Here is a 57,671-nt window from a genome sequence, read left to right as displayed (position 1 = left end):
CTCAATTCTCTTGAGTGATTCTTCTGTAGGGTTGTCTAGGTATATTATTAGGTCTGGATTAGGGAAATTCTTGTTTAGTTCATATACAAAATTAAAGTCGCTTTCTGATGCGCAGTGATAGGCTATAGATGAAAAGAAGTATCGGGTGCAGATAACTGTTGTGCCCTTTTCTAATAGCCTGTGCACGCCATCAATTTCGTTGTATAGGTGGTCATGTCTGTCAGCGGCGAACAAATATGCCATCTGCTCATCGAAGAGGTCGCCGCCTGGCCTGTGCGGGTTTTCTCCGTGTGGCGCCTTTATTCTCCCTTTAAATATTTGTCTAATTAAGTTTCCTATTGGTCCGTCTGAAGGCTCACATGTGGTTGTACATTTGACGCCATGTTGTTGGAGTGCCTGCTGTAATAGCGCGGTCTGGGTTGAGGTTCCTGAGCCGTCAATACCCTCAAAAACCAAAAATTTTCCTCTCATGATCTGCCCTTATCCTGTACCAGTTCGTCTACTGCTATGAGGGGCCGCTTCGTGTGCATGCCCTCGCAAAGACTGCCATTTCTCGTCTGGCTACGATTGTATAACGGGAATTCATGCTTTCAGGCATGGAAAATGGCGGCTCTAAGTCCCTCTCATCACTTGCGTTGTGGTCAGATTAGGTCACGGCAGGGTGGTAACGGGGTACTCCCCTGTAATCAATTCCTAAGCCTGCGCCCAGCCTCGCCGTCTCTGGCCTGAGTGGCAGGGGCTGGGGTTGGCCTATCTCGCTTATGTCCTGGCTTCGTCGCTCGCGGCCGGACTGTGCAGGGCGGCAAAGCCACGTTCATCGAGCCAGGCATGCCAACGCTCCAGGGCCTGCCGCTTCTGTGCCTCGGCCGTGGTGTGGATGTAGGTCACGTCCAGCGCCTTCAGGGCGTGATTCAGCAGCAGCTCGCCGATCAGGTAATCGACGCCTAGGTCTGCCCAGGCAGTGCGCGCGGTTTTCCTGAGATCGTGGCTTGTCCACTCATCGCCCGCCAATACGGTAAAGGCGAGCTGTACCGGCGTTTCGCTCAACGGTTGGCCGTGGGCGCCGGGGAACAGATAAGCACCGTCATAACCTCGGGCCACTTGGCTAGCACGATAGCGGGCCAGGAAAGCACACACCTGGGGGGTGAGTGGCAGGGTGTGGGCTTTCTTGGTTTTAGTGTCGACGGCTGGGATATGCCAGGTCTTGCCGATCAGGTCGAAGTGCCGCCACTTGGCTTGGCGGGTTTCGCCGATGCGCGTGCCGTGGGCCAGCATCAGCACCGCCAGGGCGACCGCCGTGGTTTCGTGACGGTAACGGGCGGCCCAATATTCTAGCAGGCGCCCACAATCGACCGGACGCAAGCGCGCATCTTTCGGTTTGATCTTGGTCTTGATGAAGTCGGTAAAGGTCATGTCGGCCATTGGGTTCATGCCGATCAGCCCGAGGCTGGCAGCCTGCTTGAATGCGACCTTGAGCACGCCGAACACCAAGCGCACATGCGCCACGCTGTATTGCGATTGCAGCGGCCACATCAGCTTGCTGTCTAGCGTGGCATGGTTCAGTTCGACCAAACGCAGCGCGCCGAGGCAGGGCAGTAACTGGCATTTCACCGCCGAGCGTGCCGTGGCCTTGCGGTTCTTGCTCAGGTTGGCGTCGTGCGCAACGCGATTCGCATACCACTCCAGCACCTCGCCGACCGTCGCCCAACCGGACGTGGACAGCGCGCCCGATTGTGGCTCGATGGCCAGGCGCTGCATAACGTTGGGCAGCACCGACAACACCGCCTTAACGGTGAGGTCGGGATAGTTGCCGAGCTTGTGCCAGTGCTCTTTGCCCTGGGCGCGCGTCACGACGTAGAAACTGCCCCGCTCGCGGTTCTGACGGTAGCGAAAGCGCAGCGGGCGCTGGGTGTCGCGTAGTTGATAGATCGTGCTGTCGGCAGCGTGCCGTTTGATGGCGGCTTCTGACAGGTTGATGGCGATGGACTTAGGCATGGTGAGTCTCCTTGGTTGAGGTGATGTGGGGTTTGCTGGTCGTACTGCGCGCGCAGCTCGGCGCCGGCCGGGCAGTGCGTGGGGGATTTGGGAAGGTGGGCACGACAGATGCCGCACGCCATGACGTGGCTCCGGTAGGCATCGCGGGCCACCAGCCAGGGCAAAGGCGATGCTGCGGTGGTGCTGGCATCGCCGGCCGGTGTCGGCGAACGCAGCGGGCGCGGTGGCGTTGTCCCGCCGTGCGAGCGAATCAACCGGGCGGCGTCACTGATACGCCCGCGCGCGGCGAGGTCGTCGGCATCCACCCGCCCGCTTTCCAGCAACCAGCCAGGCGAACAACCGAGCACGGCGGCCAGCAGTTCCAGCCACTGCGCGGCGGGCAGATTCGAGGGGCTGCCGTGGTCTGCGTTGTTGGTGACGGGGTGAGACCGCCGAACGAATGCGCCCAGGGCCGCCAAGTCGAGCGGCGCCGTTTTCGCTGGCTCATTGCTGCGTGCCACCTGCTGTTGGCCTGGGTCACACCGGGAACACCGGGAACAACCAGCAAAGACGGTACTTGTAGCTGTTCCCGGTATTGGTTTTGATCGGGAACACCGGGAACAAAAAACCTTATCCCTGTTCCCGGTTGTTCCCGGTGTGTTCCCGGTCTGTGACCCAGCAGAGGTGCCCACCAAGGCCGGCGCTTGCTGGGCTTGGCGGTTTGTTCCCGGCGTGACCCTGGGTTTTCCAGTTGGCGATTTCTGGTCAGCCATGGCTATTCCTCCAGAGCGGCCAGCAAGGCGGCGGGATTGACCACGTAGACCCGCACGATGCCTTCACCCTTGACCCGCACGCGCTTGGTCAGGCGGCCGTCGCGGTCGTTGTCGCGTTCGGCGATGGCGCCGGCATTGTCGAGACAGGCCAGCACGCGTCGCGTATCGAAGTCCGGGGCAGCATCCGCCAGCGCTTGTGTGGTGAACAGGTAAAGGCGGCCGTCACCATGGGCCCGATACCAGCCGGCGCGGTCATGCACGGTGGCGCCGTCCGTGCCGTCGACGTTGGCAAAGCGGGCCGCGTGGCGGTCGATGAAAGTGGACACCGCCCGCATGATCTTCGCGTTTTCGGATTGGCCACGGCCACGGAACTCGGCCCAGGCGCCGAATAGCTCCCGCATTGCCGCAATGGCGGTGCCTTGCGTCCATGGCAGCAGCTCGCCTTGTATGGCCAGTTCACCCGCCAGGGCGGCGATGGCGAACCGCGCCGCCGCGCGCGCATCCTGCCCGGTGCCGATGGGGAAACCTTGGCGCATGTCGGCGAACAAAGCTTCCAACTCGGCGGCGGCCTCGGCCGTCTGCTCGCGCGCCACCAGCAGCTCGACAAACGCCGGCCCAAGCTGGCCGTAATGTTGTGCCGTCGCGCGCTTGAGGGTGTCGGCGAATGCCCGGCCGGCGCCCTTGCGACCATCCTCGCTGGCGTCGTCATGGGGCAGGCCCAGGCCGTGCAAGTCGTCATAGGCGCCATAGCGGCGATAGGAGGGCACATCCAATAGGCGCAGCTCTTGGCCGGCCTTGCTGCGCATACCAGCGCTTTCCATGTGCTTGCTCATGGTCAGCTCGCCGCTGGACAGCACCATGACCCGCCATTTCTGCACCTGGCGCGGCAGCCCCGACACCTTGCCGCGTTGGCGACCGGTGCCATTGCCCAGGGCATAGATGATCCCGCCTACGTCCTGTGGCTTGGCCTCGCCGATTTCGTCGAGCACAAGCAGGGTGTCATTGCGCAGCGTGGCCACGCCTTCCAGCCCCGTGCTGGTGGCGTTCCATGTGCGCAGAAAATCGCGCGGCTTGCCCCACACGCTGGCGGCCACGGCCAGCGCAATGCTTTTGCCGCTGGAGCTGTCGCCCAGCAGGTGGAAGCCACCGCCGTCGGCATCGAGCAAGGTCAGCAGCGGCCCGGCCAGGGCCGCGCAGACGGCAAGAATCAGCACCGGATTACCCAGGCAGCGGGCGGCTACCTCGGCTTGCCAGCCGGCCAGGTCGCCGGCCGTGTCGTATTCATGGCCGCCGGCCTCGGTCGACTGAAACACCACGTCACCGCCGCCGATGACTCGGCGAGGCATAACGAACAGCGCCGGCCCATACCAGCCGGTGCGCGTCGCCGCCATGGCTTGGCGTTCCGGGCTGCTGCTCATCAGGTAGTCCATCAGCGCTTGCCGCTGTTTGTGCGGGATGGTCGCGCCCATGTTGAGCAGCACCGCGCGCAGCTCTGCACCGTCGCTGGCCAGCATCTCCATCGGCGCGGCCCATTGCTTCCAGGCGCTGGCCCCTTTGGGCAGCAGGTGCAGCAGTCGGCCGAAGTTCTCCCCGCGTTCGTCGCAGGTGATGGCCAGCACCTCCAGCGGCGAACAAACCAGCGTGTCGGTTTCTGCATCGTCGCGGATGCCGTGGAAATACAGGCCGGGGGCCAGGACGTGGCCCTGTCGTGTCTGCACCCAACTGGCATAGGTGGCCCAGCTCGGCCGGGCCGGTGTGACCGTGGGGTGTTTGATCTTCGCCTTGCGCTTCTTGGGCGCGGGCTTGCTGGTGGGTTTGTTCGGCCGCTTGCCGCTGGGCGTCGCTTCCCCCTGGCCGGCCGCCCCAAATGCTTCGCCCGGCTCCAGTTGGCTTGGCCTATCGGTCATGGGCAGCGTCCCAGCAGTGCAGGTCGTTAAAGTCGGACAGCTCCAGCGGCGCGCCCGCCGGCCACTCGGGGAACACCACCATGGCACCGACCGCCAGGGCGGCAGCATCGGCGGCCGTGCGACCGGGGTTGCCGTCGCTCTGGCGGTCGTCATCGCCGGCGATTACCAGCTCAATCAGGCTGCCGTACTTGGCGCGCAGGGCTTGGGCCACAGGGCGCAGGTTGCCGGCATTCATGGCGCAGGCCACGGCGTCGGCACCTTCGTAGTGGTCGAACAGCGTGGCGCCAGTCGCCCAGCCCTCGCAGACGAACAAGCGCCGCCCCGGCTCGACTTGGCCCAGCAGGTGGAAGGCGCCCAGCACCTGGCCGCCAAACAGGAAGCGCTTACCGCCATCGGCGCCGATGCGTTGTAGGTTCACCAGCTCGCCGGCAGTGTTGAGCAAAGGCACAAGCAGCTCGCCGCGATGCTCGCGCAGGTCGTGGGCGTGCAACCGCTTTGCCGCCAGATAGTCGTGCGCCGGGTTGGCGGCGGCGCTGGCCTGCCACAGTCGGCGGGCTAAGTCGGCGGCGGCCTGTTGCTTGTAGCGTTTCTGCTCAGCTTCGCGGGCGGTGCGCTGCTCTGCCTCCAGCCTTGCCGCCGCCAACCGCCGACGTTGGCCGTCGTCGTGACTATCGCCAGCGTCCTGCCGCCCCTCCAGCGCGTCGAGGCGCAGCCCCAGCCGGCGGGCCAGGTCGCACGCGGCGTCCGCCTGATTCACGTCCCACAGGTAGGCGGCCAGCGACACCAAGTCGCCGCCGCCGTCGCCACAGGCGAAGTCATGCCAAAGTCCGTCTAGCAGCGAAACCGAAAAGCTCCCGGCCTGGCGGTCGGCTCGCGTGGGGTTGCGGGCAACCCATTCGCTGCCCTTGCGGGTGCCTTCCGGCAGTAGCTCCGGCACCAATGCGGCAGCGTGCTGCAACGCGACAGCGGCCACCGCGCGAATGTCTTCGACGATCCGGGTTTTCTTCAGGCAAGCCGATCCCGGCAACGCCTCGCGGCGCTGTTGAAAATAGCTCATGGGTTAGTCCTGGCTTACGGGTGACGGGTGGGGAGTTGCCGGGCTGGAATGCGCGGCCGCGCGGATGCCGGCCAAGGTGCCGTGCGCGTTACGGGTGACGGTTGCCAGCTCTGCCGATAGCCCCGCCAGCGCGGCCAGCATCGAGCAAATGGCGACGGCCAAACCGTCATCGACATGGCCGGCACCTGTTGCGCCGTCCAACAGTTCTCCGATGGCGGCAATGCCGGTGCTCAAGCGCTCGCCTTGGCACTCGGCGATACAGGCCAACCGCTCCAAGCGGTCGACATGCCCAGATAGGCTGTCGGCGGCGGATGCTGCCGGGGTGGCGAGCAGTTCCCGCCAGTAGTTCAGGGTGCTCATTGTGTCGCGCCCTCGGAGCTATCGGCCTGGGCCTTATCCCGCGCGGCAATCTTGGCTTGCAGCCAGGCTTCCACCTCGGCCACGACGTAATAAGCCGCCGCCTGGCGGGCGTCGCCATCTTTGATAGGTTTGGGAAAGGTCGAGTCTTTCGCCTTGAGCTTGGCTAGGCCGGAACGGGTCACGTCAAGCCATTGGCAGAGGGCGGGCTGACGGATCAGCCCTTTACTCGGTAGGGTGCTGCTCGGGTGCATTCGCTTGCCTCCATACGGTTAAGGCTTGCCAAGTTATGCACCCGACCCGGGCGGGTCATTGCAATTGCAAAAAAATCGAATGAGAAACGCTCTGCCGTTTATTGCCCTGCTTTGTCACGGTCAAGACCGATTTTATTGGCCTTGGCAAAGAGCCCGTTCAGCGTGCGTTCGCCAGCCCCATACCAGTTGCGATGCCGGTCCCCTATCTCTCTAGCAACCTCTCCCTGTGTGTACTTTCGGCGTCCATCACTTGTCAGCAAGTCGAGCAGGCCCGCAATAGCCAAAAGCATTCCCTCTTTGTTGTCACTATCTCCAGTGCTGGCCTCATCGAGAAATGGACTCAGGATGCTTACCACTTCCCCATCGTTGTATTCGTCCCGCTCAATTTCCCAGGTTTCACCACTACTGTGGGCAACTGTGGGCCAACTTGTATTGGCCGGGTCATTGATGACTTTGGCCGCCCGCGCCAGTTCACGCGGGGCGTAGACCCTCACATAGTGCTCCGCAGAAATCTCATCGAGCCCCCTGTCTGACCTTCCTGCAAATACCCTCCAGTATTCGCCACGACTATCGGTCATGATTCCGTCGTCTGGTAGAGGGAAAGGCAGCGTCTTCAGATTTCGCTCGGAGTGAGTAACCGATAGCGGGCTTCCGGCAAGACTGCTCAACTCGCTTAACCTGATCAGTTCAAAGTGTGTTAACGGGTATAGCTCCTGATTTCTAGGCTGGTACTGCATGTAAGCAGGAACCACACCTTTGAGGGCATACCTTTCCATTTCTTTGGCGGATACGGCTTCACCAATTCTTGAGGACAGCATCTCGGCTGCCTCATCTTCACTCAGATAACGATGGTTTTTTAGGGGCTTGAGTGCCATGCGTTTTCCTGCTGATGGTCGTTGAAATCCCGGCCTACACAAATTGCTTCAGGCCCGCTTTATTGCCACTACATTGCCGCCTGCTAGCTTGTCGAGGTGGTCGGCATACCACTGCATCATTTCCCGGCGCTGGGGCAGATACACCGCTTTGTTGTACACGCCGGCTACCCCTTCTTTGACGTGGGATAGCTGGGCCTCGATGTGGTTTTCATCGAAACCGTGTTCGTTGAGGGTGGTGGACGCGATGTGCCGGAAGCCGTGGCCGGTTTGCCGGCCCTCATAGCCGAGGCGGCGCAGTGCCATTAGGAACACGGTATTGCTCCGGGGCTTGGTGGTGTCGCTGCGGCCTGGGAAGAGCAGGGGATAGGTGCCGGTGAGAACGTGCAGGTCGCGCAGTAGTTCGACGGCTTGTTGCGGCAGCGGCACCAGATGCTCGCGGCGTCGTTTCATGCGCTCGGCCGGGATGGACCACAGGGCTTTATCAAGATCGAACTCCGACCAACTGGCCTCGCGCAGCTCCGATGGACGGCAGGCCAGCATGGAGAGCAGTTGCAGGCCGATGCGAATGTCAGTGGCGCTGGGGTAAGCCCTTATCGCGCGCAAGAGTGCCGGCAACTCTTCCTGGGATACATGAGCGAAGTTTTCCACCGGGCGGGTTTGCAGGAACTTGTGCAGCCCTTCAAGCGGGTTGTGCGTTGCTCGGCCGGTCACACGGGCTAGGTCGTAGATTTCCTTGCACATGCCTCTCACGCGGCTGGTCTGTTCGACGATGCCTTTCTGTTCCATGCCGCGCAGAAACTCCATCCATTCGATGGGCAGGATTTCAGCGAAGGGGCGTTTGCCGAGCACCGGGAAAACGTGCAGTTCTAGCGCGCCGATAGTGCGAACCGCTGTTCCTTCAGTCCACCCTTTGCGCTTGTTGGCGTACCACTCGCGGGCGAGCTTTTCGAAGGTGTTGGATGCGGCTTCTGCTTCTGCGGCTTTACGCGCGTGTTTCATCGCTAGCGGATTGCGGCCCTGGGATACATCGCCGCGCATTTCCGCCGCCTTCTGGCGAGCTAGCGAGCCGCCAACCTCGGGATAGCCACCCAGGCCGATCCATGACCACTTGCCATCCGGTTTCTTGTAGCGCAGCTGCCACGACTTGCGACCATCCGGCTTGACGCGCAGATATAGGCTGTTGCCGTCGTGCTCGCGGTATTCCTTGTCCTCTGGCTCCAGGGTGGCAAGCACCGTGTCTGCCAGCGGGCGACGCTTGATTTCGCTGCGCCTCATTCGTGTACCCCGTAGTTTCAATTTATATGGCGGGTACAGCGGAGGATACACGGCGGCGCGTGCTGTGTGTATCTATTAGGGAGCGTGTAGAAACAAGAAAGCCCGCACGGGGCGGGCTTTTCAGGGCGTTTCCGGTCATGTGGGAACATGTGGAAACTTGCATTTGGTGGAGCCGGGGGGATTTGAACCCCCGTCCGCCAGTTCTCCGCTATCGGTTCTACATGCGTAGCCATCTCTATTAAGTTAACTCCGCGCGACCCGAGTGGCAGGGTGCTTGGAGCGAGCTGCATAAGTTTTAGCCGTTACACCTGCAGCGAGCTTGGCGGCGATCCTGTTCTATATGACTGACCAAATCTTCGGGTTTACAGGCATCCCCTAGGGTCAGCTAGCGGCACTTAGGCGGCTAGAGCGTAGTTGTCGTCGTTGGCAACTATAAGTTTGCAACAGTGGATTTACGAGTTCTGTTACCAACTCGGCATGCCCCTCAAGTTTCGCTACCGGCGTCGAATCCTAATCGGCCCCAAAACTTTCAAGCTGTAGCTAGGACGCGAGTTTACGGCAAAGGTTCCGTAGCGTCGACCTGCCTTTGTGAATACGGGCGTATGGCGCGGCATAACGCTATGATTGCCCCATCGAGTGCCCCGTCGTAGCCATGAGATTCCCTATGCCCCGCGCATCGCAATACCCCCTGCGTCAGTGGATCTGGCGTGCCTTTGTGCAGAGCGCGCTGATTCCGCTGATCCTGGTGGAGTCGGTGCTGATTGCCGTGTACCTGCTGAGCAATGCGGCGATCCGTGATGCGCAGATCGAGCATCTGCAGCAGAGCGCCCTGGATGATCTGGGGGCGGCAGCGCTGCGTGAGGGGCAGGTGATCGATGCGCGCCTGCGCGCGGTGGAGGCGCAGGTGCAGATCTTCCGCGATGCGGCGGTCAATGCTCTGGAGAACCAGGCGTTTCAGCCCGATGCTCTGGAGCGCCGCCGTCATGCCGTGACCGATACGGGGGTGTTCTACAGCCTGAGCGACGATGACCGCGCGGCTTCCTTCTATGCCAACAGCACGCCCCTGGCCCAGCAGGACCACGCCAAGGCGCTGCGTCTGTCGCAACTGGACCCTCTGATGCGTTCCATCCAGGGCGCCAACCCGCTGGTGGCGGCGCTGTATTTCAACAGTTGGGACAGCTACAACCGCATCTATCCCTTCTTTATGACCCCCGAGCAGTATCCCCATGACATGGTGATACCGGATTACAACTTCTATTACCTGGCCGACGCCCAGCACAACCCCGAGCGTAAGGTGGCCTGGACCGATGTCTACCTCGATCCGGCCGGCCTGGGCTGGATGATGTCGGCAGTGGCGCCGGTGTATCGCGGCGATTTCCTCGAAGGGGTGGTGGGGCTGGATATCACCGTGGGCCAGATGCTGGCGGAGATCGGTGAGCTGGACGTGCCCTGGCAGGGTTACGCCATGCTGGTCAGCCGCGAGCACAACATCATGGCCCTGCCCAGCGCTGGCGAGCAGGACTTTGGCCTGCGCGAGCTGACCGAATATTCCTATGCCGAGGCGGTGCGTCGCGAAGTGCTCAAGCCTGAGGATTTCAGCCTGGCCAAGCGACCCGAGATGCAGCCACTGCTGGCGGCCATGGCCAATGGCGAGGGCAATGTGCAGGAAGTGCTGCTGGGCGAGCGCAAGCAGCTGATGGCCTGGAGCGAGATTCCCCAGACCGGCTGGCAGCTGATTCTGGTTGTGGATGAGGAAGCCATCTTCCGCGAGACCAATCGCCTGGCCGAGCGCTACCTGCATATCGGCTACCTGTTGATTGCCGGTCTACTGGTGTTTTATCTGTTGTTTTTCGCCCTGATGTGGCTGCGTTCGCGGCGCCTCAGCCAGCAGCTGGTGCAGCCTATCGACGGGGTGATCGGCATGATGCAGCAGTTGGGTCAGGGTAATTATCAGCCGCCGGCACCCAGTAGCAGCATCCATGAGCTGAGCAGCATGGCCCAGGCCGTGCTGCACACCGGTGAGCAGTTGCAGGCCAGCGAGGCAAAGCGTTTCGAGACCCAGCGCATTCTACAGCTGGTGCTGGAAAGCACCACCGAAAGCCTGTGGGAAGTGGATGCGCCGAGCATGACCATCAAGCTCAGCGAGCACTTTCTCAAGCGTTTCGGCCTGAGCCATGAACGTATGCCGTTTAGCGAATACAACCAGCGCGTGCACCCCAATGACCTGGAGCGTATCCGCCATCTGCGTCAGCTGTTCGCCGGCAGTGGCGAGGATCAGTTTGAGGCCGAGTACCGCTATGCCGATGCCCGTGGTGAATACGCCTGGCTGCTCAGCCGTGGCAAGGTGCTGGAGCGAGACGTCGAGGGGCGCGCCCTGCGCATTGCCGGCACCCATGTGGATATCACCCGGCTCAAGCAGGTGCAGGAGGAGCTGCGCCGCGCCAGTCTCGACGCCCAGGCTGCCAGTCAGGCCAAAAGCCGCTTCCTGTCGAGCATGAGCCACGAGCTGCGCACGCCCCTGAATGCCATTTGCGGCTTCGGCCAGTTGATCGAACTGGAGGCCCAGGACAAGCCCGACGCCAGGCCGGAAGCCGACTACGCACGGGAGATCGTCAATGCCAGCCGGCACCTGACGTCCCTGGTGGACGATATTCTTGACCTGTCCAGCATCGAGAGCCGGCGTCAGCAGCTCAACCTGCAGCCGGTGGCGGTGGGTGAGTTGCTGCACAGCTGCGCCGAGCTGGTCCAGCCCGAGGTGCAGCAGCGCCAGTTGCAGCTGCAGCTGGTGAGGGAGGCGGATGCCGGGCTCTATGTGCAGGCCGATCTGCGTCGGGTGCGTCAGGTGCTGCTCAACCTGCTGTCCAATGCGATCAAGTACAACAGCCCCAAGGGGCTGATTCGCCTGGGTTATGAGATCCGCTCCAATGCCGTGCGCCTCTGGGTCGAGGATAACGGGGCGGGCCTGAGTGCCGAGCAGCAGGCCAATCTGTTCCAGCCGTTCCAGCGCCTGGGGCGGGAGAATTCGAATATCCCCGGCACCGGTATCGGCCTGGTGCTGTGCCGCGAGCTGGCCAGCCTGATGGGGGGGGAGATGGGCTTTCACAGCCAGGCCGGCAGTGGCAGTCGTTTCTGGATCGACCTGCCTGGCGCCGCGGCGCCCCATGCTGGCAATGGGCATGGCAGCGCCGGACAGGAAGTAAACCAGCCGCGACAGCTGGCCGAAGTGCTCTGCGTCGAGGACCACCCGGCCTGCCTCAAGGTGGTACAGGAGGCGCTGCGCGAGTTTGCCGAGGTGCGCGGCGCCGCCTCCATCCAGCGTGCCCTGAGCGAGCTGGAGCACTGCACGCCAACCCTGCTCCTGCTGGATCTGGATCTGCCCGATGGCGATGGCCTGCAGATACTCGACCATATGCGCCAGAACCCGCGCCTGCAGGCTGTGCCGGTGCTGGTGATCAGCGCCACGGTGGATGAAGCCGGTTTTGCCGAGGCCCGCCGCTGCGGCGCCCAGGCCTGCCTGGCCAAGCCCATCGACCTTGCCCAGGTGCGGCGCTTGGCCCTAAGCCTGTTGGCCCAAGGGGTGTAACAGGTATCGGGGTCGCGTGGTCTGAACTGACCGTAGGAGCCAGCTTGCTGGCGATGCCTTTGAGTTACAAGGATCGCCAGCAAGCTGGCTCCTACAAGGCGGTGGTGCCTATTCGCTGGCGTCTAGCAGTTGCAGGGCCTCGCCCAATACCTTGACCGACTGGCTGTGGTTGCCGGCCTTGTGCAGGGCCTCGCCTTCGGCGCGTAGCTGCTGCACCTGGGCCAGAACAGTGGCATCGGCGGGCGGATTGGTTTTCAGCAGTTCGTCGATCTTGGCCATATCGGCCGGGCAGTGCATGGCCCAGAGCGAAGTGCTGAGCAGGGCGGTGGCGAGGAACAGGCTAAAACGACCCATGGCAAAACTCCTGATGGCGGGTTGAGGCTTTCAGTATAGAAAGCCGCCAGCGCGCCATCGGGCCGTTGGTCTGGGGCCATTCGTTGACAATCCATGGTTGGGCTCAGCCACCGTTCATTCCCTCTCCCTTTGGGAGAGGGTTAGGGAGAGGAGCGCTGAGTGGGGCAGGCTCACGCCCTGGCCTGGCTTACCCGATCCAGCAGATAGACCAGGCCGTGGTAGTCGATACCGCCGTGCTGGCTCAGGCCGATTTCGCAGGTACGGCTGGTGCTGATGCCTTCGTCGCAGTGCTGCACGGCATCCTTGAGGCTGCGCAGGGCGTGGCTGTTCAGCTGCGGGGTGGTAAAGCCCTTGTCCCCGGCGAAGCCGCAGCAGTGGATGCCTTCGGGGATGACCACTTCTGAGGTGCAGCGACGGACGATATCGATCAGCCCTTGAGCTTCGCCCAGGTGCTGGGTGCTGCAGGTGACATGCACCGCCACCGGCTTGTCCTGTGGGGTGATGTGCAGGCGGTCGAGCAGCTGCTCGCGGATAAATTTCACCGGGTCGTGCAGTTTCAGGCGGGCGTCCAGGCCGTCCTGCATCAGCCGCAGGGTGCAGGGGCTGGTGTCGCAGTAGATGGGGTCGAGGCCGCCACGGCTGGCCTGGAGCAGGGCGTCGATCAGCTCCTGCTTCTTGCGCTCGGCCTGCTCGGCATAGCCCTTGGAGGCAAAAGGCTGGCCGCAGCACAGGTTGTCCAGATCATCGGGGAACACCACCTGAAAGCCGCCTTTTTCCAGCAGGGCGCGGGTCTTGTCGAGCAGCGGCATTTGCTCGCTATCGCCGGTCGCCGGGCCCATGGCGCGGGATACACAAGCGGCCAGATAGACCACCCGTGGCCGCGCATCGTCATTGGCTTTGGGTAGGTGCAAGCGCTGCAGAGGTTGCGGCATGGCCGGGGTCCACTGCGGCACGCGGCCCTGGCTGGCTTTGCTCAGCGCCGCCGAGGTGCGGCCAAGCAGCGGCGCGCCCAGCAGCCGGCGCGCGCCGTTGGCTACCTGCAGCATCAGCCGTGCGCCCTGCAGGGTGCGCTGGAAGTTGTTGGCCAGCCAGTCGGCGCTGCGCTGGCTGTTGGCGTCGCGGGCGCGCAGCTGGCGCACCAGATCGCCAGTATTGATGCCCACCGGGCAGCGCTGGGCGCACAGGCCGGTGGCGGCGCAGGTGTCGATGCCCTGGTACTGGTAGGCCGCTTCCAATTCACTGGTGTCGATCCCGGCGCGTTTTTTCGCCTGGATATCGCGCCAGATCACAATGCGCTGGCGCGGGCTCAGGGTCAGCCCCTTGGACGGACAGACCGGCTCGCAGAAGCCGCACTCGATGCACTTGTCGACGATGGCGTCGGCGGCCGGCAGCGGCTTGAGGTTTTTCAGGTGGATATCGCGATCCTCGGAGAGAATCACGTCGGGGTTAAGGATGCCCTGGGGGTCGAGCAGGCGCTTGATCTGCCACATCAGCTGGTAGGCGTCCGCGCCCCATTCCAGCTCGACAAAGGGCGCCATATTGCGTCCGGTGCCGTGCTCGGCCTTGAGCGAGCCGCCGAACTCCACGGCCACCAGTTGCGCCACATCCTGCATAAAGGCTTCGTAGCGGGCCTTTTCCGCTTCGCTGTCAAAGCCCTGGGTGAAGACGAAGTGCAGATTGCCTTCCAGGGCGTGGCCGAAAATGATCGCCTCGGCATATCCATGCTTGTCGAACAGGGCGAGCAGGCGGTTGACCCCTTCGGCCAGTTGCTCGATGGGGAAGGTGACGTCCTCGATGATCACCGTGGTGCCGGTGCGGCGCACCGCGCCGACGGCGGGGAAGGTGTCCTTGCGGATCTTCCACAGCAGGTTGTAGACGACCGGGTCTGCGCTGAAATCCACCTGCTTTTCCAGGGGGAAGTGGGCGATAGACGCCATGATCAGCTGCAACTGTTCCTGCAACAGGCTCTGGCTGGCGGCGCGGGATTCCACCAGCAGGGCGCAGGCGTTGGCGGACAGGTCCTTGACCCATTCCGGCATGCCGGGCTTGTCCTGCACCGAGCGCAGGCTGCGCCGATCCAGCAGCTCCACGGCGGACACCGGTTGCTGTTTGAGCACGGTCACCGCCCGGCAGCAGCTCTCCACATCGGGGAACACCAGTAGGGCGCTAGCCTTGTGCGGGTGCTCGGGCACGGTGTGGTAGGTCACCGCGCTGATAAAGCCCAGGGTGCCTTCGCTGCCCACCAGCAGGTGGCTGAGAATATCCAGGGGCTGGTCATAGTCGACCAGGGCATTGAGGGACAGGCCGGTGGTGTTCTTTAGCCGGTATTTGTGGCGGATCTTGGCGGCCAGGGCGCTATTGGCCCGGGTCTGTCGGCCCAGCTCGGCCAACTGCTGCAGCATCACGGCATGGCTGGCCTGGAAGGCCTGCACGCTGTGCGGGTCTTCGGTGTCCAGCACCGTGCCGTCGGCCAGCACCAGGCGCATGCCGGCCAGGGTGTGGTAGGTGTTATGCGCGGTGCCGCAGCACATGCCGCTGGAGTTATTGGCGACGATGCCGCCGATCTTGGCGGCGGCGATCGAGGCTGGGTCCGGGCCGATCTTGCGCCCCAGCGGAGCCAGCACGGCGTTCGCCGCCGCGCCGATCACCCCGGGCTGCAGACGGATCTGCGCGCCCTGGTCGCGGATCTCCCGGCCGTTCCAGTTATCCCCCAGCACGATCAGCACCGAGTCGCTGATGGCCTGGCCGGACAGGCTGGTGCCGGCGGCGCGAAAGGTCACCGCCACACGGTGCTGGCCGGCCAGCTTAAGCAGCGCCACCACCTCGGCTTCCGCCTCGACCCGCAGCACCAGCTTGGGGATCAGCCGGTAGAAGCTGGCGTCGGTGCCAAAGGCCAGTGTGGACAGCGGGTCGTCGAAGCGCCGCTCCCGGAGGATCAGGCGCTGGACTTCGGCAAGAAAGGCGGCGGGCAGGCTCATACAGGCTCCGGGATACAGCGATTGATCTTTGAACTGTAGGAGCCAGCTTGCTGGCGATTAGCATGCTGCGAGGGCATCGCCGGCAAGCTGGCTCCTACAAAAGCGGGGCAGCGGATGGCTTAGCGCCCCAGTTCGCGCACCAGCGAATCGGCGCTGATATCGCGAATGCTCTTGGCCCCGGTCAGCACCATGGCCACGCGCATTTCCTTGTCGATCAGCTCCAGCAGGTTGCTCACCCCGGTACCACCGGCGGCGGCCAGGGCGTAGACGAAGGCGCGGCCGAGCATCACGCAGTCGGCGCCGAGGGCGAGCATGCGCACCACGTCCAGGCCGGTGCGGATGCCCGAGTCGGCCAGCAGGGTCAGCTCACCCTTCACCGCATCGGCAATGGCCGGCATGGCCCGGGCGCTGGACAGCACGCCGTCGAGCTGGCGCCCGCCGTGGTTGGAGACGACGATGCCGTCGGCGCCGAAGCGCACTGCATCCTTGGCGTCTTCCGGATCGAGGATGCCCTTGATGATCATCGGGCCGTCCCAGAAGTCGCGAATCCACTCCAGGTCCTTCCAGGAAATCGAGGGATCGAAATTGTTGCCCAGCCAGCCGATATAGTCGGCCAGGCCCGTGGGATTGCCACGGTAGGCGGAGATATTGCCCAGGTCGTGGGGCTTGCCCAGCAGGCCCACATCCCAGGCCCAGCTCGGGTGGGTCATGGCCTGCAGGATGCGCCGCAGCGGCGCGTTGGGGCCGCTCATGCCGGAGTGGGCGTCGCGGTAGCGCGCGCCGGGCACCGGCATGTCCACGGTAAACACCAGGGTGGTGACGCCGGCGGCCTTGGCCCGCTCCAGAGCGTTCTTCATAAAACCGCGGTCCTTCAGCACATAGAGCTGGAACCACATGGGCCGGTCGATGGCCGGCGCCACTTCCTCGATCGGGCAGACCGACACGGTGGACAGGGTGAAGGGAATGCCCTTGGCCGCCGCCGCCTTGGCCGCCTGCACCTCACCGCGGCGGGCGTACATGCCGGTCAGGCCGACCGGCGCCAGGGCCACCGGCATGGCCAGGGTCTCGCCCAGTACCTGGGTTTCCAGGCTCAGCTCGGACATGTCGCGCAGCACCCGCTGGCGCAGGGCGATTTCGGCCAGATCGGAAACGTTGCGCCCCAGGGTGTACTCGGCGTAGGCGCCGCCATCGATATAGTGGAACAGGAAGGGCGGCAGCTTGCGCCGGGCAGCTTCGCGGTAGTCGGTAGAGGCGGAAATAATCATGGAGTCACCGGAGAAAAAAGGTTGCTGCAATGGGGGCGCGTTGTTTAGCGCGCCCCCGGCATGCCGTGGAAAAACGTTGGCGAGGCAGCCAGCGCAAGGCAAAAACAGGCGAAAAAGCGGAGTTTACGAGTGTAAATGAGCATTTTGAGCCTGTTTTTAACGCCGCGATGGCAACGCAGGTAGTTTTCATCAGCCGGCCATCAGCGGGTCACTGACGCCCATTACATAGACGGCGAACAGGGCGATCAGGCCGGTGAACAGCACGTAGTACAGGGTAGGCCAGATGGTCTTGCGCAGGATGCTGCCTTCGCGGCCCAGCAGGCCCACGGTGGCGGAGGCGGCCACCACATTGTGGATTGCCACCATATTGCCGGCGGCGGCGCCAATGGCCTGCACTGCGACGATCAGCGCGCTGGAGATGCCCAGGCTGCTGGCCACGCCGAACTGGAACTGGCTGAACATCATGTTGCTCACCGTGTTGGAGCCGGCGATAAAGGCACCCAAGGCACCGATGCTTGGCGCCAGCAGCGGGTAGATGGCACCGACGCTATCGGCCACCCAGCGCGCCATGAGGATCGGCATGCTGGCCAGCTCGGCGCCATTGACCCCGGAGTTGATCAGGATGCGCACCATGGGCACGGTAAACAGCAGGACGAAACCGGCGCTGAGCAGCACGCCCGAGGATTCCTTCACCGCGCTACCCAGGTCGCGCAGCTTCATGCCATGCAGGAAGAAGGTGGCGATAACCACGGCCACCAGAATGCCGCCCGGCAGGTACAGGGGCATAAAGTTGGCGCTGACGCCGGTTTCGCCCAGCAGGTCGGGGAAGTTGATCACCACCGCCTTGAAGGCGCTGCCCACTTCCGGCACCACCCGGCTGATCACCAGCAGGGCGCCCACCAGTACATAGGGCAACCAGGCGCGCAGGGTGCTCATGGGCTTGGCGGTGAGGTCTTCCAGCTTCATTTCCACAGTGCCCAGCCACTCGCTCGGCCACTTGTCTGCCGGGGCGAAATCCCAGGTGGTCTTCGGCACCAGGAAACCGAAACGGGCGGCGCTGGTGACGATAGCCAGGCCGATCAGGCCGCCGGCCAGGGAGGGGAATTCGGGGCCGAGGAATACGCCGGTGGCAGCATAGGGAATGACAAAGGCCAGCCCGGCGAAAATCGCGAAGGGCAGCACTTGCAGGCCGGCCTTCCAGCTTTTCTCGGCGCCGAAGAAGCGCGTCAGCATCATCGCCATCACCAGCGGCATGACCACACCAACGCAGGCATGGATGATCGCCACTTCACTGGTGATCAGCTGCAGGAGCTGCGCCCAGGACGAACCCTGTTCCACCAGCTGCGCACCGATGGTGGCGGTATCCAGGCCGCTGTTGACGCCGACGATGATCGGGGTGCCCACCGCGCCGAAGGACACCGGCGTGCTCTGCACCAGCATGCCCATCAGCACCGCAGCCATGGCCGGGAAACCGATGGCCACCAGTAGCGGCGCGGCGATGGCCGCCGGGGTGCCGAAACCGGAGGCACCCTCGATAAAGCAGCCGAACAGCCAGGCGATGATGATGGCCTGGATGCGTCGATCCGGGCTGATGGTGGTAAAGCCGGCGCGGATCGCGGTGATGCCGCCGGAATGCTTGAGGGTGTTGAGCAGCAAGATGGCGCCGAAGATGATCCACAGCAGGCCCAGGGTGATCAGCAGCCCCTGCACGGTGGAGGCCAGCACCCGGTTGAAGCTCATGTCCCAGGCGAACAGACCGACGCCGGCGGTGAGCAGATAGACCAGCGGCATGGCGCGTTTGGCCGGCCAGCGCAGGCCGACCAGGAGGATGGCGGCCAGCAGAATGGGTGAGAAGGCGAGTAGGGCGAGCAGTCCAGAAGACATGGCGGCTTCTCCTTAGCGATGCGCGCAGCGCATGGGAATGGATGGACGCAGCGGGGTGCGGATAAGGCAGGGTTGAACCGGCATGTCGGGAACCTCGTGAGCTTCTTGGAATTGTTTTAGGGCTTAATTGGTAATACCAATTTACAAAACAGCTTGCTCAGGGTAGAAGTGCAGTTACCGGCCTGTCAATTGCCGGGCTTACGACTTTGGTCGAGTGATCTCGTGTTGTAAGGGTTGCAGGCGCGCTATAGGCTTGCTCGGCAGGGCCTGAAAAGGCCCGGGATAGGTGGTCAAACCAGTGGAGTGTGGAGTATGGAAGTGGGCCAGGTGCGCCAGCGCCGTTTGTCGGACGATATCGTCAGCCAACTGGAGACCATGATTCTCGAAGGTACGCTGAAGGCTGGTGAGCGGCTGCCGGCCGAGCGGGTGCTGGCCGAGCGGTTTGGCGTGTCGCGCCCTTCCTTGCGCGAGGCGATCCAGAAGCTGGCGGCTCGCGGGCTGCTGGTCAGTCGCCAGGGCGGTGGCAATTATGTGGCCGAAACCCTGGGCTCGACCTTTAGCGACCCGCTGCTGCATCTGCTGGAAAGCAATCCCGAAGCCCAGCGCGATCTGCTGGAATTTCGCCATACCCTGGAAGGTTCCTGCGCCTACTACGCCGCCCAGCGCGCCACCGAGCCGGATCGCCAGCGCCTCAGTGAGGCCTTCGCCCGCCTGCAGGACTGCTACAGCCGTGGCGGCAAGGTGACCCGGGCCGAGGAGGGCGTGGCCGATGCCAACTTCCACCTGGCCATTGCCGAGGCCAGCCACAACGCGGTGCTGCTGCACACCATCCGCGGGCTGTTCGACCTGCTCAAGCGCAATGTGGTAACCAATATCGGTGGCATGTACGCCCAGCGCGACGAAACCCGCGACCGCCTGATCGAGCAGCACCGGGCGCTCTATGAAGCGATCATGGACGGCCGCGCCGAGGAAGCCCGGGCCCTGTCCAACCGGCATATCGACTATGTGCAGGAGGTGCTGGCGGAGGTGCAGCAGCAGGCGCGGCGGGAAGAGCGGGCGCAGCGCAGGGGAGCGGTCAAACCGTAATCGCTAGAGTGTCAGAGGGCGGCAGAACGCGTTTGAGGGCTCGCGAGCTAGAGTCCTACAAGGCAAAAACAGGTGAGGGAGCGGAGTGTACTGTTGTACATGAGCATTCCGAACCTGTTTTTAACGCAGTAGGGCCGACGCGCAGCAGGCCGTAAGTAAATACTTACTCGTCCTTGCCCTTGCTACGCATGGCTCTCTGCACTTCACGGTTGGCGTCACGTTCCTTCTCGACATGGCGCTTGTCGAAGTCCTTCTTGCCCTTGGCCAGGGCGATCTCGCACTTGACCAGGTGGGCCTTCCAGTACAGTGACAGGGCCACGCAGGTGTAACCCTTCTGCTGCACGGCGCCGAACAGTTTTTCCAGCTCGCGACGGTTGAGCAGCAGCTTGCGGGTGCGCGTGGGGTCGGCAATGACGTGGGTGCTGGCGGCCTTCAATGGGGTGATATGGCAGCCCATCAGCCAGGCTTCGTCGTCCTTGAGCAGCACGTAGCTGTCCACCAGCTGCGCCTTGCCGGCGCGCAGGCTTTTCACTTCCCAGCCGGACAGGGCCAGGCCCGCCTCGAACTTGGATTCGACGAAATAGTCGTGCAGCGCCTTCTTGTTCAGCGCGATATTGCCTTGAGGGTGTTTCTTTTGTTTAGCCATAGGGCGCGCATTATAGGGAGTCGCGCAGGCGGATGCCATGCGCGCGGCCTGCTAAAAACGCGACAAGTGGCGGGATTGCGGTTGAGCCGCTGCGGCGAATCTTCGACAATGCGCGATCTTTTTTCTTTGAAGGCGAGCGAGCCAGCATGGCGAACGACAAGGTCTCGATTCACGGCGCCTGGGCCAGCCGTTGGGTGTTTATCCTGGCGGCCACCGGCTCGGCGGTGGGCCTGGGCAATATCTGGAAGTTCCCCTATATGACCGGGGTCTACGGCGGTGGCGCTTTTGTCGCCATGTACCTGCTGTGCATCGCCCTGGTCGGGGTGCCGATCATGCTGGCGGAAACCCTGATCGGCCGTCGCGGCCGGCAGAGCCCGGTAAATGCCATGAAGAGCCTGGCCATCGAGGCCGGGGCGTCCAGGCACTGGTCTCTGGCTGCGCTGATGGGCATGGTCGCCGCGTTGTTGATCCTGTCTTTCTATAGCGTGGTGGCCGGCTGGTCGCTGGACTATATCCTCGGCATGGGCCGCGGCGACTTTACCGGGGTGACGGCGGACGGCGCCGGCGCCGCCTTTGGTGGGCTGACCTCGGACCCCTGGCGCCTGACCCTGTGGCATAGCCTGTTTATGCTGGTCACTGCCTTTGTCATCGCCAAGGGCGTGGTGGCCGGTCTTGAGCGCAGCCTGCGTATCATGATGCCGCTGCTGTTCGTCCTGCTGCTGGTGTTGCTGGGCTACAGCCTGACCACCGGGCACTTTATGCAGGGTTTCGATTTCCTCTTTCATTTCGACCCAAGCAAGGTGCAGGACGGCATCCTCGCCGCCATGGGCCATGCCTTCTTTACCCTGAGCGTGGGCGTCGGTTCGATCATGGTCTACGGCGCCTATATGCCGAAGAACGCCTCCATCGGCGCCACCGTGCTCACCGTTGGCCTGCTCGATACCCTCGTGGCGCTGACCGCCGGTCTGGCGCTGTTCCCCATCGTCTTCGCCGCCGGCCTGGAGCCGGGCGGTGGCCCGGGGCTGATGTTCGTCACCCTGCCGATCGCCTTCGGCAATATCGCCTTCGGCCAGATCATGGGCTTGATCTTCTTTGTGCTAGTGGCGGTGGCGGCCTGGAGTTCATCGATCTCCATGCTGGAGCCGGCGGTGGCCTATTTCGTCGAGAAGAGCGGGCGCAGCCGGGTGCTGGTGACCGCCGTGCTGGCGCTGCTGTGCTGGCTGGTGGGTATGGGCACGGTGCTGTCCTTCAACCTGTGGGCCGAGGCCAAGTTCTTTGTCTTCGCCGAGGATGGTTTCCATCTGCTGCAGTGGGGCGCCGAAGGCGGCAAGACCTTCTTCGACAGCGTGGACTACCTGACCAGCCGCATCATGCTGCCCCTGGGCGGCCTGGCCTTCGCCCTGTTCGCCGGCTGGGTGATGGGCCGTGACAGCGTGCGTGAGGAGCTGTCGATCAAGAATCCGCTGCTATTCAATCTGGTTTACTGGCTGGTGCGTGTGGTAGCGCCGGTGGGCGTGCTGATCGTGTTTATTGCCGAGCTGAGCAAGTGAGGGCGGTGGTTGGAGTGATAAGCCGATGAGTACCCATATTCAGCGTTCGGCCCTGTTGCCCTATCCGGCCCAGGCGCTGTTCGACCTGGTCAATGATGTGGCCAGCTACCCGGACTTTCTGCCCTGGTGCGCGGCCAGCGAGGTGCTGGAGGTCAGTGAAACCCATATGCGCGCCAGCCTCTCGGTGGCCAAGGGCGGCCTGCGTCAGCGCTTCGTCACCCGCAATACCCTGGTGCCCGGCGAGATGATTCGTCTGAGTCTGGAAGAGGGGCCCTTTAGCCAGCTGTCCGGGCACTGGGAGTTCAAGGCGCTGGGTGACAAGGCCTGCAAGATCAGCCTGGATCTGACCTTCGACTATGCCGGGCCGCTGGTGCGCGCCACCCTTGGTCCTTTGTTCAATCAGGCCACCAACACCCTTGTGGACGCCTTCTGTCAGCGGGCGAGGCAACTCTATGGATAAGCAGCCGATCGTGGTCGAGGTAGTCTACGCCCTGGCCGACAAGCAGAAGCTTCTGCGCCTATCCGTGCCCCACGGCACTACTGTGCGTCAGGCGGCGCAGTTGTCCGGTATGCAGCAGCATTTTCCCGATCTGGATCTGGACAGCAGCCCCCTGGGCATCTTCGGCAAGGCCGTGGCCAAGCCCGATGAGCGAGTGCTTGAGGACGGCGAGCGGGTGGAAATCTACCGGCCGCTGATCGCCGATCCCAAGGAAGTGCGCAAACAGCGCGCGGCCAAGGCCAAGGCCCGGGCAGAGGATGATGGCGGTGCTTAGTGTGCGGTCGTTGTAGCGCGCAACGAAAAAGCCCGACTCGCGTCGGGCTTTTTCGTGATCGGCTGTGCTTACTGCGGATCGGTTTCCAGGGGCTCGGGAACCGGTACCGGCACCACTTCCACCTGATCCACTTCGCGCTGGATCTGTTCCAGCAGTGAACCGGGTGCTGGGCGCTCTTCAACGGGCTGGGGTGCGCTGATCACGCTGCTTTCGCCTTCGCCTAGGATCGCCTGATCGCGGCTGACGCCCGGCATAAAGTCACCGGAAAGGCCGGCCAGTTGGTCGTTGCCATCGAACATCAGACTGATGCGTTCCTGCAGGCGGGTGCCGCCGCCGGGCTGGATGCTGTACAGATAATCCCAACGATTGGCGTGGAAAGTGTCGGTGAGGAGCGGATTGCCCATGATAAACCGCACTTGCCGGCGGGTCATTCCCGGGCGCAACTGGTCTATCATGTCCTGCGTTACGACATTGCCCTGTTGGATGTCGATTTTATAAACCCCGGGGAACGAACAACCGGCGAGTGCGATAAGCCCCGTAAAGGTGAGGCTGGTCAGCAAGAGCTTGGTTTTTTGCATCGGTGGGTGACTTCCACTATCTTGGCTGGGCAATTAGAACCCGGATCATACCCGCAATAAGGGAAGCTGCGAAGCCGCTTCCGTGAGAAAGCAGACCATGGTTGAAAATAACGAACTACGCAAAGCTGGCCTGAAAGTAACCCTGCCCAGGGTCAAGATCCTGCAGATGCTCGACCACGCCGAGCAGCGCCATATGAGCGCCGAGGATGTCTACAAGTCCCTGATGGAGGCTGGCGACGACGTGGGGCTGGCCACCGTTTATCGGGTGCTGACCCAGTTCGAGGCTGCAGGCCTGGTGGTGCGGCATAACTTCGACGGCGGTCATGCGGTCTTCGAACTGGCTGATAGCGGGCACCACGACCATATGGTCTGCGTCGACTCCGGTGAGGTGATCGAGTTCTTCGATCCCGAGATCGAGAAGCGCCAGAAAGAAATCGTCAAGGAGCACGGTTTCGAGCTGGTTGATCACAATCTGGTGCTGTATGTGCGCAAGAAAAGCTGATTGATGCACCGATAAAGAAGGCGACCCGCGGGTCGCCTTTTTATTGTCTGTGTATCCGTGATGCGCAGCAGTTCGGGTGGCAGATCGACGGTGCGCACAGCGCACCCTGCGGATCAGGCCTGGGCACTGCTGACCATCTTGCGGGCATGGGCCAGGGATTCCTCGGTGAGGTCGACGCCGCCGAGCATGCGGGCGATTTCCTCGACCCGCTGCGCGGTTTCCAGCTTGCTGACGGCGGTGCGGGTGCTGTCCTGCTCGCGGATCTTGTGCACGAACAGGTGCTGATGACCCTGGGCGGCAACTTGCGGCAAGTGGGTCACGGTCAGCACCTGACCACGTTCACCCAGGCGGCGCAGCAGCTGGCCGACCACTTCGGCGGTGGGACCGCCGATACCGACATCCACCTCATCAAATACCAGGGTCGGCACCCGCGAGGTCTGCGCGGTGATCACCTGGATGGCCAGGCTGATCCGCGACAGCTCGCCGCCCGAGGCGACCTTGGCCAGGGGCTTGAGCGGCTGGCCAGGGTTGGCGCTGACCAGAAATTCCAGCTGCTCCAGGCCATTGGGCTGCGGCTCCGGGTTGGGGTTGGCGCGCAGTTCGATGCTGAAACGCCCGCCCGGCATGCCCAGTAGCTGCATTTCCTGCTGCACGGCGGCGGCCAGGCGCTCGGCCGCCTGGCCGCGCAGGGTGCTGAGTTCGCTGGCCTTGTCCTGGTAATGGCGGCCGTAGGCGTCCAGCTCTTCGCTCAAGCGCTCGGCGGCCTGGTCGTCGGCGTTCAGGCTCTCCAGCTCGTCGAACAGCTGCTGTTGCATGGCGCCCAGCTCGCTCGGCTGGATGCGGTGCTTGCGCGCCAGGGTATAGATGGCATCCAGGCGTTCTTCCATCTGCTGTAGGCGCTCGGGGTCGGCGTCGAAGTGGTCGATAAAGCGGTTCAGCTCGCCCATCGCTTCTTCCACCTGAATCTGCGCACTGGCCAGCAGATTGATCGCTTCGCTCAGGGCGCCGGGCTGGCCCTGGAAGGCGCTGAGGCGGTTCAGGCTGTTGGTCAGGGCCGACAGCACGTTGCCGGCATCGCTCTCGCTGCACTGATCCAGCACCAGGCGGCAGGCGCTGAGCAGGCTTTCGGCGTTGGTCAGGTTCTTGTGTTCCTGTTCCAGTTGCTGCAGCTCATCTTCACCCAGGGCCAGGTTGTCCAGTTCTTCCAGCTGGTAGCTGAGCAGCTGGTGGCGTGCGCGCTGCTCGTCGCCGATGCTGGACACCCGCTCCAGTTCGCTGCGGGTCTGCTTCCAGCGCTGCGCCGCGAGCTGTACCTGGCGTGCCAGTTCCTGGCTGCCGGCATATTCGTCGAGCAGGCGGCGATGGGTGTCGGGTTTGAGCAGGGACTGGTGTTCGTGCTGGCTGTGGATATCGATCAGTAGCTCGCCCAGGGCCTTGAGGTCGCCCTGGGGGCAGGGCGAGCCATTGATATAGCCGCGTGAGCGGCCCTCGGCGGTGATCACCCGGCGCAGGATGCAGGGGCCATCGTTATCCAGGTCGCGCTCGGCCAGCCAGGCGCGGGCTTCCGGAATGTCGGTGATATCGAAGCTGGCAAGAATATCCGCCTTGTCCGCCCCTGGGCGCACCACGCCGCTGTCGGCGCGATCACCCAGGCACAGGCCCAGGGCATCGAGCATGATCGACTTGCCGGCGCCGGTTTCGCCGCTGATCACGCTCATGCCGGCGTCCAGCTCAAGGTCGAGATGTTCAACGATGGCGTAGTTGTGTACGGACAGATGCACCAGCATGGGGAGGCCTCCCGACCTTTGATGTGGATATTTATACAGTAGTCTGCCGGCGCGCTTCAAGCCTCGGACAAATAGCCCTTGAATTCAGTGCAGGTATCCCCAAATAGAGGGCAAGCGCGCAGGCCATGGCTTGCGCTGGCATTTTTTCGAGGAGACCCGCATGGCTGACGAACAGACCCTGGATACGCAGATTCCCGAGGCCCCAGCAGCAGAGGCGGCCAGTGATGACCTGGCTGCCCGCGTGCAAACGCTGGAAGAGCAGCTGGCCGCTGCGCAGGATCAGTCACTGCGCATGGCCGCCGACCTGCAGAACGTGCGCCGCCGCGCCGAGCAAGATGTGGAGAAGGCGCACAAGTTCGCCCTGGAGAAGTTCGCCAACGACCTGTTGCCGGTGGTCGATAGCCTGGAGCGCGGTCTGGAACTGTCCAGCCCGGATGACGAGGCGATCAAGGCCGTGCGCGAAGGCATGGAACTGACCCTCAAGCTGTTCCAGGACACCCTCAAGCGTCATCAGCTGGAAGTGCTCGACCCCCATGGCGCGCCGTTCAACCCCGAGCATCACCAGGCCATGGCCATGCAGGAAAGCACCAACGTCGAGCCGAACTCTGTGCTCAAGGTGTTCCAGAAGGGTTACCTGATCAATGGCCGCCTGCTGCGTCCGGCCATGGTGGTGGTAAGCAAGGCGCCGGCAGAGGTGCCGCCTTCGATTGATGAGCAGGCTTGAAATTTTTCAGCCAGCCCCCATTAAGCAGTCAAGCGTTTTAGTGCTACCGCGACAGGCCTAGGGCGGTCGTGGAATTTTCAAGTTTTGGGAGAGTAAACATGGGCAAAATTATCGGTATCGACCTGGGGACTACCAACTCCTGCGTCTCTATTCTGGAAAACGGTAACGTCAAGGTGATCGAGAACGCCGAAGGCGCGCGTACCACCCCTTCGATCATCGCCTACGCCAATGATGGCGAGATCCTTGTCGGTCAGTCGGCCAAGCGTCAGGCCGTGACCAACCCGCACAACACCCTGTACGCAGTGAAGCGCCTGATCGGCCGTCGCTTCGAAGAAGACGTGGTACAGAAAGACATTCAGATGGTGCCGTACAAGATCGCCAAGGCCGATAACGGTGACGCCTGGGTGGAAGTCAACGGCCAGAAGATGGCGCCGCCGCAGATCAGCGCCGAAGTGCTGAAGAAGATGAAGAAGACCGCCGAGGACTACCTGGGCGAGCCGGTGACCGAAGCGGTGATCACTGTTCCGGCCTACTTCAACGACAGCCAGCGTCAGGCCACCAAGGATGCCGGCCGTATCGCCGGTCTGGACGTCAAGCGCATCATCAATGAGCCGACCGCCGCCGCGCTGGCTTACGGTATGGACAAGGCCAAGGGCGACCACACCGTGATCGTCTATGACCTGGGTGGCGGTACTTTCGACGTGTCGGTGATCGAGATCGCCGAAGTCGATGGCGAGCACCAGTTCGAAGTGCTGGCCACCAACGGTGACACCTTCCTCGGTGGTGAGGACTTCGACATCCGTCTGATCGATTACCTCGTCGACGAGTTCAAGAAAGAAACTGGCATGAACCTCAAGGGCGACCCCCTGGCCATGCAGCGCCTGAAGGAAGCCGCAGAGAAGGCCAAGATCGAGCTGTCCTCCAGCCAGTCGACCGACGTCAACCTGCCGTATATCACTGCCGATGCCAGCGGTCCGAAGCACCTCAACGTGAAGATTTCCCGCGCCAAGCTGGAAGCCCTGGTTGAGGATCTGGTTGCCCGTACCATCGAGCCGTGCCGCATCGCCCTGAAGGACGCCGGTATCGACGTGAGCAAGATCAACGACGTGATCCTGGTCGGTGGTCAGACCCGCATGCCGCTGGTGCAGAAGACCGTGGCCGAGTTCTTCGGCAAGGAAGCGCGCAAGGACGTCAACCCGGACGAAGCCGTGGCCATGGGCGCCGCCATTCAGGGCGCGGTACTGGCCGGCGACGTCAAGGACGTGCTGCTGCTCGACGTCTCCCCGCTGACCCTGGGTATCGAAACCATGGGTGGCGTGATGACCGCGCTGATCGAGAAGAACACCACCATCCCGACCAAGAAGTCCCAGGTGTTCTCCACCGCCGACGACAACCAGAGCGCCGTGACCATTCACGTGCTGCAGGGTGAGCGCAAGCAGGCCAGCGGCAACAAGTCCCTGGGCAAGTTTGACCTGGCCGAGATTCCGCCAGCGCCGCGCGGCGTGCCGCAGATCGAAGTGACCTTCGACATCGACGCCAACGGCATCCTGCATGTGTCCGCCAAGGACAAGGCCACCGGCAAGTCGCAGTCCATCGTGATCAAGGCCAACTCCGGCCTGTCCGAGGAAGAGATCCAGCAGATGGTGCGTGACGCCGAGGCCAACGCCGAGGAAGACCGCAAGTTCGAGGAGCTGGCCGGCGCGCGTAACCAGGGCGATCAGCTGGTGCATGCCACCCGCAAGATGATCACCGAGGCCGGCGACAAGGTCACCGCGGACGAGAAGACCGCCATCGAGGCTGCCCTGAGCGCCCTGGAAGTGGCGATCAAGGGCGACGACAAGGCCGAGATCGAGGCCAAGATGAACGCCCTGTCCGAAGTCACTGCCCCGCTGGCGCAGAAGATGTACGCCGAGCAGCCGCAGCCGGGCGCTGAAGCCCAGGGTGCGGAGCAAGCCAAGGACGCAGCGGACGACGTGGTCGACGCCGAGTTCGAAGAAGTGAAGGACAACAAGTAAGCCAGGCTTGCGCTTCCCTCCCATCGCCTGTCGATGGACGTTGTACGCCACGCGGGAGCCGGTCTCCCGCGTCGGCGTATCTGCAAGAGACGAATTTGAGAGTGCAGCAGAACCATGGCTAAACGTGACTATTACGAAGTGCTCGGGGTCGAGCGCGGCGCCAGCGAAGCGGAGCTGAAAAAGGCCTACCGCCGCCTGGCGATGAAGTACCACCCGGACCGCAACCCGGACGACAAGGCCGCGGAAGAGAAATTCAAGGAGGCCAACGAGGCCTACGAAGTGCTCTCCGATGCCGGCAAGCGCTCGGCTTACGACCAGTACGGGCATGCCGGGGTCGACCCGCAGATGGGCGGCGGCGGTGGTGCCGGCTTCGGTGGGGCGAACTTCTCCGATATCTTCGGTGATGTATTCAGCGACTTCTTCGGCGGTGGCCGTGGCGGCTCCCGTGGCGGCGCGCAGCGTGGCAGTGACCTGCGCTACACGCTGGAACTGGATCTGGAAGAGGCGGTGCGCGGCACCACCGTGACCATCCGCGTGCCGACCCTGGTCAACTGCAAACCCTGCGATGGCACGGGTGCGAAGAAGGGTACCAGTCCGGTCACCTGTACCACCTGTGGCGGTATCGGTCAGGTGCGCATGCAGCAGGGTTTCTTCTCGGTGCAGCAGACCTGTCCGCGCTGTCACGGCACCGGCAAGATGATCACCGACCCCTGTGGCAGCTGCCACGGTCAGGGCCGGGTGGAAGAGAGCAAGACCTTGTCGGTCAAGGTGCCGGCGGGCGTGGATACTGGCGATCGCATCCGTCTGTCTGGCGAGGGCGAGGCCGGCACCCAGGGTGGCCCGGCGGGCGACCTGTATGTGGTGGTCAATGTGCGCGAGCACGCGATCTTCCAGCGGGACGGCAAGCACCTGTACTGCGAGGTGCCGATCAGCTTTGCCGACGCGGCATTGGGCGGCGAGCTGGAAGTGCCGACCCTGGATGGTCGGGTCAAGCTGAAGATCCCCGAGGGTACCCAGACCGGCAAGATGTTCCGTCTGCGCGGCAAGGGCGTGGCCCCGGTGCGCGGCGGTGGTGCGGGCGACCTGATGTGTCGGGTGGCGGTGGAAACCCCGGTCAACCTGAGCAAGCGCCAGCGCGAACTGCTGGATGAGTTCCGCAAGTCCCTGGAAGGCGACGACTCCCACTCGCCCAAGGCCAATGGCTGGTTCGAGGGCGTCAAGCGCTTCTTCGGCGACGTTTAAATTGAGCGTCAAGCCGCAAGCTTCAAGCCGCAAGAGGATGTTGCGCTTGGCTTGCAGCTTGAGGCGTGCAGCTTGGAGCTGATGCTATGCAACGTATCGCAGTAATGGGCGCCGCCGGGCGCATGGGCAAGACCCTGATCGAGGCCGTAAGTCAGGCCGAGGGCGCGCAACTGAGCGCCGCCATCGACCGGGCCGACAGCAGCCTGATCGGCGCCGATGCCGGTGAGCTGGTCGGTCTGGGCAAGATTGGCGTGACCCTGGTGGGCGATCTGGCTGCAGTGGTCGATGATTTCGACGTGCTGATCGATTTCACTCATCCCTCGGTGACCCTGAAGAACCTGGAGGTCTGCCGCGCCGCCGGCAAGTCCATGGTGATCGGCACCACCGGTTTCAGTCCCGAGGAGAAGCAGCTGCTCAGTGATGCCGGCAAGCAGATCCCCATCGTCTTTGCCGCCAACTTCAGTGTCGGCGTCAATCTCTGCCTCAAGCTGCTGGATACCGCCGCCCGGGTGCTGGGCGATGAGGTGGATATCGAGATCATCGAGGCCCATCACCGGCATAAGGTCGATGCGCCGTCCGGCACCGCCCTGCGCATGGGTGAGGTAGTGGCCGATGCCCTGGGCCGTGATCTGCAGAAAGTGGCGGTGTACGGCCGCGAGGGTCAGACCGGCGCCCGCGCCCGGGAAACCATCGGCTTTGCCACCGTGCGCGCCGGTGATGTGGTCGGTGATCACACCGTGCTGTTCGCCGCCGACGGCGAGCGGGTGGAAATCACCCATAAGGCCTCCAGTCGCATGACCTTTGCCAAGGGCGCGGTGCGTTCGGCGCTGTGGCTGCAAAAGCGCCAGCCAGGGCTGTATGACATGCAGGATGTGCTGGAGCTGCGCTGAGGCAGGATGTCGCATGGCGGTGGATTTATGTCTCACGGCCATCTTGCGGTGGACCGAAAAGGCATTTTTCTGTAAGCTTCCCGCTTTAGTGTGTCCACTAAAGTTGCGCAGAATGAATCAGATAAAAAAGCGGGATGACCTTCACACGTCATCCCGCTTTTTTACAATCTGCGTGTGCTCCAACGCGTTGATCGACGGAGGTCTTCTTGAGTAAGCCAGCCCTAAAACCTGCCATCCTGGCCCTTGCTGATGGCAGCATCTTCCGCGGCGAATCCATCGGTGCCGATGGCCAGACCATCGGAGAGGTGGTGTTCAACACCGCCATGACCGGCTACCAGGAAATCCTCACCGATCCTTCCTATGCCCAGCAGATCGTGACCCTGACCTACCCGCATATCGGCAACACCGGCACCACGCCGGAAGATGCCGAGTCCAATCGCGTGTGGGCGGCCGGCCTGATTATCCGTGACCTGCCGCTGATCGCCAGCAACTGGCGCAGCACCCAGCCGCTGGATGAGTACCTGAAGGAAAACGGCACCGTCGCCATCGCCGGTATCGATACCCGTCGCCTGACCCGCATCCTGCGCGAGAAGGGTTCGCAGAACGGCTGCATTCTGGTCGGTGACGACGCCACCGAAGAAAAGGCCCTGGAACTGGCGCGCAGCTTCCCCGGCCTCAAGGGCATGGACCTGGCCAAGGTGGTCAGCTGCAGCGAGCGCTATGAGTGGCGCTCAAGCGTGTGGCAGCTGAAAAGCGACAGCCACCCGGAAATTGCCGCGGCCAACCTGCCTCATCACGTGGTGGCCTACGACTTCGGTGTAAAGCTGAATATCCTGCGCATGCTGGTCGAGCGCGGCTGCCGCGTCACCGTGGTGCCGGCGCAGACCCCGGCCAGTGATGTGCTGGCCCTCAACCCGGACGGCGTGTTCCTCTCCAACGGCCCGGGCGACCCCGAGCCTTGCGACTACGCCATTGCCGCCATCAAGCAGGCGTTGGAAACCGAGATCCCGGTATTCGGCATCTGTCTGGGCCATCAGCTGCTGGCCCTGGCCTCCGGCGCCAAGACCCTGAAAATGGGCCATGGCCATCACGGGGCCAACCACCCGGTGCAGGACCTGAAAACCGGCGTGGTGATGATCACCAGCCAGAACCACGGTTTTGCCGTGGACGAGGCCAGCCTGCCGGGCAACCTGCGCGCCACCCACAAGTCGCTGTTCGACGGCACCCTGCAGGGTATCGAGCGTACCGACAAGGAAGCCTTCAGCTTCCAGGGGCACCCCGAAGCGAGCCCAGGCCCCCACGATGTGGCGCCGCTGTTCGATCGCTTTATCGCCGCCATGGCTGCCCGTCGCTGATCCGCTGAGTCCAGGAATTCGAGAGTTACCCCATGCCAAAACGTACAGATATCAAAAGCATCCTGATCCTCGGCGCCGGCCCCATCGTTATTGGTCAGGCCTGCGAGTTCGACTATTCCGGCGCCCAGGCGTGTAAAGCGCTGAAAGAGGAGGGCTACCGGGTCATCCTGGTCAACTCCAACCCGGCCACCATCATGACCGACCCGGCCATGGCCGACGCCACCTATATCGAGCCGATCAAGTGGGCCACCGTGGCCAAGATCATCGAGAAGGAGCGCCCCGACGCCCTGCTGCCGACCATGGGTGGCCAGACCGCGCTGAACTGCGCCCTGGACCTGGAAAAGCACGGCGTGCTGGAAAAGTTCGGCGTGGAAATGATCGGTGCCAACGCCGACACCATCGACAAGGCCGAAGACCGCTCGCGCTTCGACAAGGCGATGAAGGACATCGGCCTGGCCTGCCCGGTATCGGGTATCGCCCATAACATGGAAGAAGCCTACGGCGTGCTGGAGAAGGTCGGCTTCCCCTGCATCATCCGCCCGTCCTTCACCATGGGCGGCACCGGCGGCGGCATCGCCTACAACCGTGAAGAGTTCGAGGAAATCTGCGCCCGTGGTCTGGACCTGTCGCCGACCAGCGAGCTGCTGATCGACGAATCCCTGATCGGCTGGAAGGAATACGAGATGGAGGTGGTCCGCGACAAGAAGGACAACTGCATCATCGTCTGCTCCATCGAGAACTTCGACCCCATGGGCGTGCACACCGGCGACTCGATCACCGTGGCGCCGGCGCAGACCCTGACCGACAAGGAATACCAGATCCTGCGTAACGCATCGCTGGCGGTGCTGCGCGAAATCGGCGTGGAAACCGGCGGCTCCAACGTGCAGTTCGGCATCTGCCCGAACACCGGGCGTATGGTGGTGATCGAGATGAACCCGCGGGTGTCGCGTTCCTCGGCACTGGCCTCCAAGGCCACCGGCTTCCCGATTGCCAAGATCGCCGCCAAGCTGGCCGTGGGTTACACCCTGGATGAGCTCTCCAACGATATCACTGGCGGTCGCACCCCGGCGTCGTTCGAGCCGGCCATCGACTACGTGGTGACCAAGGTTCCGCGTTTCGCCTTCGAGAAATTCCCCAACGCCGATGCCCGTCTGACCACCCAGATGAAATCCGTGGGTGAGGTCATGGCCATCGGTCGCACCTTCCAGGAGTCCATGCAGAAAGCCCTGCGCGGCCTGGAAGTGGGCGTCGCCGGCTTCGATCCCAAGCTCGACCTGAACGACCCGGAAGCCGAGAGCATCCTGCGCCGCGAGCTGACCGTGCCCAGCGCCGAGCGCGTGTGGTACGTGGCCGATGCCTTCCGCGCCGGCAAGACGGTCGCCGAAGTCTTCGATCTGACCCGCATCGACGAGTGGTTCCTGGTGCAGATCGAAGACCTGATCAAGGACGAGGAGCGGGTCAAGACCCTCGGCCTGTCCAGCATCGACCGTGATCTGATGTTCAAGCTCAAGCGCAAGGGCTTCTCCGATGCGCGCCTGGCCAAGCTGCTCGGCGTTTCCGAGAAGAGCCTGCGTGCCCACCGCCACAAGCTCAAGGTGCTGCCGGTGTACAAGCGCGTGGACACCTGCGCCGCCGAATTCGCCACCGACACCGCCTACATGTACTCGACCTATGAGGAAGAGTGCGAAGCCAACCCGAGTGGCCGCGACAAGATCATGATCCTCGGCGGCGGCCCCAACCGTATCGGTCAGGGCATCGAGTTCGACTACTGCTGCGTGCACGCGGCGCTGGCCATGCGTGAAGACGGCTACGAGACCATCATGGTCAACTGCAACCCGGAAACCGTCTCCACCGACTACGACACCTCTGACCGTCTGTACTTCGAGCCGGTGACCCTGGAAGACGTGCTGGAAATCGTCCGCGTCGAACAGCCCAAGGGTGTGATCGTGCAGTACGGCGGCCAGACTCCGCTGAAGATCTGCCGCGCCCTGGAAGAAGCGGGCGTACCGATCATCGGCACCAGCCCCGAGGCCATCGACCGCGCCGAAGACCGTGAGCGCTTCCAGCAGATGGTCCAGCGCCTGGGCTTGCGTCAGCCGGCCAACGCCACCGCGCGCAGCGAAGATGAGGCCCTGGCCCTGTCCAAGAGCATCGGTTATCCGATGGTGGTGCGTCCGTCCTATGTACTGGGCGGCCGGGCGATGGAAATCGTCTACCAGGAAGAAGAACTCAAGCGCTATATGCGCGAGGCCGTAAAAGTCTCCAACGACAGCCCGGTGCTGCTGGATCGCTTCCTCAACTGCGCCATCGAGGTGGACGTGGATGCGGTGTGCGACGGCGAGACCGTGGTGATCGGCGCGATCATGCAGCATATTGAACAGGCCGGCGTGCACTCCGGTGACTCCGCCTGCTCGCTGCCGCCGTACTCGCTGCCGATGCACATCCAGGATGAGATCCGCGAGCAGGTCAAGAAAATGGCCCTGGAACTCGGCGTGGTTGGCCTGATGAACGTGCAGATGGCCGTGCAGGGCGAGGATATCTTCGTCATCGAAGTCAACCCGCGCGCCTCGCGCACCGTGCCGTTTGTCTCCAAGTGCGTGGGCGAGTCCCTGGCCAAGGTGGCGGCCCGGGTCATGGCCGGCAAGACCCTGGCCGAGGCCGGCTACAGCAAGGAAATCATCCCGCCCTTCTTCAGTGTCAAGGAGGCGGTGTTCCCCTTCGCCAAGTTCCCCGGCGTCGACCCGATTCTCGGCCCGGAGATGAAGTCCACCGGTGAAGTGATGGGCGTTGGCGACAGCTTCGGCGAAGCCTTTGCCAAGGCCCAGATGGGTGCCAGCGAGATTCTGCCGAACTCCGGTTGCGCCTTTATCAGTGTGCGCGAGGACGACAAGGCCGAGGCCGTGCAGGTGGCTCGTGATCTGGTGGCCCTGGGCTTCGAAGTAGTGGCTACCGCCGGTACTGCCAAGGTGATCGAGGCCGCTGGTCTGCCGGTACGCCGGGTGAACAAGGTGACCGAAGGTCGTCCGCATGTGGTCGATATGATCAAGAACGACGAAGTCACCCTGATCATCAACACCACTGAGGGGCGTCAGTCCATCGCCGACTCCTACTCCATTCGTCGTAACGCTCTGCAGCACAAGATCTACTGCACCACCACCATCGCGGCGGGGCAGGCGGTCTGTGAGGCGCTCAAGTTCGGTCCCGAGAAGACCGTGCGCCGGCTGCAGGATCTGCATGCAGGAATCAAGGCATGAATAAATACCCCATGACCGTCCAGGGCGCGCGCGCCCTGGAAGAGGAGCTGGCTCATCTGACCAAGGTGCTGCGTCCGCAGCTCAGTCAGGCCATCGGTGAGGCCCGCGAGCTGGGTGACCTCAAGGAAAACGCCGAATACCACGCCGCCCGCGAACAGCAGGGTATGGTCGAGGCGCGTATCCGCGATATCGAAGGCCGTCTGCAGAATGCAGTGGTGATCGATGTCACCACCATCGAGCACACCGGCAAGGTGATCTTCGGCACCACGGTGGAAATTGCCAACTGTGAAACCGATGAAAGCGTGACCTATCAGATCGTTGGCGAGGATGAGGCCGATATCAAACTCGGCAAGATTTCCGTCGGCTCGCCTATCGCCCGTGCCCTGATCGGCAAGAGCGAAGGTGATGTGGTGACGGTACAGACCCCCAGCGGCGTGATCGAGTATGAGATCGTCGAGGTCCGTCATCTCTAAACCGAGCGCCCTCGACGCGGGCAGCATCAGCTGGCTGCTGGCCCAGACCTTCTGGGTCGGCGGCATGGCGGTGCTGCAGTTTCTCCTTCTGCCGGCTGTTGGCAAGCTGGGACTGGCGCCGCTGTTGATGGAAGAGATCATGGCGCGCCTGAACCCGTTGATGGTGGGGTTGGCGGCAGTCTGTGCCGGTTTGCAGGTTGTGGTGCTGGTACGGGCGCAGCAGTGGGCGGCTCTGTGGCGAGATATGCGCGGGCAATTGCTGCTGACCGTACTGCTGATGGCGGCCAGTTACCTGCTGGTGACGCAGTGGGCCGGTGATGCGCAGCGCTGGCTGCGTTTCAGCTATCTGGTGATGCTGTTTTGTGGCCTGCTGTTGATTCTGCAGCCCCTGCCCAGGGCTGTAACGGCCAAGCCCCAAGTCTGATAAACCGGGGCCGGGCGTGCAGATCAAGCCTGGAAACGGTGGATATTGGACAGATTCTTGTTCGGCTTGGGGTTCTTGCGATAGATCAGCGCCATCTTGCCGATCACCTGGGCCAGCTCGGCGTTGCCGGCCTTGCACAGTTCGTTGATCACCTGCAGGCGGTCTTCGCGTTCGGTGATGCGCAGCTGCACCTTGATCAGTTCGTGATCGTTCAGGGCGCGCTCAAGCTCAGCCAGAACGCCTTCAGTCAAACCATTGTCGGCCACGATCAATACGGGTTTCAGGTGGTGGCCGATAGATTTGAATTGTTTCTTCTGCTCTTGAGTGAGCGGCATAATCAGGTTCCTGCATTTAATCTGGAAAAACGGCGGCTAGTTTACCCGAGCGCCCGCTAACCCGCCCAGATATTCATGCTCAGCACAGTTAGAGGTATCGCGTGGCCCGTTCCAAGACCAGTCAAGGTTGGCTGAAAGAACATTTCAACGACCCCTACGTGAAGATGGCGCAGAAGGATGGCTATCGCTCGCGCGCCAGCTACAAACTGCTGGAAATCCAGGAAAAGGATCGCATCCTGCGTCCGGGCATGACCGTGGTCGACCTGGGCGCCGCGCCGGGGGGCTGGTCCCAGGTCACCAGTCGGGTGATCGGTGACAAGGGCACCCTGATCGCGTCAGATATCCTGGAAATGGACAGCATTCCCGACGTCACCTTTATTCAGGGCGACTTTACCGAGGATGCGGTGTTCGCCCGGATCCTGGAGGCCATTGGTGACAGCGCGGTTGACCTTGTTATTTCCGATATGGCCCCCAATATGAGTGGAGTCAGGGCAGCCGATCAGCCGCGGGCCATGTACCTGTGCGAGCTGGCGCTGGATCTGGCCGGTCGGGTACTGCGCCCCGGTGGCGATTTTCTGATCAAGATTTTCCAGGGCGAAGGTTTCGATGCGTACCACAAGCAGGTGCGCGAGATGTTCGACAAGGTGCAGATGCGCAAGCCCTTGTCATCCCGTGACCGCTCCCGCGAGCAGTATTTGCTGGCACGGGGTTATCGCGGCGAATAGAACGGGGAACGCGCGCGGCGAATAGGCATCTGATATTCGAGTAGGTTGCACGCGGCCAAGGGCAAATAAAGGGTTACAGACGGCGCCTGCCAGTAGCGGGCGTTTGGTGTAAGTTAGAGTGGTACATAATGGGTCGTCAGGCGAGCACGCTTCGACATGGGGCCTGCTGCAGAGGGTAGCTAATTGAACGACATGGCAAAGAATCTGATCCTGTGGTTGATCATCGCCGCTGTCCTTGTGACGGTGATGAACAACTTCTCCACTCCGAATGAGTCGAGCAAGCTCAACTATTCGGAGTTTATCCAGCAGGTGCAGGACGGACAGGTGCAGCGTGTCACCGTCGATGGTTTCATCATCAGTGGCGTGCGCGGCGATGGCACATCCTTCGAAACCGTGCGTCCGGCCATTCAGGACAACGGCCTGATCAAGGACCTGATGGACAACAACGTGCAGATCGTCGGCAAGCAGCCGGAGCAGCAGAGCATCTGGACTCAGCTGCTGGTGGCCAGCTTCCCGATCCTGGTGATCATCGCGGTCTTCATGTTCTTTATGCGCCAGATGCAGGGCGGTGGCGGCGGCAAGGGCGGGCCGATGAGCTTTGGCAAGTCCAAGGCGCGCCTGCTGTCTGAAGATCAGGTCAAGACCACCTTTGCCGACGTCGCCGGTTGCGACGAGGCCAAGGAAGAAGTCAGCGAGCTGGTGGAGTTCCTGCGCGACCCGGGCAAGTTCCAGCGTCTGGGTGGGCGTATTCCCCGTGGCGTGCTGATGGTGGGTTCGCCTGGTACCGGTAAGACTCTGCTGGCCAAGGCCGTAGCGGGTGAGGCCAAGGTACCGTTCTTCACCATCTCCGGCTCCGACTTCGTCGAGATGTTCGTGGGTGTGGGCGCCAGCCGTGTGCGTGACATGTTCGACCAGGCCAAGAAACACGCGCCCTGCATCATCTTTATCGACGAGATCGACGCTGTCGGTCGCCACCGTGGCGCCGGCATGGGCGGCGGTCACGACGAGCGCGAGCAGACCCTCAACCAGTTGCTGGTGGAGATGGACGGCTTTGAGATGAACGACGGCATCATCGTGATTGCCGCCACCAACCGTCCTGACGTACTCGACCCGGCGCTGCTGCGCCCTGGTCGCTTCGACCGCCAGGTGGTGGTCGGCCTGCCTGATATCCGTGGTCGCGAGCAGATTCTCAGGGTGCATATGCGCAAGGTACCGATGAGCGATGACGTCGAGCCGGCAGTGATTGCCCGCGGTACGCCCGGCTTCTCCGGTGCCGACCTGGCCAACCTGGTCAACGAGGCCTCGTTGTTTGCCGCCCGTGCCGGCAAGCGCCTGGTGGAAATGAAGGAGTTCGAGCTGGCCAAGGACAAGATCATGATGGGCGCCGAGCGCAAGACCATGGTCATGTCCGACAAGGAAAAGCTCAACACGGCTTACCATGAAGCCGGGCACGCCATCGTCGGTCGTCTGGTGCCCGAGCATGACCCGGTCTACAAGGTGTCGATCATTCCCCGTGGTCGCGCCCTGGGCGTGACCATGTTCCTGCCGGAAGAAGATCGCTACAGCCTGAGCAAGCGCGCCTTGATCAGCCAGATCTGCTCGCTGTTCGGTGGTCGTATCGCCGAGGAAATGACCTTGGGCTTCGATGGCGTCACCACCGGTGCCTCCAACGACATCATGCGCGCCACCCAGCTGGCCAAGAACATGGTGACCAAGTGGGGCCTGTCGGAAAGGCTTGGTCCGATGATGTATGCCGAGGAAGAGGGTGAGGTATTCCTTGGGCGTAGCATGGGTAGCCAGCAAAGCAATGTATCTGCCGACACCGCCAAGGTAATCGACGAGGAAATTCGCAGCATCATCGATGGCTGTTACAGTACCGCCAAGCGTCTGCTGGAAGAGAATCGTGACAAGCTCGATGCCATGGCTGAAGCCTTGATGAAGTACGAAACCATCGATGCCTCGCAGATCGACGACATTATGAATGGCGTCACTCCACGCGAGCCGCGGGACTGGTCGGGTGGCAACGATGGCGGCACGCCGGTTGCGGCGCTTGAGCCCGAAGTCAATGCCGATAAGCCTATTGGTGGTCCTGCCGCCGAGCACTAAGGTTCGTAATGTCTGCCGTTCCTACCTTTGGCCGGCTGCCTTGTGGCAGCCGGCTTCTTGATTTAAGTCGCCCGCAGGTTATGGGCATTCTCAATGTCACGCCTGACTCCTTCTCCGATGGTGGTCGCTTTACTGCGCGCGATGCGGCACTCAGGCATGCCGAAGGCATGCTCAAGGCAGGGGCGACCCTGATCGATGTCGGCGGCGAGTCGACCCGGCCCGGTGCACGGGCGGTTTCTCCGGTCGAAGAGCTGGAGCGGGTCGCGTCCATCGTCGAGGCGATTGCTGCCGAGCTGGATGTGATCATCTCGGTGGATACTTCGACTCCGGCGGTGATGCGTGAAACGGCTCGCCTCGGTGCCGGGCTGATCAATGACGTGCGCTCCCTCGGTCGCGACGGCGCTCTGGATGCCGCGGCCGATACCGGTTTGCCGGTATGCCTGATGCATATGCGCGGCGAGCCGGGCACCATGCAGGACAGTCCGTACTATCCCGACATCGTCGCGGAGGTGCGTGACTTTCTCGTCGAACGCATGGCAGCCTGCGCCGCTGCCGGTATTGCTGCCGACCGTCTGATTCTCGATCCGGGTTTTGGCTTTGCCAAAACCCTGGAGCACAATCTCAGCCTGTTCAAGCATCTGGATGCCTTGCATGGGCTTGGGCGCCCCTTGTTGGTCGGCGTCTCGCGCAAGAGCATGATTGGCAAGGTGCTGGGTCATGAGGTGGGTGGGCGTTTATATGGCAGCCTGGCCCTGGCGGCCCTGGCCATCAACAAGGGCACACATATTCTGCGGGTGCATGACGTGGCCGAAACGGTCGATGTGGTGCGCATGCTGGCTGCCGTTGCGGCAGCCGATTAAGTCATCAAGGATTCTGGATCATGGCAAGAAAGTATTTTGGTACCGATGGTATCCGTGGCCGCGTCGGCGAGTTTCCGATCACCCCGGACTTTATGCTCAAGCTGGGTTGGGCTGCGGGTGTGGCCTTTCGTAAGCAGGGCAAGTGCCGCATCCTGATCGGCAAGGACACGCGCATCTCCGGTTATATGTTCGAATCGGCCCTGGAGGCCGGCTTGGCTGCGGCAGGTGCGGATGTGCAGTTGCTCGGGCCGATGCCAACCCCGGCCATTGCCTACCTGACTCGTACCTTCCAGGCGGATGCCGGGATCGTCATCAGCGCTTCGCACAACCCCTTTGAAGACAACGGCATCAAGTTCTTCTCGGCCCAGGGCACCAAGTTGCCGGATGAGATTGAGCTGATGATCGAGGAGTTGCTCGATCAGCCCATGACCGTGGTGGAGTCGGCCAAGATCGGCAAGGCCTCGCGTATCAATGATGCCAGCGGCCGTTATATCGAGTTCTGCAAGAGCAGCGTGCCGACCAGTACCAGTTTTTCCGGTTTGAAAATCGTCATCGATTGCGCCCACGGCGCGGCCTACAAGGTGGCTCCCAGTGTGTTCCGCGAATTGGGTGCCGAGGTGCACGTGCTGTCGGCTCAGCCCGATGGGCTGAATATCAACCATGGCTGCGGCTCCACCCATATGGAAAACCTGCAGGCCGAAGTGGTGGCGCGCCATGCCGATCTGGGTATTGCCTTCGATGGTGATGCCGATCGGGTGCTGATGGTTGATCACACCGGCACCCTGGTCGATGGTGACGAGCTGCTGTTTATCATCGCCCGTGACCTGCACGAACGTGGCAAGTTGCAAGGCGGCGTGGTTGGCACCCTGATGAGCAATCTCGGCCTGGAACTGGCCCTGGCCGATCTGGGCATTCCCTTTGTGCGGGCCAAGGTGGGTGATCGTTATGTGATCGCCGAGCTGCTGGCACGTGACTGGCAGTTGGGTGGTGAGGGTTCCGGGCATCTGGTGTGTTTCCAGCACACCACCACCGGGGATGCGATCATCGCGGCGCTGCAGGTGCTGATGGCGCTCAAGCGTCGCGAGCAAACCCTGGGTGAGGCGCGTCAGGGGATGCAGAAGTGCCCGCAAGTCCTGGTCAATGTGCGCTTCTCCGGCGGTGTCGACCCACTGGAGCATGCGGCGGTGCAGGCGGCCAGTGCACGGGTGACCGAGCAGATGGCTGGGCGTGGCCGCGTACTGCTGCGTAAATCCGGCACAGAGCCGCTGGTGCGGGTCATGGTTGAAGGTGATGATGAGGGTCAGGTGCGCGGCTATGCCGATGAATTGGCTAAGGTTGTCGCCGAAGTTTGTGCCTGATTTGGCTTGCGAGTCAGGGCGTCGTTGAGTAACATCTGCGCCCTCTTTGACCGACGAGGTAAAGCATGCGTCGCCCAATGGTTGCTGGTAACTGGAAAATGCACGGTACCTGCGCCAGCGTCGCTGAGCTGATCGGCGGTCTCAAGCAGCAGTCGCTGCCGGCAGATGTGGATGTGGCGGTTTTTCCCTCCGCTCTGCACCTGGCCCAGGCTGTTTCAGGTTTTGCAGGTGCTGTTGCGGTGGGTGCGCAGAATTGCGCCTACGAGCCGCAGCAGGGCGCCCTGACCGGAGAAGTGGCGGCGATCCAGTTGCTGGATGCGGGCTGTTCACTGGTGCTGGTTGGGCATTCCGAGCGGCGTCTGCTGCTTGGTGAGTCGGATGAACTGGTGGTGCGCAAGTTTGCTGCCGCTCAGTCGGTCGGCCTGACGCCTGTGCTGTGCGTAGGTGAGACCTTGGCTCAGCGCGAGGCGGGGGAGACCCTGGCAGTGGTTGCCGAACAGGTCGCAGCAGTGATCGAGGCCTTGGGTGTCAAGGTTTTTGCTAATGCCTTGGTGGCCTACGAGCCGGTCTGGGCTATTGGTACAGGGCTGACGGCTTCGCCGGAGCAGGCGCAGCAAGTGCACGAGGCTATTCGTGCGCAGTTTGCCCGGCTGGATGCCAGTCTGGCAGGCGAGTTGAGAATTCTTTATGGTGGCAGTGTCAAGGCCGCCAGTGCAGCCGAGTTGTTCGGTATGCCGGATATCGATGGGGGGCTTGTGGGTGGAGCCTCTCTGAATGCAGATGATTTCGGGGCGATCTGTCGCGCCGCAGGAAGCTAAAGAAATGCTGGAAACAGTTATTGTTGTTTTGCATCTGCTGGGCGCCATTGGTGTCGTAGTACTGGTTTTGCTGCAGCAGGGCAAAGGTGCCGATGCAGGCGCGTCTTTTGGTTCGGGGGCTTCTGCTACTGTCTTCGGCAGTCAAGGAAGTACTACCTTTCTGAGTCGCGTTACTGCTATACTCGCCACCGGTTTTTTCTTGACCAGCCTGGGTTTAGCGTTCTTTGCTAAAGAAAAGGCTGATGGTTTGGCTCAGGTTGGTTTGCCTGATCCAGCGGTCTTGGAAGTTCAGCAGGCCAAGCCGGCTGTTGAAGATGTACCGGTTCTGGAGGCCGCTGCGCCGGCTGCTGAAGCAGTCGATGTACCTCAGGTTCCAGAGCAGCAATAAAGCGGTAAGTTGCAAACGATTTTGCCGAGGTGGTGGAATTGGTAGACACGCTACCTTGAGGTGGTAGTGGCCATAGGCTGTAGGGGTTCGAGTCCCCTCCTCGGTACCAATTTTCAAGCAAGCCCGCTTTATGCGGGCTTGTTTGTTTCTGGAGTGTCGGTTGACCCTTGAGTGGGTTCGGCCGTATACTTCGGCCCCAGCTTTGATGTGGGAAGAGCAGTCAGGTCTCTCCTCGGATGATGAATCCGAAGATGGTTGGTAGAGCTACCAACCCCGCATTAAGCAGTCGCGGAGCCCCTTTTCAGGGGCTTTTTGCTAGCTGGGAGTCAGCTTTGCCGGCCTTTAGAGGGCGGTTTGATGATGGGCGTTTCGCCCATTTTTTATTTCTACAGCATGCGCGAGGGGTTCAGGTGTCGAGCAAGCTAGAACAGTTGCAGGCCTTGGTGGCCCCGGTAGTTGAGGCGCTTGGCTATCAATGCTGGGGTATTGAGTTCCTGTCGCAGGGGCGGCATTCGCTGCTGCGCGTATATATCGACAAGGCGGATGGCATCCTGATCGACGACTGCGAGATTGTCAGTAGACAACTCAGTGGTGTGCTCGATGTCGAGGATCCCATCACCTCGGAATACACCCTGGAGGTGTCTTCCCCGGGCATGGATCGGCCGCTGTTCACTCTTGAGCAGTTTGCCAGCCATGCCGGTGAGCAAGTGAAAATCAAGCTGCGCTCGCCTTTTGAAGGACGACGCAACTTTCAGGGCCTTCTACGTGGTGTAGAAGAACAGGATGTGGTGGTTCAGGAGGGTGACCACGAATTCCTCTTGCCGATCGATTCGATCGACAAGGCCAATATCATCCCCAGGTTTGATTGAAACGCGTAATCCGCGCTAGCTGCATGGATTGCGCAGCTAGCGCGGATTGCGCGGATCCAATGGATTGCGAAAGGCGAGGCGTACGATGAGCAAAGAAGTACTGCTGGTTGTTGAGTCGGTGTCCAATGAAAAGGGCGTACCGGCAAGTGTGATTTTTGAAGCGCTGGAACTGGCCCTGGCCACCGCCACCAAGAAGCGTTTCGAGGACGAAGTGGAACTGCGCGTGGCGATCAATCGCCAGAACGGCAGCTATGAAACCTTCCGCTGCTGGACAGTGGTGGACGAGGCCGATTTCGACGATCCGGCCCACCAGGTTACCGTCGATATGCCGCGCGCCGTCGAGGCCAATGCCAAGGTCGGTGACGTGCTGGAAGAGAAGATCGAGTCCATCGAGTTCGGTCGTATCGCCGCGCAAACCGCCAAACAGGTGATCGTGCAGAAGGTGCGCGAGGCCGAGCGGGCGCAGATCGTCGATGCCTACCGCGAGCGCCTGGGCGAGATCATCTCCGGTACCGTGAAGAAAGTCACCCGCGACAGCGTGATCGTCGACCTGGGCAACAACGCCGAAGCCCTGCTGGCCCGCGAAGACATCATTTCCCGCGAAACCTTCCGCGTGGGCGTGCGTCTGCGCGCCCTGCTCAAGGAAATTCGCACCGAGAACCGCGGCCCGCAACTGATCCTGTCGCGTACCGCGCCGGAAATGCTGATCGAGCTGTTCCGTATCGAAGTACCGGAAATCGCCGAAGGCCTGATCGAAGTCATGGGCGCCTCGCGCGATCCGGGCTCGCGCGCCAAGCTGGCAGTGCGCTCGAAAGACAAGCGCATTGATCCGCAGGGTGCCTGTATCGGCATGCGCGGTTCCCGTGTGCAGGCCGTCTCCGGTGAGCTGGCGGGTGAGCGTGTGGACATCGTGCTGTGGGATGAGAATCCGGCACAGTTCGTGATCAACGCCATGTCGCCGGCCGAAGTGGCCGCCATCATCGTCGACGAAGATGCCCATGCCATGGACATCGCCGTGGGCGAAGACAACCTGGCCCAGGCCATTGGCCGTGGTGGTCAGAACGTGCGCCTGGCCAGCCAGCTGACGGGCTGGACCCTGAACGTCATGTCCGAAGCCGATATTCAGGCCAAGCAACAGGCCGAGACTGGCGACATCCTGCAGAGCTTTATCGACGAGCTGGAAGTCGACGAGGAACTGGCCCAGGTGCTGGTCGAAGAGGGCTTTACCAGCCTCGAAGAGATTGCCTACGTACCGATGGAAGAGATGCTCAGCATCGATGGTTTTGACGAAGATATCGTCACCGAGCTGCGTGCTCGGGCCAAAGATCGCCTGCTGACCAAAGCCATCGCCAACGAGGAAAAGCTGGCAGATGCCCACCCGGCCGAAGACCTGCTCTCACTTGAGGGTATGGACAAGACGCTTGCGCATGAACTGGCAGTGCGCGGCGTGATTAACCGCGAAGACCTGGCCGAGCAGTCGATTGACGACCTGCTCGACATCGACGGTATCGACGCTGAGCGTGCCGGCAAGTTGATCATGGCCGCCCGAGCCCATTGGTTCGAGTAAGTAGTTGCGGCCTGAGGAGAGGAATGCATGACGCAAGTCACGGTGAAAGAACTGGCCCAAGTGGTCAATACGCCGGTTGAACGCCTGCTGCAGCAAATGAGTGAGGCAGGTTTGCCGCACAAGAGTGCCGAGCAAGCCGTAACCGACAGTGAGAAACAGGCCCTGTTGGCCTATCTCAAGAGCAGCCACGGCGACAAGGTGGAAGAGCCGCGCAAGATTACCTTGCAGCGCAAGACCACCAGTACCCTGCGGGTGGCTGGTAGCAAGACCATCAGCGTCGAAGTGCGCAAGAAGAAGACCTTCGTCAAGCGCAGCGCTGAAGAAATCGAAGCCGAGAAGCAGCGCGAGCTGGCCGAGCAGCAAGCTGCTGCCGAAGCCGCACGCCTGAAGGCGGAAGAGGAAGCCAAGCGCAAGGCCGAGGAAGCGGCCAAGCAGCAGCCTGCTGCCGAGTCGGCTGCACCTGCCGCGCCTGCGCCGGCCTCTGTGGATCTGGCGCCGGTCGTCGATATCCCGGTGGTAGCGCCTGTTGAAGAGCGCAAGAAGGATGAGCTGCGCCGTCCGGACAAGGCCCGCAACGACGACGACCGTCGTGGCGAGCGCAAGGTTACCCAGCACCGTCCGACCGTTAAAGAGAAGGTGCCGGCCCCCCGTGTGGCGCCGCGTACCATCGACGAAGAGAGCGATGGTTTCCGCCGCGGTGGGCGTGGCAAGTCCAAGCTGAAGAAGCGCAATCAGCATGGCTTCCAGAGCCCGACCGGTCCGGTGGTGCGTGAAGTGGCCATTGGCGAGACCATCACCGTGGGCGAACTGTCCCAGCAGATGTCGGTCAAGGCGGCTGAAGTCATCAAGTTCATGTTCAAGATGGGCACCCCGGTGACCATCAACCAGGTGCTGGACCAGGAAACTGCCCAGCTGATCGCCGAAGAGCTGGGCCACAAGGTCACGCTGGTCAGCGACAACGCCCTGGAAGAGCAGCTGGCCGAGTCCCTGAAGTTCGAAGGCGAGGCGGTATCCCGTGCGCCGGTGGTGACCGTCATGGGTCACGTCGACCATGGTAAGACTTCGCTGCTCGACTATATCCGTCGCGCCAAGGTAGCTGCCGGCGAAGCCGGTGGTATCACCCAGCACATCGGCGCCTACCACGTGGAAACCGACCGCGGCATGGTCACCTTCCTCGACACTCCGGGCCACGCTGCGTTTACCGCCATGCGTGCCCGTGGTGCCCAGGCCACCGATATCGTGATTCTGGTGGTGGCCGCCGATGACGGCGTTATGCCGCAGACCCAGGAAGCCGTGCAGCATGCGAAAGCCGCTGGCGTGCCGATCGTGGTCGCGATCAACAAGATGGACAAGCCGGAAGCCAATCCGGACAACATCAAAAACGGCCTGGCCGCGCTGGATGTGATCCCGGAAGAGTGGGGCGGCGACGCACCCTATGTGCCGGTTTCCGCCAAGGCGGGTACCGGCGTCGACGAGCTGCTCGAAGCCGTACTGCTGCAGGCCGAAGTGCTGGAACTGAAGGCCGTGCCTTCGGCGCCGGGCCGCGGTGTTGTGGTCGAGTCCCGTCTGGACAAGGGCCGTGGCCCGGTGGCTACCGTACTGGTTCAGGACGGGACCCTGCGTCAGGGCGATATGGCCCTGGTGGGTTCCAACTACGGCCGCATCCGCGCCATGCTCGACGAGAACGGCAAGCCGATCAAGGAAGCCGGTCCGTCGATTCCGGTGGAAATCCTCGGTCTGGATGGCACCCCGGAAGCCGGCGACGAGCTGACTGTGGTCGCCGACGAGCGCAAGGCGCGTGAAGTGGCGCTGTTCCGTCAGGGCAAGTTCCGCGAGGTCAAGCTGGCCCGCGCCCATGCCGGCAAGCTGGAAAACATCTTCGAAAGCATGGGCCAGGAAGAGAAGAAGACCCTCAACATCGTGATCAAGGCTGACGTACGCGGCTCCCTTGAAGCGCTGCAGGGCTCGCTCAGTGGCCTGGGCAACGATGAAGTGCAGGTGCGTGTGGTAGCGGGCGGCGTCGGTGGTATCACCGAGTCCGACGCCAACCTGGCCCTGGCCTCCAATGCCGTGCTGTTCGGCTTCAACGTGCGTGCCGATGCCGGTGCACGGAAGATCGTCGAGCAGGAAAGCCTGGATATGCGTTACTACAACGTGATCTACGACATCATCGAAGACGTCAAGAAAGCCCTGACCGGTATGCTCGGCAGCGATGTACGGGAGAACATCCTGGGTATCGCGGAAGTGCGTGATGTGTTCCGTTCGCCGAAGTTCGGTGCAATCGCCGGTTGTATGGTGGTTGAAGGGACTGTTTACCGTAACCGCCCGATCCGCGTACTGCGCGACGACGTGGTGATCTTCGAAGGCGAACTGGAGTCCCTGCGCCGCTTCAAGGACGACATGTCCGAGGTGCGTGCCGGCATGGAGTGCGGTATCGGCGTGAAGAGCTACAACGACGTCAAGCCTGGCGACAAGATCGAAGTGTACGAGAAGGTCCAGGTGGCTCGCAGCCTGTAACAGGCCTGTATCGCGAGTTGCAATATGCAGCGCCCGGCCCCGTCTAGACGTGGCCGGGCGTTTGCCGCTTTTGAGCCCGATGCCCGCCAAGGCCTCGCGGCGAGTGAAAGGTAGTTGAAATGGCCAAAGAATTTAGCCGTGCCCAGCGTATCGGTGACCAGATCCAGCGGGAACTGGCACAACTGATCCGCATGGAAATCAAGGATCCGCGCCTGGGTGGTCTGGTCACTGTGACCGCCGTCGAGGTCAGCCGTGACGCCAGTCATGCCAAGGTGTTCGTCACCTTTATGGGTGCTGAGCCCATCGATGGCGTGGACAGCGTGGCGCAAAGCCTCAAGGTGCTCAACGACGCCAGTGGCTTTTTGCGCATGCAGCTGGGCCGCGCCATGAAGCTGCGCAGCGTACCCAACCTGCGCTTCCATTACGACGAAAGCGTGATCCGCGGGGCTGAGCTGTCGGCCCTGATCGAGCGCGCCGTCAGCGAAGACCGCCTGCATGGCGACGACGTTACCGAGGCCAAGGAGTAAAGCCGTGGCCCAGGTCAAACGTATCCGTCGCCAGGTCAATGGCATCATCCTGCTCGACAAGCCCAAGGGCTTCAGTTCCAACGCCGCCTTGCAGAAGGTGCGCTGGCTGCTCAACGCCGAGAAGGCCGGCCACACCGGCAGCCTCGACCCTCTGGCCACCGGCGTGCTGCCGCTGTGCTTCGGCGAGGCGACCAAGTTCTCCCAGTACCTGCTGGATGCCGACAAGGGCTATGAGACCCTGATGCAGCTGGGGGTGACCACCAGCACCGGCGATGCCGAAGGCGAAGTGCTGGAGCGTCGCGAGGTGACCGTTGGTCGTGTCGATATCGAAGCGCTGTTGCCGCGTTTTCGCGGTGAAATCAGCCAGATACCGCCGATGTACTCGGCCCTCAAGCGTGACGGGCAGCCCCTTTATAAGCTGGCCCGTGCCGGTGAAGTGGTGGAGCGCGAGCCGCGTTCTGTTACTATTGCGCGCTTGGAATTACTCGCCTGCGAAGGTGATCAGGCGCGACTGGCCGTGGACTGCAGCAAAGGCACCTATATCCGTACCCTGGTGGAGGATATTGGCCAGCTGCTCGGCTGTGGTGCCCATGTCGCGGAACTGCGCCGTACCAAGGCCGGGCCCTTCGATCTGAGCCGCACCGTGACGCTCGAAGAGCTGGAACGGGTGCATGGCGAAGGCGGCAATGAAGCGGTTGATCAGTTTCTGCAGCCGGTCGATAGCGGCCTGCAACACTGGCCACTGCTGCAGTTTTCCGAGCACAGTGCGTTCTACTGGTTGCAAGGGCAGCCGGTGCGCGCACCGGAAGCGCCGAAGTTCGGCATGGTGCGGGTACAGGATCACAATGGCCGCTTTATCGGTATCGGTGAAGTGAGCGAAGACGGGCGCATTGCGCCGCGTCGATTGATTTCGACCAAGGCCTAGCCTGGGTCGCAAGCAAATGCGGTCAGATGACCGTAGCGCGGGTTGGGGTTTTGGCTCCGCCCTGCGTGTATCGAGGGTGGCTGTTAATAGGCACGGTCATACCTCCTTTTAAAACACGGGAAGCGATTCCCGGCCTATTGCGACTGTTTCGGCAGTTGCCTAACTGAGAGGATTGCCCATATGGCACTCAGCGCTGTAGAAAAAGCCCAGATCGTTAACGATTACAAGCAAGCTGAAGGCGACACCGGTAGCCCGGAAGTGCAGGTAGCCCTGCTGTCCGCCAACATCAACAAGCTGCAAGGCCACTTCAAGGCCAACGGCAAAGACCACCACAGCCGTCGTGGTCTGATCCGCATGGTTAACCAGCGCCGCAAGCTGCTGGACTACCTGAAGGGTAAGGACGCCAATCGTTACAGCACCCTGATCGGTCGCCTGGGTCTGCGTCGCTAAGCAATGCTTATGCGTAGCTGACTGCCGAAGCTGGAAGTGGGGCCTGCCCCGCTTCCAGCTTTTGCTTTTCTGCTTTGGCTGTTTTGGACGATAGCGGGTCCGATTCCCGTAACCGCCCACTCATTCTGCAAGACCCCTGTGTTCGCATGTCGAGCCAGGGTTGTAAGAACCGCTTTCCCCAAGGGCAACAAAGAGAAGGAAAACACCGTGAACCCGGTAATCAAGAAGTTCCAGTTCGGTCAGTCGACCGTTACCCTCGAAACGGGCCGTATCGCCCGCCAGGCCTCCGGCGCCGTGCTGGTCACCGTCGATAACGACGTGACCGTGCTGGTGGCCGTCACCGGCGCCAAGAGTGCCGATCCGAGCAAAGGCTTTTTCCCGCTGTCGGTGCACTACCAGGAAAAAACCTACGCAGCCGGCAAGATCCCCGGTGGCTTCTTCAAGCGTGAAGCGCGTCCGAGCGAGAAAGAGACCCTGACCTCGCGTCTGATCGACCGCCCGATCCGCCCGCTGTTCCCGGAAGGCTTCCAGAACGAAGTGCAGGTGATCTGCACCGTGGTCTCCACCAGCAAGAAGACCGATCCGGACATCGCCGCGATGATCGGCACCTCGGCCGCCCTGGCCATCTCCGGCATCCCGTTCGACGGCCCGATCGGCGCCGCCCGTGTGGCCTTCCACCCGGAAACCGGCTACCTGCTGAACCCGACCTACGAGCAGCTCAAGGCCTCCAGCCTGGACATGGTCGTGGCCGGCACCAAGGATGCCGTGCTGATGGTCGAGTCGGAAGCCAAGGAGCTGACCGAAGACCAGATGCTGGGCGCCGTGCTGTTCGCCCATGACGAATTCCAGTCGGTGATCAAGGCCGTGGAAGAGCTCGCCGCCGAAGCCGGCAAGCCGCGTTGGGACTGGACTGCCCCGCAGGCCAACACCGCGCTGCTGGACGCCATCCGCAGCGAATTCGGCGAGGCCATTTCCCAGGCCTACACCATCACCATCAAGCAGGACCGCTATGCGCGCCTGGGCGAGCTGAAAGACCAGGTGGTGGCCAAGTTCTCCGGCGAAGAAGGCCAGCCTTCTGCCGGTGAAGTGAAGGATGCCTTCGGCGAAATCGAATACCGCACCGTGCGCGAGAACATCGTCAACGGCAAACCGCGTATCGACGGCCGTGACACCCGCACCGTACGTGGCCTGAACATCGAAGTCGGGGTACTGGACAAGACCCACGGTTCGGCGCTTTTCACCCGTGGCGAAACCCAGGCCCTGGTGGTTGCCACCCTCGGTACCGCCCGTGACGCGCAGCTGCTCGACACCCTGGAAGGCGAGAAGAAAGACCCCTTTATGCTGCACTACAACTTCCCGCCGTACTCGGTGGGCGAGTGTGGTCGCATGGGCGCCACCGGTCGCCGCGAAATCGGTCACGGTCGCCTGGCCCGTCGTGGCGTAGCCGCCATGCTGCCGAGCGCCGACGAATTCCCGTACACCATCCGTGTGGTGTCGGAAATCACCGAATCCAACGGTTCGTCCTCCATGGCCTCGGTCTGCGGTGCTTCCCTGGCCCTGATGGACGCCGGTGTGCCGATGAAGGCGCCGGTGGCCGGTATCGCCATGGGCCTGGTCAAGGAAGGTGACAAGTTCGCCGTACTGACCGACATCCTCGGCGACGAAGACCACCTGGGCGACATGGACTTCAAGGTAGCCGGTACCGCCAAGGGCGTGACCGCACTGCAGATGGACATCAAGATCCAGGGCATCACCGAAGAAATCATGGAGCAGGCCCTGGAGCAGGCGCTGGAAGCGCGTCTGAACATCCTCGGCCAGATGAACCAGGTGATTGCCCAGTCGCGCAGCGAGCTGTCGGCCAACGCGCCGACCATGCTGGCAATGAAGATCGACCAGGACAAGATCCGCGACGTGATCGGCAAGGGCGGCGCCACCATCCGCGCCATCTGCGAAGAAACCAAGGCTTCGATCGATATCGAAGACGACGGCTCGATCAAGATATTCGGCGAAACCAAGGAAGCGGCCGAGGCTGCCAAGCAGCGCGTACTGGCCATCACTGCGGAAGCCGAGATCGGCAAGATCTACGTCGGCAAGGTTGAGCGCATCGTTGACTTCGGTGCCTTCGTCAACATCCTGCCGGGCAAGGACGGCCTGGTGCACATCTCCATGCTCAGCGATCAGCGCGTGGAGAAGGTCACCGACGTGCTCAAGGAAGGTCAGGAAGTGAAGGTGTTGGTACTGGACGTGGATAACCGCGGCCGTATCAAGCTGTCCATCAAGGACGTGGCTGCCGCCGAGGCTTCGGGGGTGTAAACTTCCCCCGTCTCGCGGTACACAAGAAGAGGGCCTCGATGGCCCTCTTTTTTTATGGCCTGCGATCCCAGGCGGCCACCCTTCGGGCCGTCGCTGCGCGACGTTGAAAATCGCTCCCGGCGATTGTTGATGCCGTCTTTTAGGAAGCCCAGCTTATGGACAAGACCCTCTGCCGTTACCATCCGGCGCAACCCGCCACCTGGCAGTGCCTGCCGTGCGAGCGCAGCTTCGGCGACTGCTGTATCCCCCTGAATGCCGATGCCCCGGACGAGTTGCCGGTCTGCCCGTTGTGCAATGTGCAGCTGCAGTTCCTTGGCGCGGCCAACACGGCCCAGCCGTTCTGGGAGCGGATTCCCAGCTTCTTTCTCTATGGGCTGCAGGGCGGCCCCATGACCTTTGCCGTACTGCTGGCCCTGGCCAGCCTGTTTATGCCGCAGTCGCTGATCCTCTGGGGCTGCCTGTTCAGCGTGGCGACCAAGTATTTTCACAGCGTGATCGAGGCCAGCTGCCAGGCCGGCAGCCAGGCCCCCAGCCTGCTCAGCGCCTTCAGCCCTGAGGGCTTCAGCCTGTTCTTTCGCCAGCTGGTGGTGTTCGCCATTGCTTTTGGCGCACTGTGGCTGGCGGCGGACTTCAACAGCGAAGCGCTTTACTGGGCGGTGACCCTGGGCATCCTCCTGGCCATGCCGGCCAGCATTATCCGCCTGGCTCTGGACAAGGAGCTGGGTGCGGCCCTGAGTCCCGATCAGGTGGGCCAGGTGATGCGCGCCATGGGCTGGCGCTACCTGATTCTCTGCGCCTTTCTGTTTATCCTCTGGCAGTCGCCGGGCTGGGTGACCCATATGCTTTCCAGCGGCCTGCCCCGGGTGGTGCTGGTGCCGATTGCGGCCTTTCTGTTCGCCTATTTCGGCGTGGTGATGTGCGCCATGATGGGCTATGCGGTGTTCCAGTATCAGGGCGCCCTGGGTTATGTGATCGCCGATGAGAATGGCCAGGCCTCTTATCCGACGGCTGAATATCAGCGCCGTCGCGCCCTGGCCCAGGCCGAGATCCGCCTCAAGGAGGGCCAGAGTGGCCAGGCCCTGGAAACCCTGGCTGCAGCCCTTGAACGTAATGATCACGACATCAGGCTCAATGAACGCTTCCACCAGCTGCTGTTCGGCCTGCGTGAGCGCAGCCGTTGTCTGCGTCATCTGAGCCACTACCTGCCCCTGGCCGCACGCTTGAATCCATCTCTGGCCGCAACGGCGCTGCTCAATGCCCGTCAGCTACAGGCCGATTATCTGCCCGAGGACGCCCAGGTCTGCGAAGTGGTGGCCGAGGCCCTGCTGCAGCGCCACAAGACCCGCGAGGCCCTGAGCCTGTTGCGCAATCTGCACCAGCGCTTTCCCAGCTATCCGCATATTCCCCGGGCCTATCTGCTGGCGGCCCGGGGTTTTGCCGAGGGCCTGGGGCAGGTCGAGCCGGCGCAGAAGCTGCTGACCTTTATCCTGACCCGTTACCCGCAGTCGCCGCTGCTGGTTGAGGTCCGGGCGCTGCAGACGACCTTGGCCAAGCTCACCACTCAGGCCTGAGCGGCCGCCTTAGCGCTGCAGATGCTGGCGGTAGAGGCTTAGCTGGCGGGTCTGCTCGGCCATGGGGTAGGCCTCGCCGAGGAAGTGGGCCAGTTCAGCCAGGCCGCGAAAGTCGCCCTGTTTGCCCAGCAACTTGGCCAGCTGCAGGGTCAGGGCTGGCAGCTTCTCCGGGCGCTGAGCACCCTGGCTCAGGCGTCGCCAGGCACCCAGGGCCAGTTGGTTGTCGTGCCCACTGAGCAGGCGCTGCAACAGGTGCAGTTGCACGCCGGGGTGACGCAGCAGGCCATGCTGCGGGTTGCCGCTATCCTCGGCCAGGCGCTGCAGCAGGGCCTGGCTGGGGGCGTCCTCGGGGAGCTTGAGCAGCTGTTGCAGCACGCTGCTGAGCAGCGCCCGATCCTTGCGGTTCAGGGCCAGGGGATAGAGGCGTTCCAGCAGCGGCGCACGCCCCGGGTAGCGGCCGAGCATGGCCAGGCCGCGTTGGGCTGCCTGCTCCAGGGCGAAGCTGCCGATCTGCTGATCCAGGCTGGCCAACTCGCGCTTGAAATCGGCGTCCGGGTCCTCTTTGTGCAGATAGGCTTCGTCGACCTTCAGCTGGTTGGTCTGGCGTGGCAGCCAGACGCAGGCGAATCCGGCCAGCAGCCCGCCCAGGTGGGCGTAGTAGTTGACGTTGTCATTGGCCAGCAGCAAGCCGTATAGCTCTTTGCCCAACCACACCGGCAGGATCCACAGGGCCGGGGCGCGGAAGTAACCAAACAGCGGGCCTAGCCAGTAGAAGAAGTTGATCCGGCGTAGGCCGTAGACCCCGAGGTACATGCCCATCAACCCGGAAATCGCACCTGAGGCGCCCACTCCGGCGATCCAGGCCGGATCCATGATCCACCACAACAGATGCGATGACACCCCACTGAGCAGGTACAGCCCCAGGTAGACCCAGCGTCCCAGGGCGATTTCCAGGGCGAAGCCAAAGATAAACAGGAACAGCATGTTGCCGGCCAGGTGGCCGAAGTCACCATGCAGGAACATGGCGCCAAACAGGCCTTCAAGGCTGAACTTGGCGGGGATAAAGCCGAACCGCATGATGCTGATGCGATCGCGCGCGGCTTCTGCTTTCTGTCGCGCCTGCTGCCAGGTCGGGTCGCTCAGATAGTCGGGGTGGTGATGCAGGTTGTGCTCGAACTGCAGGTCGAACAATACCAACCTGGCCAGATCGCGGCGGCGCATGGCGTCCAGCTGTTCGCGCGTCTCCTCGTCCAGTTCATGGCGCTCGGTAAAGGCCGGTATAAACAGGGCGCGCTCGCGGTTGAGCAGGCCGCCATCGAGGTAGAGTTTGACCGCTTGTTCTTCCCGAGTCTGATCGCCGCCCTGATAGCCGAAGTAGATCAGCACATTGAGCAGGATCAGCAGCAGGGTGATAACGGGTGGTTTTTTCCAGTCCAGAGGGTGTTCGGCGGGGATGATCAGCATCGACGACCTTTCCTTGGTGGCAGGCCGGCGAGGCTAGCAGGCGCCAGCGGCTTTGTCAGTTACCGCGTTTGCTGTCGATCTTGATCAGGCGGTTGGCCTCGAACCGCAGGAAGTGGTACATGCCGTTGCGTGGGCCATAGGTCCATTCCTCCACCGCCACTTCATGGCGGTAGCCATAGATATCCAGGCGCTCACGGTAGCCGAGAAAGTCCCGGCTGATGGGCTCGCCGCATTTGTGCAGTACTGTACTGCTGGCGTCATTCGTACTGATGAGCTGACTGCCGCAGCGCAGGGTCGATGAAGCCTGTGCAGTCAAGGGCACCAGCAGAAGCAGGCCGAGGATCAGGGCTTTCATGGAATGACCTATCAGCGGCTACGCTGCCGCTCGATCTGACTCAGGCGATTACCCTCAAAGGTGAGGATGCTGAGCATGCCGTTATCAGGGCCATAGACCCACTCTTCGACGCTGTATTCGCGGCGTTCATTTTTACTCAAGCTGTAACCGACCAGGTCACGGTAGGCGGGTTCGCCACACTTTTGCAGCACCTCAAAACGGCGATCACCGATGCTCACCAGCTGGCTGCCACAGCGCAGGGTTTCAGCCAGAGCTACAAGGGGGCTGCCAATTAGCATGAGGATTAGCAAGCCTTTGATCAGGGTTTTCATGGTCATTCACTGTCCAGGTGCAGGGCGCTGAGTACGCTGCCGTCGGCTTGTGCCTCAGTCAGTTTGACATCCAGCAGATAGATGCGTTCGCCCGCCAGCCCGCCGCGGTCCACCAGATAGTCCTTGATGCTGGCAGCGCGAGCCTGGGCCAGCTGACGCTGCAGCAAGCTGCTCTGGGCCCAGGACTGCAGCACGGCAGCGCGCAGTTGAGCACTGCGCTGCTCATCGTCCAGCTCACGCCATTCGGGCGGCGGTTGCTGCTTCAGGCGTGCGCGGTAAATCCCTTCCAGCAGTGCGCCCTGTTCGTCTTCCGGTACGACCAGCAGGCTGGTATCGGCGGGCACGCTCTCGCCACGGCGTTGCAGAATCCGTTGCCAGGTATTCTGGAATTCGCGCTGTAGGCGCTGTTCGGCCAGTAATGGCCCATCGCTGTCGGCGCTGACACCTTCCACTTCAAGGCGCAGAGCCGGGCGTTCCTTGAGGGCATTGGCCAGAATATCCAGGGTGCTTTGGGCGCTGGCCTCCAGTTCGCTGCTGCCGGCGGCAAAGGGCACGTTGCTCAGGTCGACATCGCTACCGCCACTGACTAGTCCGCCGATAAATTTGAATGGGGCCTGGGCGGCGCGCAGTACCAGATTGCGCAGGGTCTGCCAGACGATGGGCATCACGCTGAACTCGGGGTTGTTGAGGTCGCCCTTGACTGGCAGGTTGATGGCGATTTTACCCTCGGTGTCCTTGAGCAGGGCGACCGCCAAACGTATCGGCAGGTCCACGGCATTGGGGCTGTCGACCTTTTCGCCCAGCTGCAGCTGCTCCACCACCACGCTGTTTTCTGCGTTGAGCTGGCCTTTGCTGATGCGGTAATGCAGGTCGAGGTTGAGCCGGCCCTTGCGGATGCGAAAGCCGGCGAACTTGCCGGAGTAGGGGGTCAGGGTGGTCAGCTCGACCTGTTTGAACAGGGTGTGAATGTCCAGGCTGTCCAGTGGGTCGAAGGGGTTGAGCTGGCCCTTGATGCTGACGGGCGCATAGCGGTCCACCTTGCCGGTGATATCCACGCCTGCAGGTTTCTGGGTCTGGCTGTCGAGGGTGCCGATGCGGCCGTTCATCTGCTGGATGGCGGTGGCAAAGTTGGGTGTCAGGCTGAAGTCGGCGAAATTCGCCGAGCCGTCCTTGAAGGCAATCTCGCCGATGTTGATGGCCAGGGGTGGGGCGGCCGGTGTTGTGTTGTCTGTGGCAGGCGGTTGGGGGATCAGCAGTTCGCTGAGGTTGGTGCTGAGGTCTTCATTGATGATAAAGCGCGCATAGGGTTGGCTGAGCAGTACCTTGTCGATCTGCAGGCGTTCCCCATGCCGGTAGTTCAGGCCCTGCAGGTCGAGTTGCTGCCAACGCAGCAGATCACGCTGCTTGAGGGTGTCCAGGCTGTGCAGCTGACTGATCTGGGCGCTGCCGGCGATGGACAGGGCCAGCGGCTCGGTGCTGTTCAGCTCGACCGCCAGATCGCTGCCGAGCAGGCCGCTGCGCAACTCGACCTGCACGAAGGGGCTGAGGTAGGCCTGGGCCAGACGCAGGTCGATATCGCGGCTGACGACCTTGAGATTGGCCGTAGTGGGGCTGAGCTGTACCTGGCCAGTGGCCTGCACCTGGCCGCTTTTGCCCACACCTGTGTCCAGCTTGAGGCTGAAGGGGCGGGTGCCGAGGCTGTCGAAGTCCTGCAGGTCGAGGTTCAGCGGGCCCAGTTCCAGGGCCACATCCTGCTCGGGGAGCTGGTCGGCCAGGTGCAGGCGGTAGTCGCGCAGTTGCACATCACGCAGCAGCACCTGCCAGGGTTTGCCGGCGGCTGTCGCTGGGTCACTGGCTGGCTCCGCTGGCAACTCGACGCCGTCTGGCGCTGTGGCGGGGGCGTTCGTGGCCGGGCTGGCGGGGGCGCTGGCCAGCAGCTTCTGCCAGTTCAGTTGGCCATCGGACTCGCGGCTGGCCCAGGCGTGTAGCTGCTGGCTGCGCACCTTGCCGATCACAACCTGCTGCTTGAGTAGATCCAGGCTGCTTTCGCTGACCTCCAGGCTGGCCAGTTTGACCAGCGGTTGCCCGGCGCTGTCGTTGATGGCGAACGGCGCCAGCTGCAGTTGCAGGTTATCCAGTTGTACCTGGGTACTCTCGGTCAGGCTGAGTTGGTAGTCGCTGCTGAACGTGAAGGCGCCCTCCTGCAAGGTCAGGGGCAGTGCGTCGCGTACATAGGGCCAGATGGCCTTGAGCTGACCGTCGCTGACTTTCAAGGTGCCGCTGGAACTCAGGGGCACCAGGCTGAGGTTACCGCTCCAGTCGATGCGTCCGCCTCCAGGGCCTGTGGCCGCAAGTGTCAGCTCGGCATTGTCCTCAG

48 protein-coding genes, 1 tRNA gene and 1 other RNA gene (2 of these 50 cut by a window edge) are annotated in these 57,671 nt (G+C 62.4%); 29 read left to right on the top strand and 21 right to left on the bottom strand.

Translation table 11 applies throughout. The annotated features are described in order from the left end of the window. The 9 genes from tmk to ssrA all read right to left on the bottom strand — a co-directional run. Nucleotides 1-471, bottom strand: the 5' portion of a protein-coding gene (gene tmk, locus GJV18_RS15390; RefSeq protein ID WP_160347180.1) for a dTMP kinase. It extends 174 nt beyond the left edge of the window; 471 of the gene's 645 nt are visible here — the first part of the coding sequence; the start codon lies at nt 469-471; its stop codon lies beyond the left edge, outside the window. Between the two features lie 288 nt (nt 472-759). Next, nucleotides 760-1,995, bottom strand: coding sequence for a tyrosine-type recombinase/integrase (locus GJV18_RS15385; RefSeq protein ID WP_160347177.1), 1,236 nt, complete (start codon nt 1,993-1,995; stop codon nt 760-762). Nucleotides 1,996-2,749: 754 nt separating this feature from the next. Continuing rightward, nucleotides 2,750-4,654: a DUF927 domain-containing protein gene (locus GJV18_RS15380; protein WP_160347175.1), complete on the bottom strand. Its 1,905-nt coding sequence runs from the start codon at nt 4,652-4,654 to the stop codon at nt 2,750-2,752. Beyond that, nucleotides 4,644-5,711, bottom strand: coding sequence for a toprim domain-containing protein (locus GJV18_RS15375; RefSeq protein ID WP_160347173.1), 1,068 nt, complete (start codon nt 5,709-5,711; stop codon nt 4,644-4,646). Before GJV18_RS15375 ends, GJV18_RS15380 begins: the two co-directional genes overlap by 11 nt. Before the next feature lie 3 nt (nt 5,712-5,714). Beyond that, nucleotides 5,715-6,071, bottom strand: a complete 357-nt coding sequence (locus tag GJV18_RS15370) for a hypothetical protein (RefSeq protein ID WP_160347172.1) — start codon at nt 6,069-6,071, stop codon at nt 5,715-5,717. After that, the gene (locus GJV18_RS15365; protein WP_160347170.1) at nt 6,068-6,322 is read right to left on the bottom strand and encodes a helix-turn-helix transcriptional regulator; all 255 of its coding nucleotides are present in this window, start codon (nt 6,320-6,322) and stop codon (nt 6,068-6,070) included. The genes GJV18_RS15370 and GJV18_RS15365 overlap by 4 nt, the downstream gene beginning before the upstream one ends. A gap of 98 nt (nt 6,323-6,420) precedes the next feature. Further along, nucleotides 6,421-7,197 (bottom strand): hypothetical protein, encoded by a 777-nt coding sequence (locus GJV18_RS15360; protein WP_160347168.1) that lies wholly within the window; start codon nt 7,195-7,197, stop codon nt 6,421-6,423. A gap of 48 nt (nt 7,198-7,245) precedes the next feature. Beyond that, entirely contained in the window at nt 7,246-8,472 is a 1,227-nt protein-coding gene (locus tag GJV18_RS15355) for a tyrosine-type recombinase/integrase (RefSeq protein ID WP_160347166.1), read from the bottom strand. A 164-nt stretch (nt 8,473-8,636) separates the two neighbouring features. Beyond that, nucleotides 8,637-8,994, bottom strand: a transfer-messenger RNA (tmRNA) gene (ssrA, locus tag GJV18_RS15350). Nucleotides 8,995-9,136: 142 nt separating this feature from the next. Here ssrA and GJV18_RS15345 point away from each other — a divergent pair. Beyond that, nucleotides 9,137-12,055: a hybrid sensor histidine kinase/response regulator gene (locus GJV18_RS15345; protein WP_160347164.1), complete on the top strand. Its 2,919-nt coding sequence runs from the start codon at nt 9,137-9,139 to the stop codon at nt 12,053-12,055. Nucleotides 12,056-12,163: 108 nt separating this feature from the next. Here the strand turns inward: GJV18_RS15345 and GJV18_RS15340 are convergent, their stop codons facing one another. From GJV18_RS15340 to GJV18_RS15325, 4 genes are all read right to left on the bottom strand, one after another. Next, entirely contained in the window at nt 12,164-12,409 is a 246-nt protein-coding gene (locus tag GJV18_RS15340) for a hypothetical protein (RefSeq protein WP_160347163.1), read from the bottom strand. 170 nt (nt 12,410-12,579) lie between these two features. Beyond that, nucleotides 12,580-15,387 carry an FAD-binding and (Fe-S)-binding domain-containing protein gene (locus GJV18_RS15335; protein ID WP_160347161.1) on the bottom strand — a complete coding sequence of 936 codons (2,808 nt, stop codon included), beginning with the start codon at nt 15,385-15,387 and terminating at the stop codon, nt 12,580-12,582. Nucleotides 15,388-15,506: 119 nt separating this feature from the next. Further along, on the bottom strand, nt 15,507-16,652 hold the full coding sequence (gene lldD / locus GJV18_RS15330; protein WP_160347160.1) for an FMN-dependent L-lactate dehydrogenase LldD: 1,146 nt from the start codon (nt 16,650-16,652) through the stop codon (nt 15,507-15,509). A 189-nt stretch (nt 16,653-16,841) separates the two neighbouring features. Next, a complete protein-coding gene (locus tag GJV18_RS15325) occupies nt 16,842-18,536 on the bottom strand; it encodes an L-lactate permease (RefSeq protein WP_160347158.1) in 1,695 nt (564 codons plus the stop codon). A gap of 312 nt (nt 18,537-18,848) precedes the next feature. Here GJV18_RS15325 and GJV18_RS15320 point away from each other — a divergent pair, with 312 nt between their 5' ends. Next, nucleotides 18,849-19,622 (top strand): FCD domain-containing protein, encoded by a 774-nt coding sequence (locus GJV18_RS15320; protein ID WP_160347156.1) that lies wholly within the window; start codon nt 18,849-18,851, stop codon nt 19,620-19,622. Nucleotides 19,623-19,785: 163 nt separating this feature from the next. On the opposite strand, the gene smpB is transcribed toward GJV18_RS15320, so the two are convergent. Continuing rightward, nucleotides 19,786-20,268, bottom strand: coding sequence for an SsrA-binding protein SmpB (gene smpB, locus GJV18_RS15315; RefSeq protein ID WP_160347154.1), 483 nt, complete (start codon nt 20,266-20,268; stop codon nt 19,786-19,788). 146 nt (nt 20,269-20,414) lie between these two features. Between smpB and GJV18_RS15310 the strand changes: the two genes are divergently transcribed. From GJV18_RS15310 to GJV18_RS15300, 3 genes are read left to right on the top strand one after another with little or no spacing between them, the layout of a single operon-like run. Further along, nucleotides 20,415-21,818 (top strand): sodium-dependent transporter, encoded by a 1,404-nt coding sequence (locus GJV18_RS15310; protein ID WP_160347152.1) that lies wholly within the window; start codon nt 20,415-20,417, stop codon nt 21,816-21,818. Nucleotides 21,819-21,843: 25 nt separating this feature from the next. Then, nucleotides 21,844-22,278 carry a type II toxin-antitoxin system RatA family toxin gene (locus GJV18_RS15305; protein ID WP_160347150.1) on the top strand — a complete coding sequence of 145 codons (435 nt, stop codon included), beginning with the start codon at nt 21,844-21,846 and terminating at the stop codon, nt 22,276-22,278. After that, on the top strand, nt 22,271-22,591 hold the full coding sequence (locus tag GJV18_RS15300; RefSeq protein ID WP_160347148.1) for an RnfH family protein: 321 nt from the start codon (nt 22,271-22,273) through the stop codon (nt 22,589-22,591). The genes GJV18_RS15305 and GJV18_RS15300 overlap by 8 nt, the downstream gene beginning before the upstream one ends. A 68-nt stretch (nt 22,592-22,659) precedes the next feature. Here GJV18_RS15300 and GJV18_RS15295 read toward each other — a convergent pair whose 3' ends face one another. Beyond that, entirely contained in the window at nt 22,660-23,169 is a 510-nt protein-coding gene (locus tag GJV18_RS15295; RefSeq protein WP_160347146.1) for an outer membrane protein assembly factor BamE, read from the bottom strand. A gap of 97 nt (nt 23,170-23,266) precedes the next feature. Here GJV18_RS15295 and fur point away from each other — a divergent pair, with 97 nt between their 5' ends. Next, nucleotides 23,267-23,671, top strand: a complete 405-nt coding sequence (gene fur / locus GJV18_RS15290) for a ferric iron uptake transcriptional regulator (protein ID WP_160347144.1) — start codon at nt 23,267-23,269, stop codon at nt 23,669-23,671. Between the two features lie 113 nt (nt 23,672-23,784). On the opposite strand, the gene recN is transcribed toward fur, so the two are convergent. Further along, nucleotides 23,785-25,458 carry a DNA repair protein RecN gene (recN, locus tag GJV18_RS15285; RefSeq protein ID WP_160347142.1) on the bottom strand — a complete coding sequence of 558 codons (1,674 nt, stop codon included), beginning with the start codon at nt 25,456-25,458 and terminating at the stop codon, nt 23,785-23,787. Between the two features lie 160 nt (nt 25,459-25,618). On the opposite strand from recN, the gene grpE reads away from it, so the two are divergent. From grpE to GJV18_RS15245, 8 genes are all read left to right on the top strand, one after another. Beyond that, nucleotides 25,619-26,182 carry a nucleotide exchange factor GrpE gene (gene grpE, locus GJV18_RS15280; RefSeq protein ID WP_160347140.1) on the top strand — a complete coding sequence of 188 codons (564 nt, stop codon included), beginning with the start codon at nt 25,619-25,621 and terminating at the stop codon, nt 26,180-26,182. A 98-nt stretch (nt 26,183-26,280) separates the two neighbouring features. After that, the gene (gene dnaK, locus GJV18_RS15275) at nt 26,281-28,197 is read left to right on the top strand and encodes a molecular chaperone DnaK (protein ID WP_160347138.1); all 1,917 of its coding nucleotides are present in this window, start codon (nt 26,281-26,283) and stop codon (nt 28,195-28,197) included. A 114-nt stretch (nt 28,198-28,311) separates the two neighbouring features. Further along, nucleotides 28,312-29,439, top strand: a complete 1,128-nt coding sequence (gene dnaJ, locus GJV18_RS15270; RefSeq protein ID WP_160347136.1) for a molecular chaperone DnaJ — start codon at nt 28,312-28,314, stop codon at nt 29,437-29,439. Between the two features lie 86 nt (nt 29,440-29,525). Continuing rightward, nucleotides 29,526-30,329 carry a 4-hydroxy-tetrahydrodipicolinate reductase gene (gene dapB, locus GJV18_RS15265; RefSeq protein ID WP_160347135.1) on the top strand — a complete coding sequence of 268 codons (804 nt, stop codon included), beginning with the start codon at nt 29,526-29,528 and terminating at the stop codon, nt 30,327-30,329. A gap of 206 nt (nt 30,330-30,535) precedes the next feature. Continuing rightward, a complete protein-coding gene (gene carA / locus GJV18_RS15260) occupies nt 30,536-31,684 on the top strand; it encodes a glutamine-hydrolyzing carbamoyl-phosphate synthase small subunit (protein WP_160347133.1) in 1,149 nt (382 codons plus the stop codon). A 32-nt stretch (nt 31,685-31,716) separates the two neighbouring features. Continuing rightward, on the top strand, nt 31,717-34,938 hold the full coding sequence (gene carB, locus GJV18_RS15255; RefSeq protein WP_160347131.1) for a carbamoyl-phosphate synthase large subunit: 3,222 nt from the start codon (nt 31,717-31,719) through the stop codon (nt 34,936-34,938). Further along, entirely contained in the window at nt 34,935-35,411 is a 477-nt protein-coding gene (gene greA, locus GJV18_RS15250) for a transcription elongation factor GreA (protein ID WP_160347129.1), read from the top strand. The genes carB and greA overlap by 4 nt, the downstream gene beginning before the upstream one ends. Next, nucleotides 35,383-35,835: a DUF4149 domain-containing protein gene (locus tag GJV18_RS15245; protein ID WP_160347127.1), complete on the top strand. Its 453-nt coding sequence runs from the start codon at nt 35,383-35,385 to the stop codon at nt 35,833-35,835. Before greA ends, GJV18_RS15245 begins: the two co-directional genes overlap by 29 nt. 23 nt (nt 35,836-35,858) lie before the next feature. Here GJV18_RS15245 and yhbY read toward each other — a convergent pair whose 3' ends face one another. Further along, complete coding sequence (yhbY, locus tag GJV18_RS15240) at nt 35,859-36,170, bottom strand: ribosome assembly RNA-binding protein YhbY (protein WP_160347125.1); 312 nt, start codon at nt 36,168-36,170, stop codon at nt 35,859-35,861. Between the two features lie 101 nt (nt 36,171-36,271). Between yhbY and rlmE the strand changes: the two genes are divergently transcribed. The 15 genes from rlmE to GJV18_RS15165 all read left to right on the top strand — a co-directional run bounded on the left by rlmE (nt 36,272) and on the right by GJV18_RS15165 (nt 53,164). Continuing rightward, the gene (gene rlmE, locus GJV18_RS15235; protein WP_160347123.1) at nt 36,272-36,895 is read left to right on the top strand and encodes a 23S rRNA (uridine(2552)-2'-O)-methyltransferase RlmE; all 624 of its coding nucleotides are present in this window, start codon (nt 36,272-36,274) and stop codon (nt 36,893-36,895) included. Between the two features lie 192 nt (nt 36,896-37,087). After that, nucleotides 37,088-39,001 (top strand): ATP-dependent zinc metalloprotease FtsH, encoded by a 1,914-nt coding sequence (gene ftsH, locus GJV18_RS15230; protein ID WP_160347121.1) that lies wholly within the window; start codon nt 37,088-37,090, stop codon nt 38,999-39,001. 8 nt (nt 39,002-39,009) lie between these two features. Next, nucleotides 39,010-39,861 (top strand): dihydropteroate synthase, encoded by an 852-nt coding sequence (folP, locus tag GJV18_RS15225; protein WP_160347119.1) that lies wholly within the window; start codon nt 39,010-39,012, stop codon nt 39,859-39,861. Between the two features lie 20 nt (nt 39,862-39,881). Beyond that, nucleotides 39,882-41,219 (top strand): phosphoglucosamine mutase, encoded by a 1,338-nt coding sequence (gene glmM, locus GJV18_RS15220; protein ID WP_160347118.1) that lies wholly within the window; start codon nt 39,882-39,884, stop codon nt 41,217-41,219. A gap of 65 nt (nt 41,220-41,284) precedes the next feature. Further along, nucleotides 41,285-42,037, top strand: a complete 753-nt coding sequence (gene tpiA, locus GJV18_RS15215) for a triose-phosphate isomerase (RefSeq protein WP_160347116.1) — start codon at nt 41,285-41,287, stop codon at nt 42,035-42,037. Between the two features lie 4 nt (nt 42,038-42,041). Further along, nucleotides 42,042-42,425: a preprotein translocase subunit SecG gene (gene secG / locus GJV18_RS15210; RefSeq protein WP_160347673.1), complete on the top strand. Its 384-nt coding sequence runs from the start codon at nt 42,042-42,044 to the stop codon at nt 42,423-42,425. 23 nt (nt 42,426-42,448) lie between these two features. After that, nucleotides 42,449-42,534 (top strand) — tRNA-Leu (locus GJV18_RS15205). A gap of 301 nt (nt 42,535-42,835) precedes the next feature. Beyond that, nucleotides 42,836-43,294 (top strand): ribosome maturation factor RimP, encoded by a 459-nt coding sequence (rimP, locus tag GJV18_RS15200; RefSeq protein ID WP_160347114.1) that lies wholly within the window; start codon nt 42,836-42,838, stop codon nt 43,292-43,294. A gap of 85 nt (nt 43,295-43,379) precedes the next feature. Next, nucleotides 43,380-44,861 (top strand): transcription termination factor NusA, encoded by a 1,482-nt coding sequence (gene nusA / locus GJV18_RS15195; RefSeq protein WP_160347112.1) that lies wholly within the window; start codon nt 43,380-43,382, stop codon nt 44,859-44,861. Between the two features lie 27 nt (nt 44,862-44,888). Next, the gene (gene infB / locus GJV18_RS15190) at nt 44,889-47,378 is read left to right on the top strand and encodes a translation initiation factor IF-2 (RefSeq protein ID WP_160347110.1); all 2,490 of its coding nucleotides are present in this window, start codon (nt 44,889-44,891) and stop codon (nt 47,376-47,378) included. A 119-nt stretch (nt 47,379-47,497) separates the two neighbouring features. Next, nucleotides 47,498-47,905: a 30S ribosome-binding factor RbfA gene (gene rbfA, locus GJV18_RS15185; RefSeq protein ID WP_160347108.1), complete on the top strand. Its 408-nt coding sequence runs from the start codon at nt 47,498-47,500 to the stop codon at nt 47,903-47,905. 4 nt (nt 47,906-47,909) lie between these two features. After that, nucleotides 47,910-48,830, top strand: coding sequence for a tRNA pseudouridine(55) synthase TruB (gene truB / locus GJV18_RS15180; protein ID WP_160347106.1), 921 nt, complete (start codon nt 47,910-47,912; stop codon nt 48,828-48,830). A 180-nt stretch (nt 48,831-49,010) separates the two neighbouring features. Further along, nucleotides 49,011-49,280 carry a 30S ribosomal protein S15 gene (gene rpsO, locus GJV18_RS15175; RefSeq protein WP_160347104.1) on the top strand — a complete coding sequence of 90 codons (270 nt, stop codon included), beginning with the start codon at nt 49,011-49,013 and terminating at the stop codon, nt 49,278-49,280. Nucleotides 49,281-49,487: 207 nt separating this feature from the next. Continuing rightward, a complete protein-coding gene (gene pnp, locus GJV18_RS15170; protein ID WP_160347102.1) occupies nt 49,488-51,593 on the top strand; it encodes a polyribonucleotide nucleotidyltransferase in 2,106 nt (701 codons plus the stop codon). A gap of 155 nt (nt 51,594-51,748) precedes the next feature. Beyond that, nucleotides 51,749-53,164, top strand: coding sequence for a hypothetical protein (locus GJV18_RS15165; protein WP_160347100.1), 1,416 nt, complete (start codon nt 51,749-51,751; stop codon nt 53,162-53,164). Nucleotides 53,165-53,173: 9 nt separating this feature from the next. Here the strand turns inward: GJV18_RS15165 and GJV18_RS15160 are convergent, their stop codons facing one another. The 4 genes in view from GJV18_RS15160 to GJV18_RS15145 are tightly spaced (at most 55 nt apart) and all read right to left on the bottom strand, a layout consistent with a single transcriptional unit that may run on beyond the window. Further along, nucleotides 53,174-54,628 (bottom strand): rhomboid family intramembrane serine protease, encoded by a 1,455-nt coding sequence (locus GJV18_RS15160; protein ID WP_160347098.1) that lies wholly within the window; start codon nt 54,626-54,628, stop codon nt 53,174-53,176. 55 nt (nt 54,629-54,683) lie between these two features. Continuing rightward, entirely contained in the window at nt 54,684-54,983 is a 300-nt protein-coding gene (locus GJV18_RS15155) for a DUF2845 domain-containing protein (RefSeq protein WP_160347096.1), read from the bottom strand. Nucleotides 54,984-54,994: 11 nt separating this feature from the next. Then, the gene (locus GJV18_RS15150) at nt 54,995-55,294 is read right to left on the bottom strand and encodes a DUF2845 domain-containing protein (RefSeq protein ID WP_407692366.1); all 300 of its coding nucleotides are present in this window, start codon (nt 55,292-55,294) and stop codon (nt 54,995-54,997) included. Between the two features lie 2 nt (nt 55,295-55,296). After that, nucleotides 55,297-57,671, bottom strand: partial view of a DUF748 domain-containing protein gene (locus GJV18_RS15145; protein ID WP_160347092.1) — the 3' portion only. It continues 550 nt past the right edge of the window; the window shows 2,375 of its 2,925 coding nt (coding positions 551-2,925); its start codon lies beyond the right edge, outside the window — the gene reads right to left on this strand; its stop codon occupies nt 55,297-55,299.

This window comes from Pseudomonas xionganensis (assembly GCF_009763245.1).
Classification (GTDB): domain Bacteria; phylum Pseudomonadota; class Gammaproteobacteria; order Pseudomonadales; family Pseudomonadaceae; genus Aquipseudomonas; species Aquipseudomonas xionganensis.
Note: the sequence above shows the minus strand (reverse complement) of the source record. Positions and strands in the feature narration are given on the sequence as shown.

Bases quoted from the DNA above. Each gene is read 5' to 3' on its own strand.
- GJV18_RS15385 (WP_160347177.1), bottom strand. From the start codon at position 1,995: ATGCCTAAGTCCATCGCCATCAACCTGTCAGAAGCCGCCATCAAACGG.
- GJV18_RS15380 (WP_160347175.1), bottom strand. From the start codon at position 4,654: ATGACCGATAGGCCAAGCCAACTGGAGCCGGGCGAAGCATTTGGGGCG.
- GJV18_RS15375 (WP_160347173.1), bottom strand. From the start codon at position 5,711: ATGAGCTATTTTCAACAGCGCCGCGAGGCGTTGCCGGGATCGGCTTGC.
- GJV18_RS15370 (WP_160347172.1), bottom strand. From the start codon at position 6,071: ATGAGCACCCTGAACTACTGGCGGGAACTGCTCGCCACCCCGGCAGCA.
- GJV18_RS15365 (WP_160347170.1), bottom strand. From the start codon at position 6,322: ATGCACCCGAGCAGCACCCTACCGAGTAAAGGGCTGATCCGTCAGCCC.
- GJV18_RS15360 (WP_160347168.1), bottom strand. From the start codon at position 7,197: ATGGCACTCAAGCCCCTAAAAAACCATCGTTATCTGAGTGAAGATGAG.
- GJV18_RS15355 (WP_160347166.1), bottom strand. From the start codon at position 8,472: ATGAGGCGCAGCGAAATCAAGCGTCGCCCGCTGGCAGACACGGTGCTT.
- GJV18_RS15345 (WP_160347164.1), top strand. From the start codon at position 9,137: ATGCCCCGCGCATCGCAATACCCCCTGCGTCAGTGGATCTGGCGTGCC.
- GJV18_RS15340 (WP_160347163.1), bottom strand. From the start codon at position 12,409: ATGGGTCGTTTTAGCCTGTTCCTCGCCACCGCCCTGCTCAGCACTTCG.
- GJV18_RS15335 (WP_160347161.1), bottom strand. From the start codon at position 15,387: ATGAGCCTGCCCGCCGCCTTTCTTGCCGAAGTCCAGCGCCTGATCCTC.
- lldD (WP_160347160.1), bottom strand. From the start codon at position 16,652: ATGATTATTTCCGCCTCTACCGACTACCGCGAAGCTGCCCGGCGCAAG.
- GJV18_RS15325 (WP_160347158.1), bottom strand. From the start codon at position 18,536: ATGTCTTCTGGACTGCTCGCCCTACTCGCCTTCTCACCCATTCTGCTG.
- GJV18_RS15320 (WP_160347156.1), top strand. From the start codon at position 18,849: ATGGAAGTGGGCCAGGTGCGCCAGCGCCGTTTGTCGGACGATATCGTC.
- smpB (WP_160347154.1), bottom strand. From the start codon at position 20,268: ATGGCTAAACAAAAGAAACACCCTCAAGGCAATATCGCGCTGAACAAG.
- GJV18_RS15310 (WP_160347152.1), top strand. From the start codon at position 20,415: ATGGCGAACGACAAGGTCTCGATTCACGGCGCCTGGGCCAGCCGTTGG.
- GJV18_RS15305 (WP_160347150.1), top strand. From the start codon at position 21,844: ATGAGTACCCATATTCAGCGTTCGGCCCTGTTGCCCTATCCGGCCCAG.
- GJV18_RS15300 (WP_160347148.1), top strand. From the start codon at position 22,271: ATGGATAAGCAGCCGATCGTGGTCGAGGTAGTCTACGCCCTGGCCGAC.
- GJV18_RS15295 (WP_160347146.1), bottom strand. From the start codon at position 23,169: ATGCAAAAAACCAAGCTCTTGCTGACCAGCCTCACCTTTACGGGGCTT.
- fur (WP_160347144.1), top strand. From the start codon at position 23,267: ATGGTTGAAAATAACGAACTACGCAAAGCTGGCCTGAAAGTAACCCTG.
- recN (WP_160347142.1), bottom strand. From the start codon at position 25,458: ATGCTGGTGCATCTGTCCGTACACAACTACGCCATCGTTGAACATCTC.
- grpE (WP_160347140.1), top strand. From the start codon at position 25,619: ATGGCTGACGAACAGACCCTGGATACGCAGATTCCCGAGGCCCCAGCA.
- dnaK (WP_160347138.1), top strand. From the start codon at position 26,281: ATGGGCAAAATTATCGGTATCGACCTGGGGACTACCAACTCCTGCGTC.
- dnaJ (WP_160347136.1), top strand. From the start codon at position 28,312: ATGGCTAAACGTGACTATTACGAAGTGCTCGGGGTCGAGCGCGGCGCC.
- dapB (WP_160347135.1), top strand. From the start codon at position 29,526: ATGCAACGTATCGCAGTAATGGGCGCCGCCGGGCGCATGGGCAAGACC.
- carB (WP_160347131.1), top strand. From the start codon at position 31,717: ATGCCAAAACGTACAGATATCAAAAGCATCCTGATCCTCGGCGCCGGC.
- greA (WP_160347129.1), top strand. From the start codon at position 34,935: ATGAATAAATACCCCATGACCGTCCAGGGCGCGCGCGCCCTGGAAGAG.
- GJV18_RS15245 (WP_160347127.1), top strand. From the start codon at position 35,383: ATGAGATCGTCGAGGTCCGTCATCTCTAAACCGAGCGCCCTCGACGCG.
- yhbY (WP_160347125.1), bottom strand. From the start codon at position 36,170: ATGCCGCTCACTCAAGAGCAGAAGAAACAATTCAAATCTATCGGCCAC.
- ftsH (WP_160347121.1), top strand. From the start codon at position 37,088: ATGGCAAAGAATCTGATCCTGTGGTTGATCATCGCCGCTGTCCTTGTG.
- folP (WP_160347119.1), top strand. From the start codon at position 39,010: ATGTCTGCCGTTCCTACCTTTGGCCGGCTGCCTTGTGGCAGCCGGCTT.
- glmM (WP_160347118.1), top strand. From the start codon at position 39,882: ATGGCAAGAAAGTATTTTGGTACCGATGGTATCCGTGGCCGCGTCGGC.
- tpiA (WP_160347116.1), top strand. From the start codon at position 41,285: ATGCGTCGCCCAATGGTTGCTGGTAACTGGAAAATGCACGGTACCTGC.
- secG (WP_160347673.1), top strand. From the start codon at position 42,042: ATGCTGGAAACAGTTATTGTTGTTTTGCATCTGCTGGGCGCCATTGGT.
- nusA (WP_160347112.1), top strand. From the start codon at position 43,380: ATGAGCAAAGAAGTACTGCTGGTTGTTGAGTCGGTGTCCAATGAAAAG.
- infB (WP_160347110.1), top strand. From the start codon at position 44,889: ATGACGCAAGTCACGGTGAAAGAACTGGCCCAAGTGGTCAATACGCCG.
- rbfA (WP_160347108.1), top strand. From the start codon at position 47,498: ATGGCCAAAGAATTTAGCCGTGCCCAGCGTATCGGTGACCAGATCCAG.
- rpsO (WP_160347104.1), top strand. From the start codon at position 49,011: ATGGCACTCAGCGCTGTAGAAAAAGCCCAGATCGTTAACGATTACAAG.
- GJV18_RS15165 (WP_160347100.1), top strand. From the start codon at position 51,749: ATGGACAAGACCCTCTGCCGTTACCATCCGGCGCAACCCGCCACCTGG.
- GJV18_RS15160 (WP_160347098.1), bottom strand. From the start codon at position 54,628: ATGCTGATCATCCCCGCCGAACACCCTCTGGACTGGAAAAAACCACCC.
- GJV18_RS15155 (WP_160347096.1), bottom strand. From the start codon at position 54,983: ATGAAAGCCCTGATCCTCGGCCTGCTTCTGCTGGTGCCCTTGACTGCA.
- GJV18_RS15150 (WP_407692366.1), bottom strand. From the start codon at position 55,294: ATGAAAACCCTGATCAAAGGCTTGCTAATCCTCATGCTAATTGGCAGC.